The organism is Anditalea andensis, assembly GCF_000714815.1.
GTDB classification, from domain to species: domain Bacteria; phylum Bacteroidota; class Bacteroidia; order Cytophagales; family Cyclobacteriaceae; genus Anditalea; species Anditalea andensis.
The window spans coordinates 57,672-115,342 of record NZ_JMIH01000028.1 but is presented as its reverse complement, the minus strand read 5'-3'; the positions used below and the strand labels follow the sequence as shown (position 1 = coordinate 115,342).

Here is a 57,671-nt window from a genome sequence, read left to right as displayed (position 1 = left end):
TTTTATTCATGGAGTATCACCTATTGATAGGTATAGAATGATTAGGTTCCTACTTCAATACCAGTAAGATTAGATTCAGCATCAAAGCTGGTTAAGTTCAGGTTTAAGAAATTTGGCCGTATAGCTTGTAGGGTGTAAAGCGACTTTCTCTGGAGACCCTTCTATTACAATAGACCCACCTTTGTCACCACCTTCAGGACCGATGTCTATGATATAATCTGCCACTTTGATGACATCCATGTTATGTTCAATGATCAGCACGGTATTACCTTTATCCACTAACTGATTCAAAACACTAAGTAAATGTTCTATATCCTTGAAATGAAGCCCCGTAGTAGGTTCATCAAGAATATAAAAAGTTTTTCCAGTATCTTTTTTAGATAGCTCAGTCGCTAGTTTTACCCTTTGGGCTTCTCCACCCGATAGTGTAGTCGCATGCTGTCCCAAGGTGATATAACCTAGGCCTACATCATTCAAAGTCTGGATTTTCCTCAGGATTTTTGGTTGAAATTCAAAAAACTCTACTGCCTGCTCTACAGTCATGTCCAATACATCGGAAATAGATTTTCCTTTGAATCTTACTTCTAAAGTTTCCCTGTTGTACCTTTTACCTTTGCAGGTTTCACAGGGTATGTGTACATCAGGAAGGAAATCCATTTCTATTAGTTTCATTCCAGCACCTTCGCAATCTTCACAACGTCCTCCTTTTACATTAAAAGAAAACCTTCCAGGTTTATACCCCCGTATTTTTGACTCAGGTAGATCTGTAAACAGAGCCCTTATATCTGTAAAAGCACCGGTATAAGTAGCCGGATTAGATCTGGGTGTTCTTCCGATAGGTGACTGATCTACTTCTATGACTTTATCGAGATGCTCTAAACCCTTGATTTGTTTATAAGGAAGCGGTTCTTTTTTAGATTTATAGAAATGTTGGTTGAGTAATGGGTAAAGGGTTTCATGGATTAAAGAACTTTTTCCGCTGCCGGATACACCAGTGATACAGATCATAGTTCCCAGTGGCAGTTTTAAAGTTACGTTCTTCAGGTTATTTCCGGTAGCATTGATTAATTTTAAAGTATCCCCATTGCCTTTTCTTCTGGTGGGTGGGACAGGTATGCTTAGGGTATTGTTAAGAAACTGTGCAGTGATACTGTTTTGTGCTAAAAATTCCGTTGGATTGCCCTTTGCTACTATACTGCCACCGTGCCTGCCGGCTCCCGGGCCAATATCGATCACATAATCGGCTTCCAACATCATATCTTTATCATGCTCTACCACGATTACCGAATTGCCTAAATCCCGTAAATCCTGAAGTGCTTTAATCAATTTTACATTATCTCTCTGGTGTAAACCTATACTGGGCTCATCGAGAATGTATAGCACTCCCACCAATTGGGTACCTATCTGGGTAGCCAGCCTTATTCTTTGTGCTTCTCCTCCAGACAGGGACCGCAAAGGCCTATTAAGGGACAAATAATCTAGTCCAATATCCTGCAGGAAACCAATTCTTTTGTTTATTTCTTTGAGCACCTCTTTTCCTATGATCTTTTGCTTTTCAGACATAAGATCTTCAGCTTTGCCAAACCAGGAAGCCAGGGCAGTGATGTCCATCATGGCCAGCTCACCTATATTTTTTCCTCCTATCTTGAAATGGAGCGCCTCTTTTTTAAGACGTAAGCCCTCACAGTCTGGGCAAATATTGGAGGTAGTATAGTCAGCCACCCAATTACGTATTTTGTCTGAGCCTTCTTCTTGTTGTTTTTGAAGAAAATTGATGATTCCTTCAAATGTAGTAGTCCATTGGGTGCCAGGGTGCTTGACGGAATCTACCTCCACTTCCATTTTATCTCCGTACAAAAGGATATGCATTACATCATCTGGAAATTTTTCCAGAGGAGTAGATATGCTTACCTTATGGTTTTTCAGTACAGCATTGATTTTTTTAAATATCCAGATATCCCTAAATTCACCCAGTGGGGCTATCCCCCCCCTGCTGATACTGAGGGATGGATCAGGGATAATGCTCTCCTTGGTTATTTCTTCTATTTTACCCAAACCGTTACAGGTAGGACATGCACCGTATGGGCTATTGAAAGAAAAATTATTGGGAGCTGGCTCATCATAGGATAGACCGGTGGTTGGATCCATTAAATGTTTAGAGAAATGATGGATTTCCCCTGCTTCATCACGGAGCATAATGACACCTTTACCATGTTGTAGGGCTGTTTTTAAGGATTGGGTAATCCTGTACCGGTCCTCTTCTTCGGCTATGATCCGGTCTATGACGATTTCAATATCGTGTATTTTATACCGGTCTACCTGCATTTTAGGTACTACGTCCATCACTACCCCGTCTACCCTTACTTTAGAAAACCCCATTTTTCTTGTTTGCTCAAATAACTCTCTATAGTGTCCCTTTCTACCTTTTACAATAGGGGCTAAAATGTAAAGTTTCTTTTTTGAGAAATTTTGAAATAGTTGTTCTATAATCTGGTCTTCCGTTTGGCGGACCATCCGATGGCCCGATAAATAGGAAAACGCTTCACCTGCTCTGGCAAAGAGAAGTCTCATAAAATCATATATCTCAGTAACAGTACCTACCGTAGACCTGGGGTTTTTTGAGGTGGTTTTTTGCTCTATGGAGATGACCGGCGAGAGGCCATTAATTTTGTCCACATCAGGTCTTTCCATTCCGCCCAAAAATGAGCGGGCATAAGCAGAAAAACTTTCCATGTACCTTCTCTGCCCTTCTGCATAGATAGTGTCAAAAGCTAAAGAACTTTTGCCACTACCACTTAAACCTGTGATTACAATGAGTTTATTGCGAGGAATAGATATATCTATATTTTTGAGATTATGTTCCCTTGCACCGTATATCTCTATTAATTCTTCTACTTGATTATTATTTTCTGCCATGAAAGGAGGATTCCTTTTTTGATTCAATTTACAAAAATACAAGAATTTTGTTTAGCGTTAAATTTATCCTCTGTTAACCATTTTATACGCTGATAAGTTTATCTCAAAAGCTTTCTATTTATTTTGGTCAGCTTGTGCGTCTGCTCTCATATCTGCTTCTGATTTTCCAGTAAGGGTTGACATCATTCCGCTTAACAGCAGTTCCCACCAGTAGCTGAATATGAACTTACTGGGATCCCTACGTGCAAATACCTGACCCTCGGCCAGTTCTCCGTTCTTTTTCGGATTGTCGTTTGGAACCACCAGGGTGTTGGCGAGAAAAGCACCAGCCTTTCGAAAAATATTTTGGTTATCCTTATAGTTTTTATCGAGAATTTTAATTTTTAGGTCCCGGTATTTCATGATAAGGTCACCGGTTCCTTCCATATTATTTGCATAAATATTAAAAAACAAATTATCCAAATGGCCGGCATTTATTCCCACTCTGGTTTCAGGACCTATCATATCATTGAGGGCTTCCAGAGGCATAGACCCTACCACGCCTTTCATATGAAAGGCTCCATCAGGATCATCCAGTGTGAAATCTATAGTCAGATCCATAGTCCCCTGAGCCATGATTTTACCTGAAGCCTTTACCTCCATGATGTTGTTTTCCGCAACTTTGGTGTCAATATTGGTGATATTGCTAATGCTGGCATTGATTTCATCAAAGTGGATGGCTCCAGCTCTGGGAGCATTCGTGTCGGGACGTTCTTGATAGGCTACATAGGCATTTTCAAGCTTAAGTTCCTCTATCATTATCTCTCTGGGAATGCCAGATATACGGGCCTGTACCATTTCCGGTCTTCTTTCTTTATTTTCCGGTTTACGTTTGTCACGGAATACATTGATGACCAGATCCGATGCGATGATCAAATCTGCCTGTACTATTCCCTTTCGAAAGAATGTCTCAAAATTAAATCCTTGTATGTCTAATTCTCCTTCATCCAATTCTATCCAATCTGTTTGGAAATCAAATTGGTTGATATATTTATACCTCTCCAGTTTGTTGTCCAATTGCATTCCTCCTATCAATAGATGCTTATCATCAGAGTTAAAAGAAAGGTCTTTAAAATAAAATGCGTTTCTATATTCATTGAAATGATAGGATGCCATATCCAAATAGCCTTCTAGAAGGCCAACTTTAAATAAGGCATCTCTGTCATCTATATCTGCACTGCTCAGTTCGAAGTGGTTGGCAGAAACGGTAAGGTCATTGATACTCATGCGGACAGAATCATTGTAGCTATCTACATTCATAAAAGAAAGCCTATTAAATCTTATCCTGTTTATAGAGATATTGTCATAATTTTCTCCTTCTACCTCAGACTCTTGGGACATTTGCAAAGAATCAAATGGAGGTGTTTTCGTTTCTACCTGGACATTTTCTAAATAGGCAGAATCAAGCATAATAGAATTATCCAAATAAAAACTGGTCCATGAGAAGCCTGTTAGATATGCGTTTTCCAACGCTAGATTTATTTTAATTTTATCCTTCGGAATATTTTCATTTGGAGTGATACGGATACCTCCTAATTCTAAAAATGTACCCCTAAAATTAAAATCAAAAAGAATATGGCCAAATTCTACTGTGTGGTCACCGAAATCTGGTGTCCTTATGATCATATCAGTGACTATTTTTTCAGCATTTTTATTGAGGTATATATTGATGGCCGCTGGTACGCCTCTAAATATCAATAGTACTACAACAAGCGCAAGGATTACAAAAAGAACAATTTTCTTAATTTTCATGATCGGTAGATGCCAATAGATTTTTTGTTGTTATAAATACCGAAGATGTTTTAAGACATTTTAGGCGGGTAGTTTGATTTCATATGATGTACCTTTTTTTATAGTCAGCTTATTAGAACGCAGCCAGGGATTATAAAGTTTTAGTTCTTTATAGTTGCTGTTGTTTTTGAGAGACCATGCAGCCAGATCATTTATGTTTGAATCTACTTTGATCACTTTGAGTTTGGGCATGGTATAGAGTTGCTCCTTTTCCAGTTCATATCCATAGGTTTTTGGGTTTTCAAACAATTCTTTGAAAGCTAATATTCTAAAGATATACCTACTGGTCTCTTCATTCAGAAGGAGGTCATAGTATTTAGGTACTTGCTGCTCATTTTTTCTTTTGGTGAGTCCGGTGATGCCCATGTTATAACTTGCCGCCACGCTGGTCCAGTTTCCAAATCGTGCATAGGCTTTTTTTAGGTATTGACAAGCAGCTTCGGTAGCTTTCTCCAGGTGATATCGCTCATCTACTTCGGTACTAACCTCGAGTTTCAGCTCTTTGGCCGTATTGTCCATAAACTGCCAGAAACCTCTAGCGCCTGCTGGGGATACTACATTCATTAGACCTGATTCTACTAAGGCCACATATTTAAAATCTTCCGGTATACCATGCTTTGCCAGTATCGGTTCTATTATGGGCATAAACTTGGCTGCCCTTTTCATGATCATGATAGTATTTGAATTCCAGTAGGCATTTACATAAATTTCTCTTTCAAATCTTTCTATTATATCATCCTGATCAAAAGGTACCGGCTCGCCGGCAAAATTTATTCCTTCAGGGAGATCAAATAGCTTTACCCTGGTAAATTCCGGGATAGTAATAGTGGTTTGTTCGCCGCTGCTATCATTAACGAAGACCACCTCCTGGATAGGCGCTTCTTTTATCAGATTGATATATACCACAGTGCCTCCTAGCAGGAGTATTAAAACATATAATATGGGAATATGATACTGTTGCAAGCTATTAGAAATTGGGTGAAAGTAAATATTTACTATAAAATTCATCTATGACTTTTACTGCCTCAGTAGCGGTGTCTACCACTGCAAATAAATCGAGGTCTTCTTCATTGATATTGCCCTGCCCCAACATGGCAATCTTAAGCCAATCAATGAGGCCTGACCAATATGCTTTGCCTACCAATACTATAGGAAAACGTCCGATTTTTTTGGTCTGGATGAGCGTCAGTGCTTCAAAAAGTTCATCCAGTGTACCAAAACCACCCGGCAAAACGACAAAGCCCTGAGCATATTTGACAAACATCACCTTCCTTACAAAGAAGTAATCAAAAGTGATCAATTTATCCTGATCAATATATATATTATTAAATTGTTCAAATGGTAACTGTATGTTGAGCCCCACGGATTTTCCATTTTCTGAATGAGCCCCCTTATTACCTGCTTCCATTATGCCGGGGCCTCCTCCGGTGATGACACCGTAACCGTGTCGTACAAGTTTGGCGGCGATTTCTTCTGCTATCAAATAATACTTGTCCGTTCTGGGGGTACGGGCAGATCCAAACAGCGATACACATGGACCTATTTTGGCGAGCTTTTCAAACCCTTCTACAAATTCTGCCATCACTTTAAAAATAGCCCAGCTGTCTGCGCTTTTAATTTCATTCCAATCCCTTTCCTCGAAGGCCCTGCGGATTCGATCTTCTTCTATCAACTTCACTTTTTTTACTTCTTCTTCACTCATATGGTAAACTTTTTATTAAAAAAAAAGATTTAATGTCTATGGATAACTTAAAAATGATATTTAGTCCGAAAGTTAATCCAAATCATATTAATTATGAAAGTTACCCAAAAAGTAATTCATTATTGATATAAACAGTTCAATTCTGAATGGGGATATAGGAATACATACTTACCTGTTGTACTTTCGTGACCATTTACAAATCTATATGAATTTACAAGAGAAGTCATTGGCGGTCAGGAAGGTGTTTGATGAATTGGACAGTGATGTTAGTCTATATCTGGGCAAAAGTGGCCTTACCTGTTATGCGGGTTGCGGGAAGTGCTGTATGAATCCCCAAGTTGCTGCTACTGTATTGGAATTTATCCCTTTGGCATTTGATATCTACCAAAAAGGCAATGCTGAAAAGGCGATGGACATGCTGGAACAAACCTCTGAACAGGAATATTGTATGCAGTTTTTAAAAACAGCACAGGACAAAGAATCAGGAGTTTGTAATACTTATATATATAGGGGCCTTATTTGCCGGCTTTTTGGGGTCTCTGCCAGAAGAAATAAATATGGTAATAAAGAAATGATTACCTGTAAGAAATTAAAAGAAGGAAAGCAAGCCATATACCAGGCTACCACAGCAGGTATCAATATGGATATGGAAGTTCCGATGGCAAATGATTTTTATGCTAAACTATCTGCCATAGATATAAACTTATCTGCAGAAACCTTTCCTATAAATCAGGCTATAAAAAAAGCATTGGAAAAAGTAATGATGTATAAATATTATTATGAAAATCAGGAGTAAAATTAGAAATTTTCCAGATTGAGCAAGGTTTTTGCTTTAACTTGTTTCTCAATATCGAGGGAAGTATAATTTTTCACTTAACAAAATCTTTTAAAATGCTAAACTTCTCAGAAATTACCAATACTATCAAAGATATTATAGATGTAAGGATTAAGATAGTAAAAGCTGAGCTTAAAGAAGAGTTTAAAGCAGTAGCCCTTAGGATCGCCGTATTTGTATTAATGGGCTTTGTAGCTTTATTTATAGTGTGGTTTTTAAGTTACGCATTAGCTTTTTGGTTAGGAGCGCTGACAGGTTCTACAGCTCTGGGCTTTTTATTGACTGCTGTTTTTTATATGATTGTCTTCGGTATATTGTTTGCCTTAAAAGATTCAGATAAACTTCAATTTTCAATCAAAAGGGTATTTATTAAACTGGGTATTCTTTTCCAGACTAAAGAAACCACTCCCGAGTACACAAATGATCAAGATAAAATAACCAATAAAGATACTTCAGATGAGTGAACTAGAACTTAAGAAAAAAGCACAGGAGCTTGAACAAACCTTGGTTAAGCAATTGGAAGTTTTGAAATCCGATTCTCAGTTATGGGTGAAGGTGGGTGGCACGATGCTTCTCAGTGCATTGGCTGCTTATAGTCTTACAAGGGCTATAAAAGGAAGCAAAAGTAAAAAACTGGCCAAAGCCATCAAAGAATTAGAAAGGGAGGGATTAATTTCGAGGGGGTCGAACAATCAGATGAATTATCAGCCTGTGGCTTATAAAAAGCCTTCTTTCTGGGCTCCTATAGGCCAAAGGATTTTGATGGCAGCCTTTGATTTTGGTAAGGCCAGGTTGGTGGCTGAACTTGCTGCCAGATTTGACAAACCTTTTCCATCTGGTGTAAATACTGGCAATACTTCGAGCGGAAATTCTGGTGACCATGACCATTCGGGAAAGTATACTCAATAAATTTAAGTACAAAAAGAAAGGGGCTATTCTATTATTAGATCCTGAAAAGTATATAGATACTACTGGTTTTAACAATATTATATCCAAAGCAGTCCATCACGGGGTGGACTTTTTTTTTGTGGGGGGCAGTCTGTTACTTCAAAAGAATATGGATGAGATAATCCTTCATATAAAAGCAATTAATCCGCAGATACCGGTCATCTTATTTCCAGGTAATGTCATCCAAATCTCAGATAAAGCTGACGGCATCCTATTTATTTCCCTGATTTCAGGGAGAAATCCTGAATTTTTAATAGGGCAGCATGTTGTCGCAGCACCTTTAATTGCCCAAACGCCATTGGAGGTTTTGCCCACTGGCTATATTCTCGTCAATAGTGGAAAGGCGACTAGTGTGAATTATATGAGTCAGACACTGCCTATTCCAAATGATAAGCCAGCATTGGCAGTTGCTACAGGTATGGCTGGGAGATATTTAGGACTTCAATATCTGTACTTAGATGCTGGAAGCGGTGCTGATTCTCCTATAAATCCTGATATTATCTATCATGTAAAAGAGCGTGTAGGCTTGCCTTTAATAGTAGGAGGGGGGATAGATTCTTTGGATCTGGCGAAGACTGCCTGGGATAAGGGCGCTGATTATGTGGTATTAGGGAATGGGGTAGAAAAAAACCCCAGTCTGCTGACTGAGGTTCTTGATTATGCTAAAACTTATAATTTATCCCTGGACGTTGATCAATGATTCTCTTCTTCTCATTTTTCCTGCAGGTAGTCCGTACATCATTTTAAACCTACGGCAGAAATAAGCTGTATCTTTATAACCCACATCTTTTCCGATGTCCCGGATACTTTTCTTGGTAGTCCTTAATAGTTCTACAGCTGCTTCCATTCTTTGATACTCTATATAGTCCTGGGGATTGATGCCTGTCAGCATTTTAAAATACTGACCTACATAATCTTCAGATACATTGGCAACTTTGGCCAATACTTTATTTGAAAGATCACCGCCGATGTTTTTCTTAATGTAATTAAACATATCAATAAGGCGTGGGTCTTTAAAATACGTACTGTTAGTGGATAACTCTTCTACAAAAAGTCTATTTTTTAGGATGTGCCTGACTATTTCTACTACAAGTAGTTCTGTATGAAGTTTGATTACCCGTTCTTTACCTGGAGTCACCTGTTCAGATTCTTTTACAATGTCCTCAATGATAGAAGCCACCTTATCATTAAATCTGACGACAAAAGGCGGGATACCCAAAGAGTGGAAAAAGTTGACAACATCAAATACCTTTGCTTCAAAAGTGAGTGTAGTGATACAGTCTTCCTCTGCGCTTTTGATTTCTTTAAAGCTTATCGTCTGTAAATATTTCTTTTTGTTGTCATTGAAGCTTTCATAAGTTATCTCGTTCTTCTTGGCCATAGTGCCAAAAGAAATTTTTGTCGATCTTCCTGCAGGTATAAAGAGGATTTCTCCTTCATTTACTGCTTCCTGTTCTTCATCATAACGGAGAGAACCTTGATGTAATAAGATGATCGTGTTCTCGGTATCTGTAAAATCTGTAACAGTTACCGGACGCTCTATCTTATAATTATTCCCTTTCAGGAATCGAACCCCTATGGATTCAATGACTTTATTGTAATATTCCATGATAAAAGCCCATTAGATTTTTTGTAAAAGTATCACTTTTTTTAATTCTGTTGTAATATTAGTGAATAAATATTTGAAAATAATAAAAAACATATAGTAATCTTATATTTAAACTAGAATTTCAATTTAACTTAAAAGCTTTCTGGATATAACTATTTTTTGAATTTCGGAAGTTCCCTCATATATCTGGGTAATTTTTGCGTCACGCATAAGTCTTTCCACATGGTATTCTTTGACATAGCCATATCCTCCGTGCACCTGAACAGCTTCCACTGTTACTGCCATGGCCACTTTTGAAGCATATAATTTAGCCATGGCACTGGCATAAGAATAGTCTTCCCCCATGTCTTTGAGATGTGCTGCTTTTAGGCATAGAAGTCTGGCAGCTTCAATTTCGGTAGCCATATCGGCTAGTTTAAATTGTATAGCCTGATGCTGACTGATCGGTTTTCCGAAAGTCTTCCTTTCTTTTGCATATCCCAAAGCAAGTTCGTATGCTCCTGAAGCTATACCTAAAGCTTGTGCTGCTATTCCTATCCTTCCACCGTTTAATGTTTCCATGGCAAACTTGAAGCCCAGTCCTTCTTCTCCAATTCTATTTTCGACGGGCACCCTCACATCAGAAAACATAAGGGAATGGGTATCAGAGCCTCTTATGCCCAGTTTGTCTTCTTTTTTACCTATGGTAAATCCTTCCATTCCTTTTTCCACTATAAAAGCGGAAATGCCTTTATGCTTTTTTGCTGGATCTGTTTGGGCTATTACTAAATATATACTGGCGGTGCTTCCATTAGTGATCCAGTTTTTGGTACCGTTTAGGATATAATGGTCACCATCCAGTTCTGCTGTGGTTTTTTGGCTGGTGGCATCAGATCCGGCCTCCGGTTCTGAAAGGCAAAAGGCACCTATTTTTTCACCTCTTGCCAGTGGCTTAAGGTATTTTTGTTTTTGATCTTCCGACCCATATTTCTCCAATCCCCAGCATACAAGCGAATTATTTACTGACATGCAAACAGATGCAGAAGCATCAATTTTTGAAATTTCTTCCATGGCCAGCACGTAAGATATGGTGTCCATGCCCCCTCCGTCATACTTTGGGTCTACCATCATGCCCATAAACCCAAGGTCACCCATTAGTTTTACCTGTTCAGTTGGAAACCGGGCTTCAGTATCCCGTTCTATTACGCCTTCTAATAACTCCACTTTGGCAAATTCCCGGGCAGCATCTCTGACGGCAATCTGTTCTTCTGTCAACTGAAAATTCATTGTTTATTCTAATTTTGGGTTTGGTGGCCTGAATATACATCAAAAAAATAAAAGGGACAATTTACTGCCCCTTTCTATCGTTTGAGTAGCTTAATCTCGGTTTCCGAAGAACATCATAGCGTAATAGGCCAATGTTACTAAAGATGCTAATGCGGCGACAACGTAAGTCATGGCTGCCCATTTCAGTGCATCTTTGGACATGGCATGCTCTGAAGGTGTCACTATGTTTCGCTGTTTGATCCAGGCCAGTGCCCGGCTGCTGGCATCAAATTCCACAGGAAGGGTCACTAAAGAAAACAGCGTGATCATCCCATATGCTCCCACTACTATAACCCCTACAGCTTCATATGGAAGGCCAAACATGGCAATACCTCCAAATAGCGCAGCTAACAGTACGAAGTTTAGAATCTTTCCACTTGCATTTTGGATCGGTACTAAAGTGGACCGTACGGTAAGCCAGGTATAGGCCGTAGCATGCTGTACAGCATGCCCGCACTCATGGGCAGATACAGCAGTGGCTGCTGCATTTCTACCGTAATATACATCGGGACTTAAATTAACGGATCTATCTGCTGGGTTATAATGATCGGTAAGGTTTCCTTCCACGCAGTTTACCCTCACATTTGAGATGCCGTGATCAGCGAGCATGAGCTCTGCTATTTCTTTTCCGGATAGGTTGGCTTTTAAGGAAATCTGAGAGTATTTCCTAAACTTGCTCTTAAGTCTGTTGCTAACTGCATAACCTAATATGGCAAATCCGACTACAATTAATATTAACATCATAATGTTGACTTTTAAATAAACTGTTAATTTCTACGCTTTACTTTAATAGAGGTTGCTTAGTGCTTGTTAATTTTGCTAAAATTACCACACTGATTACTCCCAATCCCATAATGGTCAGAAGCTGGGAGGTGTGTACAATTACTGCAAATATTTTTCCGTCTTCTTCTGTCAAACCATATGTCATCAAAATAAACGCCACCAATGCATGGAAGGTACCAATACCTCCCTGGACAGGTGCCACCATGCCAATACTTCCCATTACCATGACCATTAGTACAGCCGATGCAGACAAAGTGGCAGTACTTGGGACAGCTATCGCTACAAAATACATCATAAAAAAATAGATAACCCAAATACCCAATGTTGCTCCCCAGAACCCTGTCTGAGTATCCACTTTTTTTATTGATTTTAATCCGGTCATCAGGTCTCTCAGGAAATGGCGTATTTTTTTGATTAAGGAGCTTTCACGGTATTTCGAGAAAACCACATATAATACCAGTCCTATTATTATCACCATACCTAAGGCTATCGGCAAGGCTCCTATCAGGCTTTCTTCCAATGTTTCCTGTGAAACGAGCAAATCCAACAATTCTGTAAATATCGTCCGCTGAACAAAAAATGTAAATATGATAACCAAAATCATGGAAATCAGATCTACCGTTCGTTCTAAAATGACAGTTCCCACCAGTTTGCCCATAGGGAGTTGGTCAGTTTTGGTAAGGTACCCGCATCTGGCCACCTCCCCGGCACGGGGGACGAGTAAGTTGGCGAGGTATCCACCCATCAATGCCCAAAAAACCCTTGCCACTGATGGCATTTTATCCTCACCCACTTTTATCAATAATTTCCATCTCCAAGCTCTCAGCCAATAACCAATAATGGATAAGGCTACTGATAGTCCTATATAAAAAGAGGAGGCCTCCTGAAGTGCGTTCAGAAGGCTGTCCATTTTAATATCTTTATATAAGTACCAAAATATAAAAATGGCCACTAAAAAAGAGGCTATAACCTGTAAGGCCTGTTTAAAAGAAAGTTTCAATTTCTTAGATCAGTTTATTATTATCATCCGGAAATATCAGGACAGGTTGGAATTTTTTAGCTTCTTCCAGATCCATAGAGGCATAGCTGATGATGATCACTACATCTCCTACTTGGGCTTTTCTTGCTGCCGGTCCATTAAGACATACCTGGCCGCTCCCTCTTGTGCCCTTGATTACATATGTCTCAAGCCTTTCTCCATTGTTGACGTTTACTATCTGTACTTTTTCGTTTTCAATTAGATTAGCTGCGTCCATCAGATCTTCGTCAATCGTGATGCTGCCTACATAATGAAGTTCTGCCTGGGTGATTTTTACCCGATGGATTTTAGATTTAAGTATTTGGATATGCATGGTTTGAATTTTGGCGCAAAGTTAATTAATTAATTATCATATTATCTATAAGTCTGACATCACCTATGTATGCTGCTGTACATATGGCCAAGCCTTCCACTTGCAGGTCACTTGTCATTTCCAAAGTATCCGATTTGACTAGTTCAAAATACTCCAGATTTGAAAGGGGTTCTTTCATAAATATTGCTGTTACCTTTTCTTTGACCACTAACCAATCCTGACCCTTTAAAAGTTCATCTTTTGCGTAGGTGAGGCAGGTATATAAAATGGAGGCTGTCCGGCGTTCCTCTTCATTCAGCCTTACGTTGCGGGAAGACATGGCCAAGCCGCTTTGCTCCCTTATGGTAGGAACTTTTATAAGCTCTATATTATAAGACAAGTCCTTTACCAGACGTCTGATTACTGCTAACTGCTGAAGGTCTTTCTGACCGAAATAGGAATGGTCTGGTTGTATGATATTAAATAGTTTGGATACGATGATGCCGACTCCATTGAAATGTCCGGGACGGAATTTGCCTTCCAGTATAGTTTCCAAATGGCCAAAATCAAACTTTAATTCCACCTTTTGAGGATACATCTCGCCGTCTGTAGGTAAAAACACATAGTCTACCCCGCTTACTTCCAATAATCTAAGATCGGTCTGCCAGGGTCTGGGATAGTTGTCCAGGTCCGAAGAATTGTTAAACTGGGTAGGGTTCACGTAGATTGTGGCTACCGTAATATCCGAATATAATTTTGATTTTTCTATTATACGGAGGTGTCCGTTATGTAAAGCTCCCATAGTGGGGACTAATCCAATGGTTTTGTTTTTAGAGCGCTCCAGGCGCATTGCATTACTGACCTCTAGTCTGGTACGAAGGATTTTCAAGGGGTTTTCCTTTATAAAGTACAAAATAGGGGCAAAACTATGTTATTTCTAATAAAAACAATGGATTTTATTGATTTTTTTTGTAAGTTTGTAGTCCCGTATTATCCCTCAACAAAAATAACAAGATATGTCTAAACTTCGTATTCTTTACGTAGCAAGTGAAATCAATCCATTCCTCCAAACTTCTGAAGTAGCCAATTTCGTAAGAGCCCTGCCTCAGGCCATGCAGGAGAAAGGAATGGAAATCCGTATTCTTGTTCCGAGATTTGGTTTAATAAACGAAAGGAAGAACAGGTTGCACGAGGTAGTAAGGCTTTCCGGAATTAACATTACTGTGGGTGATGAAGAAAAACCGTTGATAATTAAGGTAGCTTCCATTCCAAATGCCAAACTTCAGGTCTATTTTATAGATAATGAAGATTACTTTCAAAGAAAAAGTGTATTTCATGACAAGCAGGAAAATTTCTATGAAGATAACGATGAAAGAGCCATCTTTTTCTGTAAAGGAGTGATAGAGACAGTGAAAAAACTCGGCTGGGCGCCTGATATCGTTCATTGTAATGATTGGATGACAAGTTTAATTCCTTTATACCTAAAGACGACTTATAAAAATGAGCCGTTATTTAAAGGAACAAAATCAGTCTTTGCTATTTATAATAACGAATTTAACCATAAATTTGGGGACGATTTATTCGACAAGGTAAGAATGGTGGATATTGACGACAGCATCTTAGACCCTTTGAAATCAAAAGATTATGAAGGCTTCCTTAAAATAGGGATGGAATACGCAGACGTAATCATTCAGGGGGATGAAATGTCAGAACACCTTCACCAATTAATAGAAAATTGCTCTAAAGACAAAAAGTGTGAGATTAACAACAGTGAAAAAGATCAAGTTTACGAAAGTTACTTTAATATCTATACTGAACTTGCCGGCTAAGTGGGCTGCAGTTCTTTCCATTACCATATTACTGGCCAGTTCCTGTACCGATCCTTCAGAGATCGGGCTGGAGCTGGACCCAGAAAATAATCAGCTAGGGGTTTTCTATACAGAAATACCCCTTTCTGCTTCTATGGTTTTATTGGATTCCTTCAATACCACAAATGCTAATGTGCTGATGGCTGGCGGGGATATAAGCCCGTTTTTTGGAACCACAGAAGCTATCGGATTTAGCAGAGTAAATTTTGTTCCATACAATAGGGATATCCCTGCTGCTGCTAGGCCAAATGCCACTTCGGTACTGGATTCTGCCCGGTTTCAGTTTACTATCACTAATCAAATGACAGCAAACTCATTTGCTGAAAATAAAACCCTATCTGTTCACAGATTATTAGAACCTATTCAAGACATTACCTATTATAATTCAGATAAATTGGCTTATGATGAAAACCCTATAGCTGTAGGGTCATACAGGTTAAATGCTGGTAGAGATACGATCGTTTCTGCACCGCTAAATGAAACTATTGCCAATGATTTCTTTAATAGGCTTAAATCAAATGATCCTATTTTTAGAGACTTATTTGCCTTTCGGGAATATTTCCCAGGAATAGCCATAAAGGGCAGGGTAGAGGAGCAGGCCGGCCTACCAGTCAATGTAATGAATACCGGCATGGTTCTGTATTATCGAAATGAAGGAGATACTGTTTCCCGCAGGTTTTTGATCAGTACTGCAGAGTCGAGAAGTTTTAATCATATCAATAATAACAGAACTGGCACGCCTCTTGAGATTGTACAGGAACCGAGGACAGCCTATGACGTAGGTAATTTGGTGGGATTGAAAGCAAATACGGGCTTAGTGATGAAAATAAATACTGCACCGCTTCAAAGTTTTATGGATACTTTGCAGAATGTAGTTTTTAACCAGGTAATACTGGAAATGGGGCCGGTGGAGGCTCTATCGGAAGGGTTTATGCCTTTTGATTTTCTTTATATGTTTTATTCTATAAACAATACAGGAATGTTTTCTAATCCGGATTATAGAAGAGTGGAAAGAGATCCTAGACAGGGTCAGGTTAACCCAGAGCCCGCTAGATTATCATATTTGGAAGATACTAGGTTGTATAGACAATCTATCACTAGTTATACTAATAATTTATATAGGAGCGGTCAAGAAAATTACAATTTAATAATCCATCCGGATGATCCGGATTTGCCGGTGGAGGTAAATCTAAATATATCATCAGTTCAAACAGTGGATACTCGGCGTTTAACTTCTCAGCAGCGTCCAAATCTGGATTATAAAGAATCCTTAAGACAGCTAATTGTGGACCAAAACACAATTAAGCTTAAACTATATTATTCTAAAATAAAGTAATTGATTAATAGAATATTTTTTTTGCGTTAAGTACTTATAGGAGTTATCTATCATTATCAAAAGATGAAAATTTTTGCTTATGGCAGATATGGTGTAAATTAAATATGGATTGGATTAATTAAAATATTCTAGGTTGATCTGTGATAACTAAAACTGGGGTAGTTTGTTCTATTATCTACATTTATAGTTAATCCTTTCTAAATGGAATGTATTGGTCCAAATTCATTGAGGAATAGGTAATTATTAAAATTGAGTAAGAAATAAAGTGCGCATCTTGGGAATTTTTTTCAGCCAAAGCCAATTTAAGTTAAATTAAATCTTAGTTGGTTCTTTTGTGTTTTTACCTTTGATTTTGAAGTTAATTTTTCCGCTGAAATTTACAATTTTCTAGATTACTTCATAGTGATTCTGAAATAGATTTTGGTTGAAAACACTTATCCCATGATTGGCTTTTCATTGCTGGTTCTATGAGGCTTTCTAACTGGGAGGGCTTCTTTTCGGCCCTTCTTTTGGCAACCTTGGTCACATGTGCTTCAATGTTTCACAGAGTATTATTAATTTTTTTTTCTTTTCACGGTTCACTTTTATTTTTTTTAGTACATAGACTCCTTTGTGATACCGAATACCCCTTCCATGGCAGTGGCTCTCTAAATATTTCTGAACTGAGAATTCTTTCGTGTTTGCTGTGTTTCTATAAGCCTTTTCAGGGAAAATAGGTGATTATCTTTTTGGCCATACAGACCTTTCTGTTGCTGTTTGTTACATAAATCTTGTCGGCGCCAAGTTGTCTTACAGGTATGAAAAACCGTTTGTATTTGGCGACCGACAGCTTTTACCAGGTACATACATTGAAGGCTTTGAATTTCAATTTGTCTATGGAGGCAAGTCCGTCCACCTGTAGGATGTAGGCTTTGTCACCAAACTCTACAGTTCAAATTTAAGATAAAATTTTTTTTCCAGCCCTATTATATTATCTACTCTTATCCTTTGAGTAAAATATCTGATTTCTTATTTTCATTTGATTAATGATATAATAAATTTTTTAAGTATATCGTTGATATTTTGTTATTATTTTATATAACTAATGTATAATAATTTAATTTAAAAAGAAAACCCTAAAAAAGCTTTATAAAGCTATTTTAGGGTAAGATGCATGTTATTTATCAAGAATTTTTAAAGAAATTCAAACACTATTAAGGTTGCCAATCAGAGTGGGACCAATTGAAGTCGAAGTTGGTTTTAATATTCGATTCTCCAGTGATAATTAACTTATGCGCTATAAATAAAAAATTAGCATATTGTATATCTCCTGTATAAGAGCAATTATAAGGATAATTATAAGACTGAACCCAGTTGTTTTGAGTTGATTGTGTAAAATAAAGACTTATACTGGAAGTACTGCTACCGCCTGAATTAAAATTTAGATTTATAAATTCATTAGAATGTGTTCGATCACATATGTATTTAGCATTAGGTGTAGAACAGAATAGTCTTTGTAAAGGTGGTAAGATAGATTCAGTAGCTTCATAATCGTAACATAAAGGATTATAATATGCAGAATATATTAAGTCGCCTTCAATTTTTAATTCTGTTGTTGCCCTAGTATTCCAACCAAATGCACCTTTTCTAAAATTTCTTACAGTTATTACCCCTGTTGCTGAAACTAAACCTGCACTTGTTGTTCTGTAATAATAAGCTATATCTGTAATTGTCCTATTACTCCCTACTATGTAGTCTACTCTGTTAGAATAATTATCCACGAATCCTAACCATTTATTTTCTAAGTCTATATTTTTCTGATTTTTTATTTGTTTTCTGTCATAAGTTCTTAATTCATTACCAATGAAAATTTGACCTTTATCATTGACTAAAAATTCTAAACCTGGTAAAATATGAGATGCAACAGGAATAATTCCCCCTTCTGGATAAATATATAATAAATCAATGTGATTTAATGCCTCTTTACTATGAACTAGATGCTGTTCATTTAATCTTTCGGGTAAAACATTGCTTTCTTTAAATACCTGAAGTATTTTATCAGATTCTAAATTTTCTAATTCTATTAAATTATTATATAATATTAGCATACTATTAAATCCACTAAACTTTTTGGACCAATTGATATATTCATCATAATTTAATTTATTTACTGTAGCAACAATTTCAAATAATTTTTCTTCAGATGGAATGGTTAAAATGCCATTTCTTATTCCGATTTCATTTAATATTTGATTTTTATCAATTATAGCAATCGTATCGTTTTCAGCTGATGAGTCAATTTGATTTTCTATGAGAGAACAATTGGTCATAAAAACGACCATGAATACATTTAAGGCAAGTAAAATTTTTTTCATCTTTTTAAGTTTTAGTTTCCCAAAGTTAATTATTTTCTTAAGACTTGCAATTATGACTTAAATTAATTTTGTATATCTGCTCTTTGATATATTTTTATTACCTTTACAGTTAAAAATTATAATATGTGTGGAATTGTAGCATATGTAGGGCAGCAAGATGCGCTGCCTATCATTATCAAAGGTCTGAAGAGACTGGAATATCGAGGCTATGACAGTGCGGGAGTGGCACTTTTAAATGAAACTGGGTTAAGTGTTTACAAGAAAAAAGGTAAAGTGTCCGAACTGGAAAATTCATTGCTCAACAATGGCTTTCTGCATTCAAAAATAGGTATAGGACATACCAGATGGGCTACCCATGGAGAGCCAAATGATGCCAATGCGCATCCGCATTTTTCTGCGAATGAAAAATTTGCGATGATTCATAACGGGATTATCGAAAATTATGAGGTTTTAAAAACTGATCTGATTAATAAAGGATACAAATTTCACAGTGATACTGACTCTGAAGTATTTATTAATTTTATCGAAGATATCCATAAGCATAATGACTGCTCTTTAGAAGAAGCTGTACGACTCGCCCTTCATAAAGTAGTAGGTGCTTATGCCATCGTACTGATGAACAAAGAAGAGCCTGATACGCTGATCGCTGCCCGCAAAGGATCTCCTTTAGTAATAGGTGTGGGTACAGATGAGTATTTCTTGGCTTCAGATGCTACTCCGATCATCGAATACACCAATCAGGTAGTCTATTTGGATGATTATGAGATCGCCGTGATCAGAAACAATAAGCTTCAGATCAAAACCATCGAAAACGTAGAAGCCAATCCATATATCAACCAGCTGGAAATGGAACTGGAAGCTATAGAGAAAGGTGGATACGAACACTTCATGCTGAAAGAGATCAATGAGCAGCCACGTTCTATAGCTGACTGTATGAGAGGTCGTTTAGATGCTCAGGCTGGGAGGCTTATCGTAGGTGGTCTTAGAGATTATATCAATAAGTTTCAAAATGCCGACAGGATCATCATCATTGCCTGTGGTACATCTTGGCATGCCGGACTGGTAGCTGAATACCTTTTTGAAGAATTTGCAAGGATTCCAGTCGAAGTGGAATATGCTTCTGAATTTAGGTATAGAAATCCTGTCATCAATGAAGGTGACTTTGTCATCGCCATATCTCAATCCGGAGAGACGGCCGATACTTTGGCAGCTATCGAGCTGGCTAAATCTAAAGGTGCTACTATTTTTGGAGTATGTAATGTAGTAGGTTCTTCTATCGCCAGAGCCACACATGCAGGTTCTTATACTCACGCCGGTCCTGAAATAGGAGTGGCTTCTACCAAAGCTTTTACTGCTCAGATATCAGTACTTACCATGATGGCATTGATGCTCGGATATCAAAGGGGTACTTTGGCAGAAAGCAAATACATGCAATTGCTTAATGAACTTGAAGCCATTCCTGCTAAAGTAGAAAAAGCCTTGGAATCCAATGCTCAGATAGAATACATCGCTTCTCAGTATAAAGATGCCAGAAATTTCCTTTACCTGGGAAGGGGTTATAACTTCCCTGTAGCCCTTGAAGGTGCGTTGAAATTAAAAGAAATTTCCTATATCCATGCTGAGGGGTATCCTGCGGCAGAGATGAAGCATGGGCCTATCGCATTGATCGATGAGGAAATGCCAGTAGTATTTATTGCAACCAAGGATAGCTCATATGAGAAAATAGTAAGCAATATCCAGGAAGTTAAAGCCAGAAAAGGAAAAATCATCGCTGTGGTAACAGAAGGTGACACTTCTGTAAAAAGTATGGCAGATCACGTAATTGAGATACCGGCAACACATGAAGCTTTAGTGCCGCTCTTATCAGTGATACCTTTACAGTTACTTTCTTATCATATCGCTGTTATGAGAGGCTGTAATGTGGATCAGCCAAGAAACCTGGCTAAATCTGTTACAGTAGAATAAGCATATAAAATTTATAGAAAGTGAATATGGTCTGGAATTTTTCAGACCATATTTTTTTGGTGGATTCTATGATATATTTAAAGCAGTATGCTTCCTTTTTTATTAAGTAACAAAGGTCACGCTATAACTTAATTCTCAAACCTATTTTTGTAGCCATAATAAAAAAGTATTTTAGCAGCGGATATGGATTTGATTACGGTTTTTGGTTTTATTTCTGCGGTTATCATCGGTATCAGCTTAGGGCTTATCGGTGGAGGGGGTTCAATTCTAACTGTACCTGCATTGGTTTATTTGCTGCATATCAGTCCTGTTTTGGCTACTGCCTATTCATTATTCGTCGTGGGAGCTACATCATTGGTGGGATCTTTTACTTTTATGAAGAAAGGACTAGTGGATTATAAAACAGCAGCTGTATTTTCGATTCCCTCATTTATAGCGGTTTTTCTAGCCAGAAAATATTTGGTGCCAGCGATTCCTTACGAGATTTTCGCAATAGGGGAATGGATCATGACCAAAGATATTGCTATTATGGTTTTCTTTGCTTTGATCATGTTGGCGGCTTCTATTTCCATGATCAGAAATGGCCAGATAGAAGCTAAAGTCTGCGAGGTGACCTATAATTATCCACTGATCGCTATAGAGGGCGCACTGGTAGGTGTGCTAACAGGAATAGTGGGAGCAGGGGGTGGCTTTCTGATTATTCCAGCTTTGGTACTGTTGGCCAGATTGCCCATGAAGCTGGCAGTGGGCACATCACTTTTGATCATAGCGGTAAAATCATTGATCGGGTTCTTGGGAGACATATTTAACCAGTCTATAGATTGGCCATTTTTGATGTTGTTTTCAGGCTTATCTTTGATCGGTATTTTTATCGGGAGCTGGCTGTCTGCAAAGATGGACGGCGAGCATTTAAAAAAAGGGTTTGGCTGGTTTGTACTGGTGATGGCGGTTTACATTTTAGGTAAGGAGTTGGTGTTTTGATTTTCATCATTATACGCCGTTGTTTTGAATTATACGAAAAAATATCCCGCAGAACTTATCCTGCGGGATTTCCTTATCATTAATATTGGTTTACCTATTTACTTGGATTTTTTTGCGTATGACGCCATCTGTTTCGATGATATGAAGATTATAATAGCTCTTATTTAAATTTGTTAATGGAATGGTTGTTTTATCTTGGTCGGTTTTCTGATACAGAACCTCTTTTCCTCTCTCATCAAATAGTTTTATTTCATACACTTCAGATTCTTCAAACGTAGTACCATCCTCAATTTCTCTTGCTATGTTCAGCTATTCAAATGCTGAATTTGGATAGATAACTAAAACAAAGAAAACGAATAGGCAGATCCTGCCAAAATTAAAATTTGGCAGGATCTGCCTATTTCTTTTTAAACACTACTGCACACCATTTATCTTTTACCATTTGGTCGATTTTAGATAAGCCAAAAGATGCGGTCGAAGCTTCTATATCTATCACATCATGATCATAAAAGCCACTTAGTAATAAATATCCACCTGGTTTCACCAAGGTTTCATAAACTTCCATTTCATCCAGTAGGACGTTTTTATTGATATTGGCAATCACGATATCGAACTGCCCCTGCGGATTGACCTCCCGGACAGTACCAAGGCCCATCTTTACATGGGACATACCGTTGAGCTCAAAGTTCTCATTTCCATTGTCCACACACCAGTCATCGATGTCGAAAGCTTCCACTGTTGCTGCGCCAAGTTTATGAGACAATATGGCCAGTATACCAGTTCCCGCTCCTATATCGATTACCCTTTTACCATGATGGGGCAGATTTAGAAGATGGGTGAGCATCAGGTAGGTAGTGGCATGGTGACCGGTGCCGAATGACATCTTGGGGTTGATCACGATTTCGTGTTTTACTCCTTCTTTAGGAGCATGGAAGGAAGCTCTTACATAAACTTCCTCCCCTACGGCTATAGGGTCATAATTCTTCTCCCATTCGGTATTCCAATTGACCTTCTCCATTCGGCCTTCTTCGACAGAAATATTGGCCATGGAGATATATTTATCTAATACCTCTTGAAAGGCCACTCTGTCAAATTGGTCTTCCTGAATGTAGGCTTCCAAACCATCCTCTTTTTCCAGGAAAGAATCAAAACCCACTTCCGCCAGTTCGGCAATCAATATTTCTATAAACTCCTCCTTACAGGATATTTTGAATTCCAGGTATTCCATCAAAATGATTTGATAATATCCATAAAGTCACGGGATTTTAGCGAAGCACCGCCAATTAACCCGCCATCCACATCGGATTTGGCGAAAAGCTCTTTGGCATTGTCAGGTTTACAGCTGCCGCCATACAGGATGGAGATATCATCGGCAAGTTCTTGGCCATATTTATGTGCAATATGATCTCGGATGGCTGCATGCATTTCCTGCGCCTGATCAGAACTGGCAGTTTTTCCTGTACCAATAGCCCAAATTGGTTCGTAGGCGATGACCAGCTTTTTGAAATCTTCTGCCTCTAGATCAAATAAGCTTTCGGTCAACTGGCTTTTTACGTAATCTTCATGGGTATTCTCTTCTCTGATGTCCAGAGGCTCTCCGCAGCAGAAGATGGGTATAAGACCATTGGCCAAGGCCTGTTTTACTTTTTCGGAAAGCTGTAAATTGGTCTCGTTGAAATACTCTCGTCTTTCGCTGTGGCCAATAATCACGTATTGAATACCGAAAGAAGCCAACATCTTAGCAGATGTCTCTCCTGTAAAAGCACCGGAATCTTTGTCTGAACAATTTTGCCCAGCTACAAACAGATGATTAACATCTCCTATCAATTTCTTTACACCGGCTAGGTGGATGAAGGGAGGACTTAAAACTACCTTTACATCATTTACCCTTTCATCTTTAATCATGTTTACAATTTCAGAAGTAAGCTTTTGGCCTTCTTCCAGGGTTCCGTTCATTTTCCAGTTACCGGCTACTATTTTATCTCTCATGATGGTATGGTTGATACTGTTAAGTTTGATAAAAAATTTCTTTTTCTTTAATTAGCCTAAAATTACACAAATGTCCTTCCAAAGAAAAGTTAATCCTGATGGTTCTCCTAAAAAACAGCTTACGCCCCAACAGGCCAAGCTTAAGATAGCTTCTTTTTGTGCCTATCAGGAGCGCTGCCAGCAGGAGGTAAGGGACAAATTGTATAGTTATGGTTTAAATCCTGAAGAGGTAGAAAATCTCCTTTCCTATATGATAGAGGAGGGGTTTTTAAATGAGGAGCGTTTTGCGGTAGCATTTGTTGGGGGTAAATTTCGGATCAAAAAATGGGGCAGAAATAAAATTTTAAATGAGTTGAAAATCCGTAAAATCAGTCCCAACTGTATCAAGTCTGGTATGAAAGAAATCCCGGCGGAAGAATATTGGCAAACCCTACAGGGACTGGCGGAGAAAAAATGGGAAAGTATGTCTGATAAAAATGATTTCATCCGCAGCCAGAAAGTGTTTCGTTATCTGATGTCCAGGGGGTATGAAGCGGATTTGATACAGGAGGTTATAAGCAGGTTTGAGTGATATGGGTTAATATACTAAAGATTAGTAGTTTATTTATGAATTTGAAATTTTAGTAATGTCATTTTGATAGGGCATACTTTAAAGTACTTAATATATAACAATTGTTTTAAACTGATTTAGGGTTTTGTTAATTGTCTGCTATTTGCAGAACTACCCCCCCGTTTATACAAGTTAAATTTCAATAGTTACACTTGGAGCATGTGGTGTTTTACCTCCTATTTCAGCGCGTAAAGATCCTCCATTTCCCGTGGCACTATTTTCAGCACGTTGGCCAAGACTAGTTTTATCAGCGTACGTGAAGCCATATACCTGGAAAGATTGGCGATCTGGGCAAATTGATTTAAGGTAATATTAGGCTGATCAGTAAGCGCTTTCATCAAAAGCGTTTCTTTTTCACCATAGTTAAAAAAAACATCTTGCTCATGTTTTTGCCTTTTGATAATCTCCCAGACCTCCTTGCTGGCCTGAATGCTCCTATCTTCGACCCGAACATAGGATTTTTTTTTATTATCCTCGAGTATAAAATGTGGACGAAGATTACTTTTTTCTATCTGATATATCGCTACTCCCTTTTTTGCAGTAATAGGAAGTATCGCTTTCTCTGGCTGTAGGTTGGGTTTGATAAGGGATTTTATAGCCTTATCCAAAATGAAAATATCTTCTTCTATATATTTCTGTCCGCTTACAGTGCCATCATCATCTATGCCTATAAGTAAGTAACCGCCTTCAGTATTGGCCATAGCGATAATCTCCCTGACAATTTTCTCAGGATGGGCTACCTTTTTTTTGAATTCTACGTGAAGCCCTTCACCCATTTTGGCTAGCCTTGTTACTTCCTGTAGGGTCATTTTTTGTGTTTTTAATTGAGCAAAATACTGAAACCGCCCCTTAGACCGGCTGTCTGCGTGACTGTATAGTAGTCTACCATCCCTTCTAGGCGAAATCGGTAACCTAAATTTCTCGAATATCCGATACCTAAGGCAATATCACTGTCCCTTCCTATCAAACCCCTAACCCTCACAAAGAGAGGGTCCACCAGATATATTCGTGATCCTAATGAGGCTTGATTAGGTCGGTTATAATTAAATTCATATCCTGCTGAAGCACTAATCCAATATCTAAGGAAATAATGTGCTTCCAGACCGGCCTGATATCTTCTGATCACACCGGGAATATCTGTTCTGATAGCATCTGCCGCACCCGATACCATAAACGTCCCTTCTCCCTGCTGGGCTCTGGATTCCGTGAACGCAAATAGTGATACCGTGATAAATAATAGTAAAATCTTTTTCATAATAGATAAGCTTAAAAAGCTTCCTGTATCTGATACAAGTAGCATAATATATGATCGTTTGGTATTTAAATACTTTGCCTGGCCATGGTCTCAAGCCTGTTTTTTAATCCCAGCCATTCATCTCTCAACCGGGCCGCTTCCATAAAGTTCAGCTCCTTGGCTGCTTTCTCCATTTGTTTTTGTGTTTGACCTATCAGTTTTTCAAGTTTGTCTTTGCTCAAATATTGGACCACAGGATCTGCGGCTACCTGCTCTTCTGGGCTTAGCTCTACTTCATAATATTTAGAACCTTTTTTGCTGTCCGCTACCTTGGTAGAGCCCATTATTCTTTCGCGAGATTTAATCACAGTAGTAGGAGTGATACCATGCTCCTCATTATAGGCCATCTGGACGGACCTCCTTCTGTTGGTTTCATCTATGGCCATCTGCATAGAGTGGGTAATGGTATCTGCATACATGATTACTTTACCATTTTCATTCCGGGCTGCCCTTCCTATGGTTTGGACCAGACTCCTTTCATTACGTAAAAATCCTTCCTTATCGGCATCTAATATTGCCACTAAAGATACTTCTGGTAAATCCAGACCTTCTCGTAGGAGGTTAACTCCTATCAGTACATCAAAGATGCCGAGTCTTAATTCCCGCAGGATTTCTACTCTGTCCAATGGCTTAACTTCTGAATGGATATACCTGCATTTAATGCCCGTTCTTTCCATATATTTATTGAGTTCCTCTGCCATCCTTTTGGTAAGGGTAGTGACCAACACTCGGGCACCCGTTTGGATAGTTTGGTCTATTTCTTCGAGTAAATCATCTATCTGGTTGCCACTGGGCCTTACAAAAATAACTGGATCTAATAGTCCAGTAGGTCTAATGATCTGCTCTACTACTTCTCCCTCTGTCTGAGCTAGTTCATAGTCTGCCGGTGTAGCACTTACATAAATTACCTGATTGGTCAATGCCTCAAATTCCTCAAATTTTAAAGGCCTGTTATCCAAAGCAGAAGGTAATCTAAATCCATAATCGACCAAATTTACCTTTCTGGAACGGTCACCACCCCACATGGCCCTAACCTGGGGTACCGTTACATGGCTTTCATCTATGACCATCAGGAAGTCGTCTGGGAAATAATCTATAAGGCAGAAAGGCCTTGTACCTGGAAGCCTCCTGTCAAAATACCTGGAATAATTCTCCACTCCTGAGCAGTAGCCCAGTTCCCGTATCATTTCAAGATCAAATTCAGTCCTTTCTCTTAGCCTTTTAGCTTCCATGAGTTTCATTTCTTTTTCAAAAAACGAAACTTGAGACATGAGGTCATCCTGAATTTCATTAATGGCCACATCGATGACATCTCTTCCGGTGACAAATAGATTGGCTGGAAAAATAGAAATGCTCTTTTCTTCCGACTGTTTTTTGCCCGAGTCTGGATCTATGCGTTGAATGGATTCTATCTCGTCCCCCCAAAAATAAATCCTGTAAGCAAAGTCAGCATATGCCACAAATATGTCTACCGTATCACCTTTAACCCTAAAGGTTCCTCTAGTAAACTCGGTGTGCGTACGGCTATAGAGGATGTCTACTAATTTATATAAAAACTGATTTCGCGGTATTCTATCTCCCACCTCCATCCGGATCACATTTTTACCAAACTCTACAGGATTCCCTATGCCGTAGATACACGAGACAGAAGCTACTACTATCACATCCCTTCTTCCAGACAGTAGTGCAGAGGAAGCACTTAGCCGTAGCTTTTCTATTTCTTCATTGATCGATAGATCTTTTTCTATATAGGTGCCGCTGGTGGGTATAAAAGCCTCTGGCTGATAATAATCATAGTAAGAAATAAAATACTCTACAGAATTATTCGGGAAAAATTGTTTGAACTCGCCGTAAAGCTGGGCAGCTAAGGTCTTATTGTGGCTAAGTATAAGAGTAGGCTTTTGTACTTGCTCTATCACGTTGGCTATGGTAAAGGTTTTCCCCGAACCGGTGACACCCAATAGGACTTGAGCAGGATCTCCATTATTGATGGCGGAAGATAGTTTTGCTATGGCTCCAGGTTGATCTCCTGTAGGTTTGTAATCCGAAACAATTTCAAATTTCATGGACTTGTAGGTTTGTCATTGACTTGATTCCATAGTTTATGGATCAATGGATCATTTAGCTTCCTGATAATATGATGGTATTTACTTGTTTTAGGCTAAACATCCCATGATAACAATTTCAATACATAGAATAGTTTACACTTGACTAAATTTAATCCTTTCTAAGTTGTAATACAGATAATTGGTCCTCAAAATGATCACTAATAAGAGGGGAACTATACTGGGATGGAAAGATTGCCAGCCTAATATCCAGAAGACGACAGCAATATCAGCCAGTATCAGCGCAAATAAAAGATATTTTCTTACCCAGGGTTTTGGGGTTTTTAGGGCAAGTCCGTAAGCTAATGCCAGATGGACAGGAAAAGCCCAAAGGATGTTCCAGTTGTATAGCGTAGCCGTATGTTCAGTAATAAACCATAAAAAGGCAATCACAAATCCCATCAAACCCAGTATGATAAAGAATGCCATATCAAAACCGATAAAAAGTTTTTTTCTTTTATAACCTACAAAGGTGATGATAATGGCGGCAAATGCAACTACCCAAAAAAGGACGTATGGGTTAAAGATGCTCTGTTCTACTACTACAGGTGGAAAATCCAATATAGGCTGAGAAGGAGTCACGAGCGCTCTTGCCGGACCATCACCCACAATCTCTGCTCTGGCGAAAGCGGCTTCCATATAATCTGGTAGGAACTGTTTTTCCCTTTCCGATGCCTGTGTATCGATGACACTTCCTAAGGCCAGATCTATTCCTAAGTCAGCCCATGGCATATCATATACATATTCATCAATCAGATCTCGGAATGTCTTTTCCTGAAGATCGGCTGGGTCCTGCCATACGAGCTGATCCCCTATAGTCGCTTCTACTATATCCCTTATCCGGGTGGCGCAGTTATCGTAGAAAAAGTCATAACGGTAGTAAATATTTTCTGGACGGGCATTTTCGTTAAGAAGGGAAAGCATTTTAGCCGTCTGCTCTGGAGATAAGTTGAGTATCTGCTCCCGAATAGCTCTTTGCTCCAATTGGTAGTTATAGATAAATCTCTGATAGGTACTGAAACTAAGGTAATAATCCAATTTTCCCAAAGCAAAATTGCCATAGAAATTAGGAGCACCAAAATCAAAGGTGCCCCAATTAAACACCAGGTCATTTCCCGTCTCCAGATCTAACACCCTCAAGCCACTGTGTCCAAATGCGTTATAAAGCTCATCTCCAGGATCACAAGTTAGCAAACTGATCTGATAAGTCTGGGCATTTAAGGATGATGAGTAGCAGTTTAAACCAAAAAATAGTAAAATAACTATTTTATATATATATGTAGATTTCATAAATTTAGGTTGTACTTTTTTGAATATTTTTATGGCAGCTCTGTATGATTATAGGTCATCTGTAATTTCAGCACGAAAATACAAGATAACAGTTGCAATTATATTTGCAACGCTATTTAACATTCAACTTTCTTCAGCACAGGAAGAAAATGCATATAGGACCGTGGCCAGTGGCAATTTCCACAATCCCGCTATCTGGCAAAGGTATGCTGCAGGGCTATGGATACCTGCTACAGAAAAACCCACTAGGGGGAATGATATATACATTGAAAATCCACACCGGGTCACGATGACGCAAAATGAAGAGGTGAATAGCGTCTATCTAAATGCAGATGCTGGAGCCGAGCAAAAGCTGATTATAAATGGCAATGAAATAGAAGTGTTTGGATCTCTCAATGCATATTCAGGGTCAGCACCCGGAATTCCCCGGGGTTCATTCTTGGCTACGGACTGGATAGGTAACAGTATTAATAGTAGGCTCGTGTTTAAAGGAGGTTCCAGGGTGATCATATCTGCAGGTGCGTGGAGCGCCCAAAATACGAATAGTCGGTATACGGTAATTTTTGATCCGGATGATGATGCTGAGTTGATAGTAGAAAGACCCTTTAAAGCAAACCAATTTGTATTTAGGAACGGGACAGTAGTTCAGCGAATAATGGAAGGCGGGGAATGTTCAACATTTTCATTTAACACGAACTTTACCCAGTTTCCAGGTATATATGGGAATCTGGTCATTGAGGCAGGTGGTACTTTGATCAGTGAATGTAACAATCATATCTCTTTAAGAGCCGTTAACTCTAATACACCCTCTGCGCTTTTTGATGTAAGAGAGGGAGGAAGGTTAATCTTACGGGGAAATCAGCCCCAAATTCATGCTGCCGATGTCCGCTTTGATGGGACAGTGGTCTATGGTGGCAGCTCTGGAAACCAACAGTTTCTCACTTCAAATCTGGCTATGGTACAACGTCAATACAGGAACCTGCATTTTGAACATATGGCCAATAAAATCATGCCGCCTAACTTAACAGTAATGGGTGACTTTATCAGAGCCCCATCATCAGGACAGGTAGTGGACAATTCTACAGATTTGACCATTTCAGGACCATTTGACCAGATGATCATTGACCCGGACTTACATCCGACCCATATTACGGTAAATAAATCAGGAGGAATAGTTTCATTCCATCAGGACCTTAGGATTAAACAGCACTTCCAAATGCTTCAGGGAAGTATGGACTTTCTTGGTCAGAGCCTGTATTTTCCTACAGCTGCAGGTGGTACTTATACTTATACATCAGGCCGTTGGCTTAATTTAAATCAGGTAAATTATCTCAATACTCCTGAGAGCCTAAATGAAATAAATGCTTCATTTCCATTTAATGATGATGCTGTTAGTGGAATCAGGAAACTTAGTTTGATAGGAAATAGTGGTCACCAAGGATATCCTCTTGTCTTAAAATATGTACAAATCCCAGGGGTAAACTGGAATCCTGATTTTAGTGACCATGACCATACGCCCATCCTTTATAAAACCAACAGCTACTTCGAAGTAGTAACTGCACCCATCTCAGCCAGTCCATTAGAAATGATTATTGATGCTGATGAACTAATAGTACTAGATCCTATACACCTGAGGGTTGTTGGCAATGAGGGACCTGCCCCCGGGGAACATTTGGATGGAGTTGAATCAGGTAATCAGTTTTTAGCCCGGAGAACTTTATCGTTTTCGGCTCTTATAGACCAGACATTTGCTATTGGTAGTGTGGGTTTACCGTCCGTATTGCCTGCCGAATGGCTGCAATTGGATGCTAGAATAGTACATGAAGGAATAGTGCTTTCGTGGCTGGAAGAAAATGAAGATCCTGATGCTACATTTAAGATCAGAAGATCGTTTGATGATTATGTAAGTTTTCATGAAATAGATGAAGGCCATTTCCATAGCATTTTCGATGATAAGATGCGGATCATGTTTTTGGATAAGTCCCATTTAAAAACCGGATGGATTTATTACCAGGTGGAAAAACTAAGAAGTGATGGCAGTAGCAATAAAAGCCCAGTAGTTAAAGTCTTTTGGAAACAGGAGAAAAAAGGTATTTTTATTCTAAATCCGATACCATATGTATCAGGACCCTTGGACTTTAGATTAATTGAAAATATTAAATTGGGACAGGGATTTATAAGGGTATATGATAACAGGGGGTCAGTCCTTATCTCATTTGAAGGTGAACTCAACAATGTAGAAGATGCCCTTACTTTTAAGCTCCAACAGCTTCCCCCCGGTTTATATATGGTAGGGGTATTTACAGCTACAGAAAGACAGCTGATGAAGTGGATCAGGAAATAATAAATACTTACTCCATTGTCTATCAAGTAGAAATAAAGATCGTAAGTGTCGTCTTTTTATGATATAAAATGAAAATCCGGTATTATGCCTTTCTGGAAAATTAAAGTTAATTTATACTCAACTTCGGAAACCCCATTTCGTCCTCCACTTTTACAAACATCCAAATTTTGCCGTCTTTTGCACAATGTTTTACCGGTTTGTGGTGTAATACCGATACAGGGGAATCTTCCAGAAAATTCAAATCTTTGTCCAGTATTGTCAGATAAATCTTTAGTCCTTTAAACAAATAGGTCAATTTAAGATTAATCTCACAAAGCTCATCTCATCATCCATATTTTCAAACATCCAAATTTTGCCGTTCTTAACAAAATGAAAACCAGGTATATCCTGAAATTGGGGTAACTCTCCTTCTGCTTTCAATCGAAAGTCTTGGTCATATAAAGAAAGATAAACTTTGGCCCCAGTTTTTTTAGGATATCTTTCCGAAAAATCATCTTCAAATATCATTTCATAATGAAACCGGTAATACTGATTGTTTTCTTTATCCCATATAGGTGGAAGAAAAGAAACCTCACTATTGAGGCTCTTAAAGACATTATGGAATTCTTTAGGGTCTGATATTTCGGTAGGGTAGCGGTTTTCTTTTTCGGATTTGGTCAGATTATAGGCATAAGTATAATGGTGAAGACTGTCAGATTCCGGTTTGTAAACGTACAATTCACTAGAGATGCTGGAGCTGACTACCACATATTGGTTTATATTTTCTACATATATATTAGGGCTGTTAACGTCATATATTTGCCCATCATCATAGGTGATAGTGTACCCTTCCAGCTTTTCCAAGGTAGATACAGGGTAAGAATATAAAGTGCTGTCTAAAAGATTGAGTCTTCCAAATTCAAAGTTTTTTCCGGGAAATTCATTTATAAGTCCAAAAACATTTTCAGAGTCGGTAGGTATAATTGTTTCATACATAAAGTTTTTTCCTGTATCTGTTACTTTTGTTTTAATGTCAGTAAGATTTTTTAAAGACACTGATTTTTTTCCTTCTGAGTTAAAAATTTCTGGTGATGGCCAGCCTTTAAAGAATAAAGCATCTTCTCCCAAATGCACTATGCCTCCTCTTCCTTTATTCCCAATCCCGTTCGGTCCTTCTTTATCAAATATCTGCTTTGCTATCAGCTGAAGGTTATTTAGGTCAATAATTTCTAATGACGGTTCTTGTATATTCAAGTTATACAGTGTTTTGCCATCTTTCGAAACACAGGCTGTACTTAATTCCCAATTAAGAAATAAAAATTCACCTTTCGAATCCACCATCACTGTATCCATGAAAAAAGAGAGTTGGTTTAAATCCTTATTGCCTTCCGGATTTGTATGGCAAGAAGAAATTACAATCATCGTTGTTATGGCTAAAAGCAAGATTTTCATAAAGAGAAAGTTGGGATAATAAAAAGTTAAGCATAATTTATAAAAGAACTAATGTTTTAAAAAGATTTTTTTTGATCCAACAGTATATAAAGCTATTAAGATAATTATACAACTCACCCATCCAACCATTCTTTTAAAGCTCCCACTTTTTCCCTACTTACCAGAATATCATTATCGTCACATTGGCCCAGTTTTATCTTCAATCGGCTGTTAGAATAGGTATGGATTTCGGCGATGGAATCAAAGGAGGCGATGTATTTTCGGTTCAGACGGAAAAATCGCTTTGGATCCAGCCACTGATCCAGTTGGTCGAGGGTATAGTCCATAATATATTTTCTGCCCTCGTCTGTTTGTAGATAGGTGACTTTCTCTGCACTGAAGAAAAATGAAATTTCATCAACTGGCACGCTTTGGATTTTCTCTCCATATTTTACCAGAAATCTCGATTTATAATTGGCTTTTTGAGGTTGGAGTAAATTTTTTAGATCCGATATATCCAGTCTGCCGGATATTTGCCGGTTCTGAAATTTATGAATGGCCTTTTTCAGTTCCTCGGGATCCAATGGCTTCAGTAGGTAATCCACCGAATTCAGCTTGAAAGCCTTGATGGCAAACTGGTCAAATGCCGTCACGAAGATAATTGGGGTATCCACATGTACCTGCTCAAATATCTCAAAACTATGCCCATCTGCCAGTTGAATATCGCAGAATATAAGATCTGGGGCGACATGCGTTTCCAGCCAGCTCACGGCTGTACTGATGCTGTCCAGATGACCGAAAATCTTGGCTTCTGGAAGCAGATCAGCTAAAAGTTGCTTTAGTCTATTGGCTGCAGGCTTTTCATCCTCTATGATCAGTATGTTCATTGGGAAAGGTTTAATAAGGGGAGTTTTACTATAAATTGATTGTTCTCCTGTAAGATTTCCGGCTTTCTATGGCTCAGCAGCTCGTATCTGTTATTAATATTTTCCAATCCCACACCTGTAGTATCTTCCAATGGCCCTGACTTGGGTTGAAGGTCATTGCATACCCAAAGACTGTCGCCTTTTTGTTCAATGAAAATGTTTAAAGGAATTGCCATGCTGGCGATATTGTGTTTGACTGCATTTTCCAACAGCAGTTGGAGGGATAGTGGGGGAAGCATATACCCTTGGGTGCCATTTACAATGATCTTATATCGAAGACTGTCCTCAAACCTGATCTTCTGAAGGCTCAGGTAACTTTTTGCAAAGTCGAGTTCCTTATCAAGACTGACCAGTTCTTCCTGCTGTACGTCCAGCACGTATCTATATATTTTTGATAACTGTTGGATGAAATGGGCAGATTTATCTGCATCCTCATATACCAGGTTTGATAGGGCATTTAATGAGTTGAAAAGGAAATGAGGGTTCAATTGGTCTTTAAGCGATTGATACCTGCTGGCAATTTTTTCGGTTTTCAATTGCTCAGCCTCGATGGCAGCTTTTTTCCACTCCATTAGCCATGACCTTGTCACAAAAATGGTAATGATGATAAAGGCCACTCCTATGGCATACATAGTATTTTTAGCTACGATGTTCCATGGCATATTGTCTATTGTTATCCTATCAACCGAGATCAATATATAAAGCGCAATAAGGACATAACTGACGATAAAGGTGTAGATAAAATAAGTTGTTGCAGTAAGAACCAGCCGTCGGATGGGATATGCTATCCAAGAGATCTTATTTTCATAGTATAGATTTACATATTGTCCTCCGAAGCTCAGGGAACAGGACATCAGAAATGAAAAAATAAAATTATCCAGTATGGAGAGAAAGCCCTCCCAAGATGTGTAACAGGAGGGACATTGAGTGAAGGTCAAGGCTATGACAATAATCAGATTCAACATCAGAAATCTTCCGGCTGAATTAAATAAACCTGATTTGGGACTGTATGTACTTTTTACCATAATCTGGATAGGATTAGCCAATATGCATGAGGTAAAAATACATGATCTATTCATAAAAACAGATCATGTATCCGTATGTTGATGTTGATATTATTTACATCTTTTGGTCAGCTGCTCGGCCATTTCTTTTCCCCAGGTAGGGTTAAGGTTGTTTTCAGAGGCATTGGCGCCCTCCTGTTTATAAAGGTCCAGGCTGATACGGGCAAGTCCGCAGGCTTTTTCCGGACCCTGCCCAAAGTATTGTGCCATTCCATATTCCATCTGGGCCATCAGCATAAGGGGTCTGGGATTGCTCTTGTCCAGTTCGATGGCTTTACCGTAAGTCTGCATCACTTTAGGGGATAAGCTTTGGCCTCTTCGCTGAGGGTCAGCGCTGAGTCTGGCCATGATGATGAAACCATCCAGTGTCACTAGCTCCGAATTGGAAGGTGAAAGATCCGTGGCCTTCGAGAGGTGTTCTTTGGCTTTGGCCAGCAGGGCATCTTTGTCTATTACATTGCCAGGATGCTGTAGACTCATACGGGTATAGGCCAGCGCGGCATAGTATTGGGGCAGCCAGGCTTCCTGTTTCATTTCTCCTATCCTGGCAAAGGCATTGGCAGCGGCTTGAAATTCCTCCTGTGTCTTGGCTTGTCCGAGTTGCTCCAACTGGGAAAGCATGGCTTTCTCGTATGCAGGATCTATAGCCAGTGAGGCAGCGATAATTGATAGAAATAAGGCGAAAGTAAGGATGGAGTTTTTCATAGTTTGTTAAATTTATAAGTTATTTAATTGATTTGCTGTTTTGTCTTTGGAAAGCGTCAGAAATATTCCCAGAAAAATGAATCTGGGAGCTCCCTGTCTTATGGGTAGTGATTCAAATCTTCCGCTATCATTTGGAGCCGTACTGAACTGATGCCCAAATACATTGTCCCTTCCCAGCACGTTGGAGCAGGCGAGATGGATGATCAGGTTCGGTTTAGGCAGGTAACTCCAGCTGATACTTAAGTTCTGAAAGCTTTTGGTCTTGCTGTTCATTTCTCCCGGTGTATTGGGGTCAGTATAGGTATAGCCATCGTTTATAGTTAAGGAACTGCCAAGCTGGGATTTTAGGGCTGTGATAAAGTGCTTCACCACGATAGAACCGTTATGTCGGGGGGCAAACCCTGGCTGAACGGCTGTCTGAAATTGGGCAAATTTTCTCCTGCTCTCTATTAAGCTGTAGGTGATCCAAAAATCAGTGTTAGTAAGCGTTTTCTGATCCCGGTAGAAAAGATCAAATCCCTGGGCATAACCCTCACCTTCCTGTTGGATATTGGTTGGACTTCTGGGTATTCCTTCAAAAGTGACCAAATGATCATAACCTTTATAAAATGCTTCCGCTCTTAATGTCCTGCCCTCTTTGGAGATAAAATAATTGAGTATCAAGTGGTCAGCTTTTGTATTTTGTAGTTCTGGATTAATGACCCGCTGCTGCTCAAGCGGCAACTGGCTAAACTGGCCGGCGGCAACAGAAATCTGACCTTCGTTGTCAAACTTATATGCCAAAGATATCCGCGGATCCAGCCAGTATTCATCAGCCAAGGTACTGTAACCTGATCTCAGACCACCCCGGAAGACAAGTTTATGACTGATGTAATAGTCCAGTTCGGAAAATAGGTTGTACTGCTGATCCAGGTAATTTCGTTGTAAACCGTCTTCTAATACGGTCTCATTATAGTAATGAATATAGGTCTCAGCGCCTGTTTTCAGGGATACCCTGTCAGAAAAACTTTTCACTCCGGCCAGTTTTCCATGGGTCAGGCGGCTTTTTTGATTGACGTGTAATGTCTCCATCACAATCCGGTCATCATTATCTGAGTAGGAGAGACCCCCGTAGTATATCCACTCCTTTTGTCCGGTCTGCTTGAAAGAGGTTTGGGCAAAGGTATATTGGTTGTTTACTTTGATCAGCTGGCCGGGACCTTCTTTACCGGGTAGGGGCTGCCAAAGCTGCATGCCTCCAGCCTCGGAATGTACATAAGCCTTCACCATTCCGTTTTTCCCCCACTTTTGCCGGGCAGAAACTTCGGCATCCCAGCCATACGGACTTCTTTCCCAGTTAAAATGCTGGTTGATAAGCGACTGGTAGGGCGCTAGGTCAAAATAATTTACAGAAGCGGTTAGGCTGTTTTTGTCCCCCACCAGAGTTTGGGTATAGCCCATTCCTATAGACAGCAAACTGATGTCTCCCTGGTTTCTGATGGGATTATCTAATGTGTTCAGTGCCAATGCTGAAGAAAGTGCCTGGCCGTATTCGGCCGAATACCCACCGGTACTGAAAAATGAACCTTTGAATAAATTGGGACTGAACCGTGTTCGGGTAGGTACATTATTGGCGGTGGTGCCAAAGGCATTGCCCACTTTCATTCCATCTATAAAGATGGCCGTCTCAGAAGCATCCCCACCTCGGACAAACAGCCGTCCGTCATTTCCCACCGTACTGGTGCCGGGCAGTGTCTGAAAAGCAGCGATAATATCGCCCATGGCACTCGGAGTCGTTACTATATCTATAGGCCGGAGCACCACTGCTTTTTTCTCATCGGAGGCCTCCATGGCTCCGGCAGAGATGGTCACTGCCATCAGTTCATTAAAGGCTTCTTTAAGGGTGAAAATGTATTCTGACTGTAATGCTTCCATATCAATGAACTTTTCCTGCGTTTTGAATCCCATGCCCTGGATCACCAGTATGTGGTCTCCCTTTACACCGGTGGTAAAGATAAAATTTCCCTTTACATCAGTGGTAGTGCCATCATAGGTGCCTTTTAAATATACATTGACTCCCGGAATGGTTTCTCCTAAGATGGATTTTACAGTTCCTTTCAGAACCGTCTGCCCCTGGGAATGGATAGCGTAGATAAGTGTCAGTAGAAAAATAGTCAGAGTTTTCATGTGCTATTGTTTGATCCAAAATTGGGGATAAACTAAAGCCGATAAAATTAAAGCTGACCGAAGTGTAGAATTTTATGGATGGGTTTTAGAATTTGTTATATGGGATTTTTAAGATACCTATAAAGACTTTAAGTCACCAAGTATTAGGTAAGGGTCTTGGCCTGGCGGCCTTTATTTTACCTACAAAGTCGCAAAGTTTACCTCTTGTTGTCCTTATATTAGTTTTTCTATCTGTGCTTCTGTGTCGGGCTGGATCACAAATTTTGCCGCATAGACCTGGAGTCAAAGTATGGCTTAAGACCTTACCAATGCTTGGGATTTTTCATTTACCTCTGTAAAACTGAAATAACCGACGACAATAATGGAAGCCACACAATAGAAGGCTACAGTAGCGGAATACCATAAACCAAAATGCTCACTTGCTCCGAACCAGTCACCCATCCAATAGATCATAAATAATCCCAATAAGGACTTACCCATTTCCATATATAAGGCATATGGATTTCTGTCCATCAGTTCCGTATAGGCATAAACAGAAAGCACTACAAATGCCCCATATATGAAGATATAGGGTGAACCGATGACGGCGATATGGGAGAACAAGTAGACCAACAGGAAATAATTAAAAAACAACTGTATCCATGCCCATGCCTTGAATTTACTGGAAGCAGGGGGATCGTATTTTTGGTACAAATAGGGGTCTCCTACGCTTTCTAAGGGGTATTTTTCTATTACATCAGCAGGTCTCCAGCCCGTCTTCATAAACCAGATCTTTAATTTATCTTTCCAACTTTTAGTATGATAAGCATCCTTCCAAAGCAAAAAGATATGCTGGTAATTAATTTTGATGGGATTCCAGGTTTTGGCAGGCCGGGTGATGCCATAGACAATTTTTATGTCAGGCTTTTCCTCCTGAAAGGTGCCAAAAAGTTTGTCCCAGATGATAAAGATTTGCCCTAGATTTTTGTCCATATACTCTTCGTTGACCGCGTGGTGCACCCGGTGATGGGATGGTGTCACGATGACTTTCTCCAGCCAGCCCAGTTTACCTATGAGCCTGGTATGGTACCAAAACTGCAGGAAAAGATGTATAGGTGCCACGATGGCAATCACTTCTACCGGTACACCAAGAAGTGCCGCAGGTAATAATAGGAAGAAGAAGTAATCAACCACACCGGAAACAGTCTGTCTAAGGCCGCAGCTAAGGTTGAATTCCTCGCTACTGTGATGGATCACATGCCTGTTCCAAAGGAAGTTGATTTCATGCTCCCATCTGTGTTTCCAATATCCTTTAAAATCAATCACTATGAATGCCACTATATAAGTAATCCAGGTAGCCTCTATGGACATCAGGGCCATATGGCCGAGCAGCCAGTCATAGCTAATGATAGCGAGGCTGAGTCCAAGTACATCCTTAACCACGTTGGTCACTCCTGAGCTGATGCTTGATACGCTGTCCAGTCCACGTGAGACTTTCCTGCCCATCCTCCATTCAAAAAAATGCTCCACTGCTATTAAAAACAGAAAAATGGGGATGGTATAATTGATGACTTTGGCGTATAAATCCATACTCCTTGCTCTAGATCAGTAGGTTACATCATAAATATAGCAGTTTTAAAGGTATAAATAAATTTAATTTAATAAGATATGCTTCTAATAAATCTTGAATCATCGATAGTATGGCACATAAAACAAATAGGCCAATCTTTCCAGTTGATAGGTTACATTTTTTAATAGTTGCCCGGAGTATTGATCAATGATCCAAAAAAGAGTGCATTGAAAAACAACTTGTTTGTTCCATACCAGGTGCCCCTGAAGTTTGGGTTTTCGGCAAACATGATGACCCTACCCAGACCCTGTTCATGAACTAATAAGGATGCAGAATTTTTGATTTTGTCAAGATTGGCTTGAGAAACATATCCGCTCAGATAAGGGCTTTCTCCATATTGGGCTACAGTGCTGTAAGGATTTTTGGAAGGAGCTAAATATACAGTACTGTTTCTATATACCGGTAGCTTGCCATCAGAATACCCAAAACCTAATGGATGCGTAAGATCGAGGTCTACCAAATATATAGACCCACCCACTGACCGTGCTCCTTCTGTGGCTGCCGCATCAGCAAAAGGGATCCTTCTTTCCGCTTTGGCAGTATCATTTGGGGAAATTACCTCTCCCTGTGCCAAGCCTTTTTCTATGGCCCATGCTGCAGCGGATTTAAAGGTAATCAATGTTCCTCCTTCAGCTATCCACCTCTTTAATTTTTGCACAGCATTGTCATCCACATTCTTGTATTGGCCATGTACCATTACTATGGTAGTGTACCTGCTTAGATTAGTTCCGGCAAAGGAACTCATTTCCACTTTAGTGATAGGCATTTTTAGCTTTTCATCCAGTAGAAACCATACTTCGCCCACTTCGGTGGAATTTACCCCTTGCCCGGTGAGGATCATGGCCTGGGGTTTTGTCAACGTCTTTACATTGGCACTTCCCAGATCCACCCCTTCTAGGCTTAGTCCTGTTGTCACAGAAATCATGGGAACTCCATTTTCTTCTATCACCTTTTGGATAACTTTATATAGACTGTCAGCAGATATTTTCTGTACGGATACAGGTATACTGATGGATCCTGCACTTAAAGATTTTTCCCCCGAAGATGTGCCGGCAGTGATAGGTTTGAAGATGGTTTGGGTAGCCACGCCTTTTTGCTGCAAACTGTAAAGTGCCGCAGGAGCATTATAATCTGCCCAGTCCATGATATAGGCATAATTGCTTTTTTCCGGAGCTTTATAATTTTCTGCTGTAGTCTTCGCTACCCGCTTTCCTTTATTTACACTTGATTTGGCTTCTGCGTGCTGCAGGTTATAAGCCAGTGCTAGGGTCCAGGTGGAGGCATCATAGAATACGCTGTCATCGAAGTCCGTGGTCTTGGCAAAAACAGATTCCACCATTCTGTATTGTGGCTGATCTGTTGGTACGATATAGGATTTTCCTTTTTTGAACGGTATTCCCCCTATATTCTGATCATTTTCTACCTCATAGACTTCGATCTGGTGGGCCAGTAGGACATCGGTAAATGTACGCAACCTGCTGGCGTCTGCTGTTTCACCATATACATAAGCACGGATCGGATTTTTCTTGGCATCAGTAAGTGCAGAGTGAAAAAATGCTCTTTGGTGCCTAAGAAAAGTTTCCCTGTTCTCTACTGCACCTTTCACAGTAGCCAAGCCTGTAGCAGTATGGTTTCTGATGGTAAAAGCAAAGGTCAATTCACCTAGACTGTTTTCCTGGATATTTCCTCGGGAACTTGCCTGCTCAAAAGTAATGGCTAACCCACCGTGAAAGTCAGCATAAGTTCCTCCATATCCCGGATAGATGTTATCAAACTGTTCTTTGGTAAAGTAAAGTGAACCCAGGCCGTCCAGAGCAGCGGCATGGTACTGGGCCATGATGTTGTTTAGTCCGTCGTAATTGCTTCGGGGGACGAGTCTGTTTTCCGAGCTGAACTGCTTGGTAGGCTCAAAGAAATAAGTGGAGCCTGTGCCCATTTCATGGAAATCGATATAGATATTCGGCAGCCACTTATGGAAATGGGCCAATCTGTTTCTACTCTCCAGATGTGCCAGCGGAAGCCAGTCTCTGTTCAGATCAAACCAATAGTGGTTTCCCCTGCCTCCTGGCCATACTTCATTATGCTCTCTATCCGCTGGGTCGCTTACGGGAGGATTTCCCTGGTGCATGCTCACCCAGTTGGTATGTCTATCTCTTCCATCAGGATTAAGTGCCGGGTCGATAAAGATGACAGCCTCATTGAGATACTGCTCCGTTTCGGCATCCTGGTTGGCTGCGTAGTAGTATGCGGTGAGCATGGATACTTCGGTACTGGAGGATTCATTACCGTGAACATTATAGCCCAAATGGACCAGTACGGGCATATTTTCAAGAGAAGGAGCAGTCTGGGCAGGATCTGCCAGCTGCATGTGGTCTTCTCTGATCCGGTCGAGCCTCCCGTGGTTTTGAGGAGAGGTAATGGTCAGGATGACCTGGGGACGGTATTCATATGTTTGCCCTATGGTTTCTATAGTCACCCGGTCAGATTTCCTTGCCAGTTCCTCCATGTAAGCCACCACCTTGTCATAGCGAGTCTGTCTTTCTCCTATCTTATATCCAAGGAAAGACTCAGGTGTAGGTATATTATTGTCAAAATGCTGGGCATTTGGAAAGAAATAAGCGTTCTGAGCCTGTAGAGGGAGTGATGTTAAGAATATCCCTCCTGCCATTATTAGGGAGAAGAAACTCTTAAGAAGAAAATTATTCATATAGAAGAAATGATTTTTCCTCAATATGGAGAAATATCGTTAATCTTAAAAATACAATTTGATGAGTGATCAAATATCGATGTATGTTTTATTTACCTTTTCCGTTGAAAAAAAAACATTAAATTTTATATTTAAGTAACAATAACTACCCATTTAAACCTATTCCCATGTTCAACAGAAGAAATTTTATTAAAAGTACAGCGCTGATGTCTTTGGCTACATTAGCTGGCACAAATAAACTAATGGCAATGCCTTCACTGCTAAATAATATCGGGATTCAACTTTTCTCTGTACCCAAAATGCTTAGTGAGGATTTTGAGGGTGGTCTTAATATGCTTTCTTCCATTGGATTCAAAGAGCTAGAGCTGTTTGGTCCATATCCTTTCAGTGATGAAAAAAACATCAAACAATGGGCCGGAGCGGCTACTATGCTCGGTTTTTCAGGAAGCGGCTATTTTGGGAAGAGCAGGGATGAAGTAAAATCTCTGATGAAGAAATATGGTTTTAAGGTTCCTGCGATGCATACAGATATGGAAACACTGTCCATTAAGATGCCTGAACTGGCAGAAGCCGCCAACTCCCTTGGGGCACACTATGTGGTTCTGCCATCCATACCCGATGAAAAGCGCCAAAATCTTGATGGGTATAAAAGAGTGGCAGATGAATTTAATCAAATAGGGGCGGAGGCAAATAAGTATGGGATCAAGTTTGCTTATCATAATCATGGGTATGGCTTTCACGAGATAGATGGAAAAATCCCTATGGATATCATTTTTAAGGAAACAGATCCTAAATTAGTCTATTTTGAAATGGATGTTTTCTGGACCACAGCGGCTGGAGCTGATCCGGTCGCGTTATTAGAAGAGCACAAAGGCAGGTATAAATTGATGCATATAAAGGACATGACGGAGAAAAAGCAATTCTCCGGGGACGGGGGTGATGCTTCCCAGTGGTTTGTCCTCTTTCCTTATATGGCGTCCGCTGGTGAAGGGGTATTGGACCTGCCTACCATTCTTTCTACGGCAAAGAAAAATGGAGTGGACCATTTCTTTGTAGAGCAGGATATGGTCAAGGAACCTAAGGCAGCTTTGGAGAAAAGTTATAAATATTTAAAGACAGTATAATTTCATATAAAAAAGGCCTACTGTTCTGCAGGCCTTTAATTTTATTTCTTTTGCGGTTTTTCCCGCTGCACTTCCAGCATATCCACTGGTGGAGGAGTATTGTCTCCCAATAAATGCTGAACAAAATAATCACCCATTCTCCAGAAGAAGTATTCGGTCATATCCCCAAAACCATGGCGCTGTCCCGGCAGTGTAATCATATCAAACCTCTTATTTGCTTTTATGAGCGCATTTGCCATACGGATGGTATTGGCGGGATGTACATTATTATCCACATCTCCAGTTACTAAAAGCAATCTGCCTTTCAGGTTATTAGCGAGATCTGGGTTTTTTTCTATTTGGTATACGAAGGTGGTGTCCCCTTTAGGGGTAATGACCTCCTGCGTGCCATGGTGTTTTTCAGACCACCATCTGTTATAAATATTGTTCTCATGGTTCCCGGCGCTGGACACAGCGACCTTAAAGAAATCAGGATATACTAACATAGCTGCAGTGGACATAAATCCTCCTCCTGAGTGGCCATGAATTCCCACGCGTGATTTATCTATATAGGGATGTCTGTCGGCTAATTGCTCTACGGCTGCTTTTTTGTCATCTAGGCCATAGTCACGGAGATTGCCATAACCATAGTTATGGTACCACTTTGACCTGCCGGGATGGCCACCCCGGTTTCCTGAAGTGATGACGATAAAGCCCAGTTGGGCCAGTCGGTCTATTCTGTCCATTCCTCTTCCAAAGGATTTGTTCACCGCTTCGGTTTGAGGGCCAGGATATACATACTCTATAATAGGATATTTTTTAGTAGAGTCAAAATCATAGGGCTTATACATTACGCCGTAAAGATCTGTATATCCGTCATCGGCCTTAAAGGTAAACGGTTCAGGGAACTTATATCCTGCTGCCGTAAGAAGGGAGAAGTCGGAACTCTCTAAATCCATGACTTTCCTTCCCGTTCTGTCATGTAGTGTAGCCACAGGTACGGTATTTACCCTAGAGGAATTATTTACAAAATAGGATCCTGTGTCATTCATATTGATACTGTGGTTAAAGTTACCTGTATTCATAAGGGTAACAGCTCCGCCGGCCAGATTTACACTATATAGATGTTCATAATAGGGATCCTCTCCGCTTTCTTTGCCATTGGCTACAAAGTAGACTTTTCTGTTTTTCTCATCTACTCTTGCTATACTTTCCACATGATAGCTGCCCGAAGTTAGCTGACGCTTTAGTGTTCCATCCGAGCCGTATAGATACAGGTGTCCCCATCCGTCTCGTTCTGACCAGTGGATGATTTCTAGGCCATTGCTTAGGATTTCTGGCTTATTGATATCTATATATGTATTGCTTCTTTCTTCTACGATGACTTCTTTTTTGTTATCCCTAAGGTTCCATTTACAGATATCCACTTTCTTCAAATCGCGGGATGTTATGGAGAAGTAAAAACTGTTATTGTCTCCAAGCCATTTGATCGGTTTAAAGTCATCGTCTCTGGCATTATTGGGAAGGGATGCGGACCATAAACCTATGTTTTGATCTTTAAATGTAGGAACAGGAAGTCTGTTCATGTTTTTTGTCTCAAAGGAATAATGGACCAGCTCTTGGATAGGCTGTTCCTTTTCTCCCGGCATAGCATATTTATAGGACTCTAAGGTAGGCCTAGGATCTTTGGTGTGATGGATCACCCACAGATCCTTTACCTGTCTGTTATCCGACCGGGTAAATATGAACTGCTGAGAGTCATCACTCCATAAGACCATAGCACGTTTGCGCTTATCCTTGTTTTTTTCTTCATCTACATTGTCTTCACCTCTTCCTCCTGTACCATAGTCATAATCTTTTTCGCCGTCCTGGGTAAGCTGATGTTCCACTATAGTAGAATCCTTTTCATCTTTTACAGCTTTAAGAAAATCAGCTTTATTCATCCAGTAAAGGTTATGGTGTTTTGCAAAAATAATTTTGGATGAATCAGGTGATATGTTAGCCCATGACTGTCGCTCGGGCTCCTTTGCGGGATCTTTTATTTCTGTTAGGATCTGGGTGCCTAGGTTGTAATGAAATTCATAGGTTTTTTGCTCTAGAGAATCTTTAGCATTTTTATTTTTTGCTTTGATTTTGTCCCAGTCTTTTTTTAATACCTGCTCCGAACTTTTAATTCTAAAGCTTATCGTACTTTCATCCTCAAGGAATTTTAAATCGTTAAGGTCAAGGTGCTGTCCATCAAATGGGTCTTTTACGATCCTGGTGATTTCAGCTGCTAGCTTATCTCTGTCAAACAAATCATTTTTGGTCTTTTTGCCGGGGTCTACGATATAATAAAACTTTCCTTCACTGGTTTCATATTCATACCAAAACCGGTCTGACTTCTTTAACCAGTGTGGATCCACATCGGTAGAGAAAATCATCTTTTTGAGTTTTTCAGGAGAAAACCTGGCAGCAAGTTCATAGTTGCCTTTTTCTACTCCCACTTGGGCATAGCCCCACACGGAAATAAGAATAAAGCTTAAAGATAGGATACATCGTTTCATATTATTATCAAGGTTCAAAGATCCGAAACTATAATAATTTCCATTAATTGAGGAACCATTGGTGTAAAAGCTGATGAGGGATTACTGGTATGGATACATATTTTAATATGTTATTACCCCGTTATCTTCTCTGAAGTTAATAATCATGAAGTCATTGAGGGTGATACGGATATCGAAGTGAACGTTTTGTAAATCTATTTTCAGTTTATCTTTTGGGCATTAAATGGACACTTTACCAGATTTATGGTTATGCATATCTAAATTTTATTCCTTTTTTATACTGAGTAAGGATATGATGTTCATCCAAACCACATTCATAAATAAAGTATGTTAACAAACATTAACATTCATTAAATCTATGCCATTAAATAGATCTGATGAGAATTGAATTTTAGTATTATATTCGCGCCGATTTATATTGATTTTGACTTAAAAGGTCTGGCATGATGAGGCTTTAGTTATCAATATGAATTGAATTTCAGAAGTTTATAAAGTGATTTGTTGGAATTCTCTAAGTTTAAAGAAGTGTCTAAAAATACCATAACACTAACACAAAAATTATCTATGAAGTCAATTTTGATTTTAATGCTTTTACTGGGCACCAGTCTCACCGGATACGGTCAATCTGAGACTGATTCTGCTCAAATCCTGCTTATTACGCGACAAATGGATGTATTAAGAACAGATAATGAAATCCTCTTAAACAGCCTTGATCTAACCAATAGAACCCTGAATGATCTTATCAATGACAAAAAGATATCAGACGGTACTAAATGGCAAACCATCAAATCAAATATCAATCATTCCACGCAGCTATATAAAGTGCTCAGTGATGATATCATCGACCTCAAGTCCAGATTGACAGATGAGGATTATCAGGGATATATTAAATCATTGAGCAGTATTCAGGAAGGACCTTTGGGGTTTTCATTTCAGGATATAATTATAGAATCCGCCAATAAAATAGTATTGTTCCCCAACAAGACTCAATTGGATAGGTTTTTAGATGTTTCTAGAAATATCATGAGCAGTCCGATCATCGCCAGTGTACCCTTTGTCTCCAATGCAGTTTCCGCTTCCAACAGTATATTAAACGTAGCCTATAGCGCCTCCTTGTCTGATAAGAAAAATGACCTTACAAAACTGAAGACTTTTGAAAATGAACTGAACCGGTACATCGCCTACTATACCACATTGGATAAGGCCAATGTTCTCAATCAGACTTCCAACAGCGACAGACGTGTACTATTGGAAAATCTTCAGATGGAATTGTTGACCAAATTAAAAAAAGATGCACCCCGTTTGGGTTATACTGTTCCGGAGAGAAGGACCAATGAAAGTATTGATTCCTATTTTAATAGGGTTTTGGGTGAATTTAACCGTGAATGGAGTGATAAATACCTCAGTGAATTAGAACGAAAATATAGGAACAGCAGGGGAGAAGTTAATTATTCGGACCTGATACAAAAAGAAATGGATATCAAGTATTTTAATAATAACGTCACTGGGCTGGTTGATCTATCGAAAAAGTATATTCTTTATTACGATAATTTTTTTGAAATCGCAGATAATTATCAGTTAAGGATTATAGAAGCGATAGATTTGGCCCGTAGCAACAACATCATTAAAGCTAAAAAAACCAATTCTGGTGAGCTTTCTCCTGTACAGGTCTATGAAGAAATCATTACCAGTCTTAGAAACAAAAAATATGCACGTGATAATGGTATTATCAACAGTATAAATATTGTTGAATTAAAGCAGCAGATGGAGAGGGTGTTAGATTATAAAGTAATCTAATATTTTCATTCAAATCACTTAATACGAAAAAATAAACCTAGGCACACTATGTAGCCTAGGTTTTTTGTTTTTCCTTTGGTTTAACATTCAGACAAGGTATAAGAAATATAAATGATATATAAGGAAAGCTCAGATTTTAAGGGTAATGATTTTCGGATAGACGGACTGGAATTAGGAGAATATGAAAACTGTACTTTTTCAGACTGTCTGTTTAATAATGTAAATCTATCCGGGTTGATTTTTATAGACTGTCAATTTATAGGCTGTGATATGAGTATGGCCCTTTTGGCTCAGACTTCCTTTAGAGAGGTCAATTTTAAAGAGTGCAAGCTGTTAGGCTTACATTTTAACAAATGCAATAGATTTTTATTTTCAGTGAATTTTGATAAATGTATACTAAATTTTTCTTCCTTTTATCAAATCAGTCTAAAGAAATCCATTTTTACTGAATGCAGGTTAGAGGAGGTTGATTTTGTGGAGAGCAATCTTACCCAGGCTGAATTTGGTAATTGCGACTTTCAAAAGGCAATGTTTAATAGAACTATTCTGGATCGGGCAGATTTGAGCACTTCTTACAATTTTTCTATCAATCCTTCCCTCAACAGTCTAAAAAAAGCAAAATTTTCCAAGGAGAATGTGTTGGGATTATTAGATGGGTTTGGCATCATCATTCAATGATGTGCATATTGGTAAAAAAAGAAGCCATCCCTATAGGATGGCTTCAGTGGTATAGAGTTAAATCAATTGTTTGCTATATTATTAATTTCTGGTAGTCACTACGAAACACATAGGTGAACCCATTAAGTGATCGCCTTCTCTGTCCCGTACAAAAGCGTTCAGATAATTATCTGTATTTCTGTCAGGAAGTGTCCATGTGGTGGAGGCTATACCTTTGTCATTAAAATTGCTTTTGGTAGGGGTAGCGGTACCATTATTAGCATACCTGGTTTCCCATTCTACTTCAAATATGGTAAAGTCTATTTTATCATATTTGCAAAGGATCACTGCTTTAACCTCTGGTTTCAGCGTAGCTTTACGTGGATATTGTTTTTCATAACTGCTGCTTACCATTTCAAATCTTAATTGACCTGGTACTACTTTATTATGGTAGATCATCAGATTTTCTTGGAACTCAAATGGCAAATAAATTGCTTCAAGTAAGAATATAAATCCAGCCCCTTCTTTTATCAAAGTTGGACCATCTAAAACAGCTGCTAACATCAGCGCTCTCTGTGCTATACTGGCAACCAATGCACGATTGTTATATACAAATCTCTCGCATGAAGCCCCAGTAAGTAATTTTTGTGTTAAACTGGCAGATATGGCTAGTGCCTGTAGGAAAGCTGCGTCCATATCAGTTGGAGGATTGGCAAAAGCCTTATCCAGTTCTGATTGCATAGCAAGTACCATTGCCTTACCACATTCTTCCGCTCCCTGTCTTTGAAGCATATAAAAAGATTCACCTATACTTAAGTAAAGTAGGTTGGTGGAAAGAGCCCTTTGATTGGCCTCTCTGGCTGCATCTGATTTTTGAGTTATGGTAAGGGTATAATATCCATCAGGAACAGTAGTTTCTGTGATAGAATATTGATTAGGATATATAGGCTTAGGATCTAAAATAAAACTGTGGGTATCTTTACCTTTATCATCTCTATTTGGAGTATATCTTGCCTCTACATAGCCATTGCTCCTATTGTTGATTTCAGGTGACCCACCGGTTTTGATCCATTGTCTCATATCCTGAGTGACCCTATTGGCTTCCTTGTTACCGTTTTTGTCAGCATAATTTTCCGCAATGAAGCTGCTCATTGCTCTGATATTACTGACCATCTCGCTGTTGGTAGAATAGATTCCTTCTTTGCTGCTAAGAAGCCTATCCACAGAAGAGACCAGAGACCTGTATGCCGGAGCTGAAGGTGCTGAGTCATCAAACTGCTGCCTTTCTTCTGCACTTAAAGTAGCATAAGCGGGTATGATATCATGAAGCGCTGCAGTAACATTTTCTGCTGTTACGTTAAGTTGGCTCTCATTGGCTCCCAATTTTACTACAGCCAAAATTTTGTCGCTGTTCTTCTCTACAAACAAAACTAAGTCAGAGGCACCATGTGGTACTGCTAAAGAACGGTTTTTTACATTCATGGCCATGGTGTCATAAAGACTGTAGGCTATGGAATTGCTAAGATCATACTTGGTATCCAAGTTTACCTTTACCTCACGACTTCCAGCAGGGATAATTTTACTGTCATTGTCCAGTAAATAATCTTCGTTTTGATTATCCACGCAGGACATGACAAGAAATCCTATGAATAGGATCAGGATTAAGTTGAGTTTTTTCATACTTGTAAAAATTTAAGTTGTAAAATTTAATTGGACTTAGTTATATTATCAACATTGTTAATCCATAAGAATCACTTGCTTAAAGGTTAAAATTAAATTACGTACCTTGTTTTTTGCAAATGAAATAATAAAATAAGCACTTTGTCAAAAGTAAGCATATTTTATTGTTAGTAAAAATTTTTATGAAAATAATTTAACGACCTTATATACTTTTTTAAAAGAAAAGTCATTTTAGGATTTTTAAATTAATTTTATATGATTTTATTCATATTATATATAATTATAATACGTATAAATAATCTTTCTTTTTTCCTATGTTTTATGATCAAAAAATATCATCCCGCTTTTGGAAAATAGCGGCCCGTACGAGAGTATGATTCACCTGTATGATAAGGCGATTTATGAATATATAAACAGATATGATGATAGCCTAGTTAAGCTAAGTGCATCTCAGTCACGGAATGGATTCCGTAATTTTTTTTAACATTAAATGTTTTAAAGGAAACTATACCTGAAAAGCTCCTTATATTGGATCATTGTTAGCATTAGTTTTTTGTTAATTTAAGGTTTAGGTCTATATAATGAAACAAATAACCTGGGGTATAATAGGTTGCGGAGATGTGGCCGAAAGAAAAAGTGGCCCTGCCTTTCAAAATGTTCCAAATTCATCTTTGATAGCTGTCATGCGTAGGGATGCAGACAAGGCAGCTGATTTTGCATTAAGACATCAGGTGCCTAAGTGGTATTGCCATGCTCAGGATATCATCCATGACGATGATATAAATGCAATATATATCGCTACACCCCCATCCTCACATGAAAAATATGCTTTAGCTGCTTTGGAAGCCGGTAAACATGTTTACCTGGAAAAGCCTATGGCCTTGGATAGGAAAAGTGCTCTTAGAATTCATCAGAAAGCACTATCCAGTAAAGGCAAGTTAGTTATAGCCCATTATAGAAGAGCACTTCCTTTATTTATAAAGGTGAAGCATTTACTGGATGAAAAAATTATAGGTGAAATTAGCTGGGTAGATATTCGGATGAGTGAGCCCGTCACTTCCCATACGGCGGCTGACTCTGAAACGAACTGGCGGTTGAACCCTGTTATCTCCGGTGGAGGCCTGTTTCATGATTTGGCACCGCATCAGCTGGATTTGATGCTGCATTACTTTGGTGAAGTAGATGAGGCTATGGGTTTTTCTATAAATCAGTCCCGTATGTCAGCAGCGGATGATCTGGTACATGGTATCATAAAATTTGCCAATGGAATCCATCTGCGCGGTGTGTGGGACTTTGCCTCCGAAAAGGGTCAGGAAGATATTTGTGAGATTCATGGTTCGATAGGAAAAATCGCCTTTCCTTTTTTTGGGGATAAAATAAGTGTATGGCAGTCAGGAAGTAATTCAGCCATACCAATGCCATACCCGCAGTTTGTTCAGGAACCAATGGTCGCCCAGGTGGTGAATTATTTTTTAGGCAAGGGCACCAATCCATGCCCCGGAGGAGAGGCGGTGGAGGTCATGAGGATCATGGACATCTTCACCCAACCCAGTCAATAACTTATACTCAATAAATATAATGAAAGATATCAACGATTTGACCGGAAAAGTGGCCGTTATTACCGGAGGCGGTGGAGTACTTTGTAAGGCTTTTGGAAAGACATTGGCTAGATATGGTGCTAAAGTAGCCCTACTGGACCTTAATGCTGAAGCAGCGGAATCTGGAGCTCAGGAAATCATAGCTGAAGGAGGAGAGGCGATAGGAGTAGCGGTTAATGTATTGCAGGGTGATAGCCTAAAATTAGCCCACCAAAAAGTATTGGAAGCGTTAGGGCCTTGTGATATATTAATAAACGGAGCAGGAGGAAATCACCCTAAAGGAACAACAACAAAAGAATATCTTTTAAAAGAACATTTAGAGGATGATTCTTTGACCACTTTTTTTGATCTTGACCCCGATGGGATACAGTTTGTTTTTAACCTTAATTTTCTGGGTACATTTCTTCCGACAAGAGAATTTGCAAAGGATATGGTGGATAGGGAAAGAGGAACTATAATCAATATTTCCTCTATGAATGCCTTTAGGCCACTTACAAAAATACCAGCTTACAGCGGCGCCAAATCATCGGTGAGTAATTTTACACAATGGCTTGCGGTACATTTTTCCAGAGTAGGCATCAGGGTAAATGCCCTAGCTCCCGGTTTTTTTCTTACTGAGCAAAATAGGAGACTACTGACTCAGGAAGATGGATCACTTACTGCTCGTGGCAATACGATCATAGCGCATACACCGCTGCAGCGGTTCGGTACTCCAGAAGACCTTGATGGTACTTTACTTTGGCTTTGTGGTTCAGGAAGTGCCTTTGTGACCGGAGTAGTGATACCGGTGGATGGAGGGTTTAGCGCATTTAGTGGGGTTTAAATTATAAATGGTAAAATAATAAATATAAGAATATGAGCATGGAGCAGACTTGGCGTTGGTATGGGCCAAAAGATGGAGTAAGCCTTTTGGATATCAAGCAGGCCGGTGCTACCGGGGTAGTGACCGCACTTCACCATATCCCAAATGGAGAGGTATGGGAAGTGGAAGAAATTCAGAAAAGGAAAGATAGTATAGAAGCGGTAGGCCTAACTTGGTCTGTGGTAGAAAGTATTCCTGTTCATGAAAATATTAAAACCAGATCGGGTAACTATCAGGCCTATATAGATAATTATAAGCTAAGCATCAAGAACTTGGGAAAATGTGGCATAGATACAGTGTGCTATAACTTTATGCCTGTACTGGACTGGACGAGGACTGATCTTGCCTATGAACTTGAAGACGGTTCCAGGGCTTTACGTTTTGATGCCAATGAATTTGCGGCCTTTGAACTTTATTTATTAAAAAGACCAGGTGCAGCATCGGACTATAGTTCCGAACAAAAAGAAAAAGCTAAAGCAGTTCTTGAGAGTTTTTCTGAAGGTCAAATTGATGTGCTTATCAATAATATTATAGCTGGGCTTCCAGGAGCCGAAGAGGGATACACCCTGGACCAGTTTCAGGTAGTATTAGATACCTATAAAAATATAGGGGCGAAAGAATTAAAAGCCAACTTAAACTATTTCCTCTCTCAGATCATCCCGGTGGCAGAAGAGGCGGGCGTGCTCATGGCTATTCATCCAGATGATCCACCATATCCAATTCTTGGTTTGCCACGGGTGGTATCTACCGAACAGGATGCGAAGGACTTATTAGCCGCAGTGGACAGCCCTTATAATGGCCTTTGTTTCTGTACAGGTTCTTATGGTGTTAGGTCGGATAATGATCTACCGGGCATGGTCCGTAGATTGGGAGATAGGATTAACTTTATTCACCTGCGCAGTACCACTAGTGATAAAGAGGGCAACTTTTATGAAGCCGATCATCTCACAGGAGATGTGGACATGTACGAAGTGATCAAAGCAATATTGGAAGAACAGAAGAAACGGGGAGTTTCAGGCCGTAAGGATAGAAGATTACCCATGCGTCCTGACCATGGGCACCAGATGCTGGATGATCTGAAGAAGCAAACTAACCCTGGATATTCGGCTATTGGAAGGCTGAGAGGATTGGCAGAACTTAGGGGGTTGGAGCTGGGGATCAGCAGGGCATTCGGATTATGACAGTTGCCTTATAATAGCGCAGACGATACAAGTGATAACTTAGATAAAGGTAAATTTCATATTAGACATTTTAAATTGAGTCGAGGATGAAGGTATCATATTAGCTTGCCCCACTATGGCGGAAGCTGATGTTTATCTTCCTTATCCCCTGGTATGGGAAAGTATTCCATTGATAACCTATTGTAGATCCATGAAACAACTTTATATCATTTTTATTCTTTCGGTACTATCCTGCGGAGGGAAAGGTAACGACGGAAACCTGGCAGTAGCAGTAGCGGTTGCAGAGACAGACTTTGACTGGCTCCTGGGAAGCTGGGAAAGAATGAATGATGAAGGTGAGAATTTTACCTACGAGACTTGGCTTAAAATAGATTCCTCAACCTATCATGGAGTAGGGCATACTTTGCTCAATGCCGATACGGTCTGGCAGGAGGAGATGCGGTTAGTAAATATAGCTGGTAGATGGAATTTAGAAGTTTTTTCCAAAGGAGATACAGCCGCTACTGTATTCAGTTTAACTGATATAACACCAGAAGCTTTCACTTCCCAAAACGCGGAAAATGATTTCCCAAAACAGATCAAATATTACAGAAACGAGGAGTACCTTAAGGCAATCGTATCGGGAGAGGGGATGGAAATTTCTTTTGATTTTAAAAGGAATTGAAGTTTATTGGCCCATTATTGCGTTAAAGTCAAAAATCAGTCTGTATAAATGGCATATAATATTGACTAATCCTCTTTTCCCCGGAAAATTTTGCCTACTGGTTAAATAAGGTGCCATCTATTCTATAAAGCACCTAACGGGTTTTATTAAATAGATGATTAGGTTATAGATATTGTTATTAACCTGTCCTTTGCTCCATCCAGGAGATGAGGTCTGAGACCACTTCATTCTTTTTAGGTTCATGATGAAGTTCATGGTAGAGGCCAGGATAGGAAATGAGGGTTTTGTCCGGTGAACTTATAGCTTCAAAAAATGCCTCACTTCCTTTGGGATTAGTAAGCTTGTCATCACTGCCATGAAGTATAAGTACTGGTAGTGTAAATTTATGGGCTTTAATTTCTATATCCTTCATCATCCGTAATAGTTCATGGGCAGTCCTAGCCGGAACTGCTTTGTTATAAACTAAAGGATCATTTATATATTCTTCTACTACTTCATCATCGAGACTAATATATGAAGGATCCAATTTGATGGTTTTTAATTTAGGGGCACATTTACTGACCAGAGATGATAGAGCAATTAATAATTTAGATGTACCTTCAGCAGGCCTCAGTGCTGCAGCACTGAGGATAATGCCTGTCGGAGTGGGCTTATATGTTAAAACATATCTGGCCACCAGTGCTCCACCCATACTATGACCATAGATGAATATAGGTAAATTTGGAAAATACGCGGTAGCTTTATTATATAAGGAGTCGATATCTTTAAGGTATTCCTCATATTTATCAATATATGCATCTGGCTTTGGAATTGATGACTTTCCATGTCCTCTCCCGTCAAAGGTAAATACAGCAATATTATTTTCAGTAAATCTTTCTACTAAAAAATCATATCTACTGCTGTGTTCACCTAATCCATGAACCAGAAAAACGGTGGCCTTTGGATGCTTGGGTACCCAAGCCTGTAGATAAAGGGATAGGCCATCATGCGTTTGATATGAAGATTCCAAGTGGTTCATGATAGGAGTAGTTGACATATAGTTAGTAATTGATTTGGTAATTATATTATTTCAACATCACTTTTATATTGGTTCCGGAGGTTTTAAAACCTTCCATTTCATCTGTGGAGGACCTTCGGTTATTTTCTCCATTAACTTTCCAAAAGGTGAATTTACCTTTTGGAAAGAATATGACAATATCCCAATCGTTTCTGATTTGGTTGATTTCAAAGTGGACCTCATTACCTTTCTTTCTATAAAAGAAATCAAGCCTGTTATCCGCAATGATCAAATTTTCTATTCTTGCTTCCTGCCACTGCATAAGCATATTAGGATACATGAAAATAGTTCTGTTTTTTACATGAGGTACGATATTAAAGCTTTTTACCATAGGCACTGCATAAACATAGAGCATCCAAGTAGGGGTCATCTGCTTGTAGCTTTTAGGGGGGATTGTTTTGGTGTATGAATCATTTAATGCATTCACGCGATCTAAACCAAGGCCATTGTCTTTAATTGAAGCTTTTTTAATCGATCTGATTTGCTTTTTGTGACTATCATAAATTCCATTGGAACCTATAGGTTTGCAATGTTTAGCTGATATAAAAGGGAGTGTGGGAAGATTTATGGTCTTATCGATAAGCCTATGTACTGTCCTACATTCAGGTTTTGGTGGATGTTCCATTGCAAGATAGTCGTTTGCAATAAGTAACATCAGGTAGCCTAAGAGCGTTAAGGTCATTCTATAAAATTATTTATTTGATGTAATTATAGGTAAAATAAATAAATTCTTAATCCTCTCGGTGCCGGTATGTACCTATCCATATCTTTATGTTTATTTATATATTTCTTTTAAAAATTATACTTTTTAAATAAAACTTTATGATAATTTAATGTTGTTAAGTATATGTGGCAAAAAAATTGCATGTCTATGCATATCATATTAAACCACTAAATAAATTTAAAAATGAAAGATCCAAATAACGCACACTTATTAAGAAGTACAGACCTAAGCAGTAGGAATGTAAAAAATTTAAGAGATGAAGATATAGGAAGTATAAAAGATGTGATTCTTTATCCTGACGGTCAGGTAGCTTATGTTGTTTTGGCAGTAGGAACTGGATTTTTAAACATGAACAATAAATATTTTGCTATTCCATGGGAATCTCTTTCTTTTACCAGGGCTGAAAGAACTGATGAAGACCTTGTTACGCTAGATGTAGATAAAGAAAAACTGGAGAATGCTCCTGGTTTTGATGATGATAACTGGCCTACTGGACCCCAGACTGATTTTGTAAACAGTATTCATAAACATTATGGTACTACTTCCCTACGCAGAGAAGGCAGTTATTAATTAAATATCTGCTAACATTTTCAGAAAAATACTTAAAGCAGTTGCTTCGGCAACTGCTTTTTTTATGAATAAATACTTTTTAGTATTCCCATTTATATAGAAGAAGATCATATAAACACACCTGAGCCATATATGGGACAGAAGATCTATTTAGACTATGCTTATTAAAGCCATTTGATAGAATCTGCATGATGCCTTGCTCCCCATTAAAGCAGCTGAATACTTCTGTGAGAGTAAGCAAAGAAAATGAACAATGGAAAGATGGCTATATGCCCCATTCGACTAGGTAGACCAAGGCTCACCCACCAAAGATATGTCCTTTTATTACATACAAAGGAATGAAGGTTCAAAACCTGTCTAAATGAAAATCTGGATTATATAAAAAAGTTTCTATTATTGAAATGGTCAATAGTTAGTCTTTTTATGAAGTACTATTCTTTATGTGCCGGGAGAAATATTTTTCCAATTACCACAGTCAAAACCATCCATAATATTAGTGCGGAATAGAGTTCAAATGGCGTTCTGTCCATTTTCATCACTTCATTCAGGCCCCAATAATGTCTCTGACTCACCAGAAAATAAATATGGGTTAGAAACATGAGCCCTGCTGTACCTAATGCTAAATATATGATTCTTTTATTTTGTTTAAGCCATTGAGTAAGGCCACTCATATCTATAAATGCCAAATAGACCAGAACATGATTGGCAAATGGGATATTCAGTAAGAGAACATTCCCTAAATGAAACAGTGATGCTGTGAGCAGCCAAAACAGCCATGCCTTTCGGCCCATTAGGATAAATAAAAAGGGTGAAAGTTCAAGTAGGACTGCGGCATAATCCAAGATTTCATAAAAATGGAAAGGTATCATAGGGACATATTCTGCCAACAGCCTGTCCCTATTTAAATCATATAGCCCTAGGTAGTACCATGAGGCAAACCCGCTTGTCTGAAGGTCAAAATCCACCCATACCATGGCTTTTCCCATTCCGGCTGTAAACATACCATAGCAGATGATAACTGCAAACACTGCCATGCTTCCTGCTGTAGAGTCATACCTGCTATTAGTATCAGGCCATACTGCGAATGCCTTGCCCCAGCCCGAATAGGAAAGGACAAAAACCATGGCTAATAATAGTGCTCCATCATGATCTATCTTTCCCAATGAATACTGAAAACTGGCCGCTATTATGGTCAATATAAGCCAAATCAATGAAGTGATTCTGGTCTTCAATCCTATGATAATGGCTAC

The 57,671-nt window shown here is 39.2% G+C and carries 49 protein-coding genes (2 of these 49 cut by a window edge); 18 read left to right on the top strand and 31 right to left on the bottom strand.

Annotation, left to right across the window (positions count from 1 at the left end; genetic code table 11):
- The 5 genes from EL17_RS19750 to EL17_RS19730 all read right to left on the bottom strand — a co-directional run.
- Positions 1-10 carry the 5' portion of a sensor histidine kinase gene (locus EL17_RS19750; protein WP_035078356.1) on the bottom strand. 1,037 nt of this gene lie to the left of the window's left edge, so the window shows 10 of its 1,047 coding nt (coding positions 1-10); it begins with the start codon at positions 8-10; its stop codon lies beyond the left edge, outside the window.
- Positions 11-81: 71 nt separating this feature from the next.
- Positions 82-2,916 carry an excinuclease ABC subunit UvrA gene (uvrA, locus tag EL17_RS19745; RefSeq protein WP_035078673.1) on the bottom strand — a complete coding sequence of 945 codons (2,835 nt, stop codon included), beginning with the start codon at positions 2,914-2,916 and terminating at the stop codon, positions 82-84.
- Positions 2,917-3,030: 114 nt separating this feature from the next.
- Positions 3,031-4,707 (bottom strand): DUF748 domain-containing protein, encoded by a 1,677-nt coding sequence (locus EL17_RS19740; RefSeq protein ID WP_035078353.1) that lies wholly within the window; start codon positions 4,705-4,707, stop codon positions 3,031-3,033.
- 60 nt (positions 4,708-4,767) lie between these two features.
- Entirely contained in the window at positions 4,768-5,754 is a 987-nt protein-coding gene (locus tag EL17_RS19735; protein WP_084166281.1) for a transglycosylase SLT domain-containing protein, read from the bottom strand.
- Positions 5,714-6,448 (bottom strand): LOG family protein, encoded by a 735-nt coding sequence (locus EL17_RS19730; RefSeq protein ID WP_035078347.1) that lies wholly within the window; start codon positions 6,446-6,448, stop codon positions 5,714-5,716. The genes EL17_RS19735 and EL17_RS19730 overlap by 41 nt, the downstream gene beginning before the upstream one ends.
- Before the next feature lie 205 nt (positions 6,449-6,653).
- On the opposite strand from EL17_RS19730, the gene EL17_RS19725 reads away from it, so the two are divergent.
- The 4 genes from EL17_RS19725 (at position 6,654) to EL17_RS19710 (ending at position 8,931) form a co-directional block, all read left to right on the top strand.
- Complete coding sequence (locus EL17_RS19725) at positions 6,654-7,244, top strand: Fe-S oxidoreductase (protein WP_035078344.1); 591 nt, start codon at positions 6,654-6,656, stop codon at positions 7,242-7,244.
- 95 nt (positions 7,245-7,339) lie between these two features.
- Positions 7,340-7,747 carry a phage holin family protein gene (locus EL17_RS22850; protein WP_051720208.1) on the top strand — a complete coding sequence of 136 codons (408 nt, stop codon included), beginning with the start codon at positions 7,340-7,342 and terminating at the stop codon, positions 7,745-7,747.
- A complete protein-coding gene (locus EL17_RS22845) occupies positions 7,740-8,192 on the top strand; it encodes a hypothetical protein (protein WP_051720205.1) in 453 nt (150 codons plus the stop codon). The genes EL17_RS22850 and EL17_RS22845 overlap by 8 nt, the downstream gene beginning before the upstream one ends.
- Positions 8,164-8,931, top strand: a complete 768-nt coding sequence (locus EL17_RS19710) for a geranylgeranylglyceryl/heptaprenylglyceryl phosphate synthase (protein WP_035078341.1) — start codon at positions 8,164-8,166, stop codon at positions 8,929-8,931. The genes EL17_RS22845 and EL17_RS19710 overlap by 29 nt, the downstream gene beginning before the upstream one ends.
- Here EL17_RS19710 and EL17_RS19705 read toward each other — a convergent pair.
- The 6 genes from EL17_RS19705 to panC form a co-directional block, all read right to left on the bottom strand.
- Positions 8,908-9,840 carry a helix-turn-helix domain-containing protein gene (locus tag EL17_RS19705; protein WP_035078338.1) on the bottom strand — a complete coding sequence of 311 codons (933 nt, stop codon included), beginning with the start codon at positions 9,838-9,840 and terminating at the stop codon, positions 8,908-8,910. The two genes, EL17_RS19710 and EL17_RS19705, sit on opposite strands and share 24 nt — an antisense overlap.
- Before the next feature lie 126 nt (positions 9,841-9,966).
- Positions 9,967-11,106, bottom strand: coding sequence for an acyl-CoA dehydrogenase (locus tag EL17_RS19700; RefSeq protein WP_035078335.1), 1,140 nt, complete (start codon positions 11,104-11,106; stop codon positions 9,967-9,969).
- Positions 11,107-11,196: 90 nt separating this feature from the next.
- A complete protein-coding gene (locus EL17_RS19695; protein ID WP_035078333.1) occupies positions 11,197-11,889 on the bottom strand; it encodes a zinc metallopeptidase in 693 nt (230 codons plus the stop codon).
- Positions 11,890-11,926: 37 nt separating this feature from the next.
- A complete protein-coding gene (locus EL17_RS19690) occupies positions 11,927-12,928 on the bottom strand; it encodes a lysylphosphatidylglycerol synthase transmembrane domain-containing protein (RefSeq protein ID WP_035078330.1) in 1,002 nt (333 codons plus the stop codon).
- 4 nt (positions 12,929-12,932) lie between these two features.
- Positions 12,933-13,280 (bottom strand): aspartate 1-decarboxylase, encoded by a 348-nt coding sequence (panD, locus tag EL17_RS19685; RefSeq protein ID WP_035078328.1) that lies wholly within the window; start codon positions 13,278-13,280, stop codon positions 12,933-12,935.
- A 25-nt stretch (positions 13,281-13,305) separates the two neighbouring features.
- Complete coding sequence (panC, locus tag EL17_RS19680) at positions 13,306-14,148, bottom strand: pantoate--beta-alanine ligase (protein ID WP_035078665.1); 843 nt, start codon at positions 14,146-14,148, stop codon at positions 13,306-13,308.
- A 127-nt stretch (positions 14,149-14,275) separates the two neighbouring features.
- Between panC and EL17_RS19675 the strand changes: the two genes are divergently transcribed.
- Together EL17_RS19675 and EL17_RS19670 are read left to right on the top strand one after the other, a co-directional pair.
- The gene (locus EL17_RS19675) at positions 14,276-15,088 is read left to right on the top strand and encodes a glycogen/starch synthase (RefSeq protein ID WP_035078326.1); all 813 of its coding nucleotides are present in this window, start codon (positions 14,276-14,278) and stop codon (positions 15,086-15,088) included.
- A complete protein-coding gene (locus tag EL17_RS19670; protein ID WP_164675180.1) occupies positions 15,015-16,463 on the top strand; it encodes a DUF4270 family protein in 1,449 nt (482 codons plus the stop codon). Before EL17_RS19675 ends, EL17_RS19670 begins: the two co-directional genes overlap by 74 nt.
- A gap of 1,193 nt (positions 16,464-17,656) precedes the next feature.
- Here EL17_RS19670 and EL17_RS19660 read toward each other — a convergent pair.
- Positions 17,657-18,817 (bottom strand): hypothetical protein, encoded by a 1,161-nt coding sequence (locus EL17_RS19660; RefSeq protein ID WP_035078320.1) that lies wholly within the window; start codon positions 18,815-18,817, stop codon positions 17,657-17,659.
- Between the two features lie 123 nt (positions 18,818-18,940).
- On the opposite strand from EL17_RS19660, the gene glmS reads away from it, so the two are divergent.
- Together glmS and EL17_RS19650 are read left to right on the top strand one after the other, a co-directional pair.
- Entirely contained in the window at positions 18,941-20,782 is a 1,842-nt protein-coding gene (gene glmS / locus EL17_RS19655; protein ID WP_035078318.1) for a glutamine--fructose-6-phosphate transaminase (isomerizing), read from the top strand.
- A 183-nt stretch (positions 20,783-20,965) separates the two neighbouring features.
- The gene (locus tag EL17_RS19650; protein ID WP_035078315.1) at positions 20,966-21,763 is read left to right on the top strand and encodes a sulfite exporter TauE/SafE family protein; all 798 of its coding nucleotides are present in this window, start codon (positions 20,966-20,968) and stop codon (positions 21,761-21,763) included.
- 90 nt (positions 21,764-21,853) lie between these two features.
- Here EL17_RS19650 and EL17_RS24420 read toward each other — a convergent pair whose 3' ends face one another.
- The 3 genes from EL17_RS24420 to tpiA all read right to left on the bottom strand — a co-directional run bounded on the left by EL17_RS24420 (position 21,854) and on the right by tpiA (position 23,752).
- Entirely contained in the window at positions 21,854-22,054 is a 201-nt protein-coding gene (locus EL17_RS24420) for a T9SS type A sorting domain-containing protein (protein ID WP_394332178.1), read from the bottom strand.
- A gap of 106 nt (positions 22,055-22,160) precedes the next feature.
- A complete protein-coding gene (prmA, locus tag EL17_RS19645; RefSeq protein ID WP_035078313.1) occupies positions 22,161-22,991 on the bottom strand; it encodes a 50S ribosomal protein L11 methyltransferase in 831 nt (276 codons plus the stop codon).
- The gene (tpiA, locus tag EL17_RS19640; RefSeq protein WP_035078310.1) at positions 22,991-23,752 is read right to left on the bottom strand and encodes a triose-phosphate isomerase; all 762 of its coding nucleotides are present in this window, start codon (positions 23,750-23,752) and stop codon (positions 22,991-22,993) included. The genes prmA and tpiA overlap by 1 nt, the downstream gene beginning before the upstream one ends.
- A gap of 70 nt (positions 23,753-23,822) precedes the next feature.
- Here tpiA and EL17_RS19635 point away from each other — a divergent pair, with 70 nt between their 5' ends.
- Positions 23,823-24,323, top strand: a complete 501-nt coding sequence (locus EL17_RS19635; protein ID WP_035078306.1) for a regulatory protein RecX — start codon at positions 23,823-23,825, stop codon at positions 24,321-24,323.
- A 215-nt stretch (positions 24,324-24,538) separates the two neighbouring features.
- On the opposite strand, the gene EL17_RS19630 is transcribed toward EL17_RS19635, so the two are convergent.
- From EL17_RS19630 to EL17_RS19615, 4 genes are all read right to left on the bottom strand, one after another.
- Entirely contained in the window at positions 24,539-25,171 is a 633-nt protein-coding gene (locus EL17_RS19630; RefSeq protein ID WP_035078303.1) for an AlbA family DNA-binding domain-containing protein, read from the bottom strand.
- Between the two features lie 11 nt (positions 25,172-25,182).
- Complete coding sequence (locus tag EL17_RS19625) at positions 25,183-25,617, bottom strand: hypothetical protein (RefSeq protein WP_035078662.1); 435 nt, start codon at positions 25,615-25,617, stop codon at positions 25,183-25,185.
- Positions 25,618-25,682: 65 nt separating this feature from the next.
- Entirely contained in the window at positions 25,683-27,722 is a 2,040-nt protein-coding gene (gene uvrB, locus EL17_RS19620; protein WP_035078300.1) for an excinuclease ABC subunit UvrB, read from the bottom strand.
- A 135-nt stretch (positions 27,723-27,857) separates the two neighbouring features.
- A complete protein-coding gene (locus EL17_RS19615) occupies positions 27,858-29,051 on the bottom strand; it encodes an Lnb N-terminal periplasmic domain-containing protein (RefSeq protein ID WP_035078297.1) in 1,194 nt (397 codons plus the stop codon).
- A 31-nt stretch (positions 29,052-29,082) separates the two neighbouring features.
- On the opposite strand from EL17_RS19615, the gene EL17_RS19610 reads away from it, so the two are divergent.
- Complete coding sequence (locus EL17_RS19610; RefSeq protein WP_035078294.1) at positions 29,083-31,395, top strand: hypothetical protein; 2,313 nt, start codon at positions 29,083-29,085, stop codon at positions 31,393-31,395.
- A 291-nt stretch (positions 31,396-31,686) separates the two neighbouring features.
- On the opposite strand, the gene EL17_RS19600 is transcribed toward EL17_RS19610, so the two are convergent.
- The 7 genes from EL17_RS19600 to EL17_RS19570 all read right to left on the bottom strand — a co-directional run bounded on the left by EL17_RS19600 (position 31,687) and on the right by EL17_RS19570 (position 41,982).
- Positions 31,687-32,826 (bottom strand): DUF4221 family protein, encoded by a 1,140-nt coding sequence (locus tag EL17_RS19600; RefSeq protein WP_084166278.1) that lies wholly within the window; start codon positions 32,824-32,826, stop codon positions 31,687-31,689.
- Positions 32,827-32,939: 113 nt separating this feature from the next.
- Complete coding sequence (locus EL17_RS19595) at positions 32,940-33,692, bottom strand: LytR/AlgR family response regulator transcription factor (protein ID WP_035078285.1); 753 nt, start codon at positions 33,690-33,692, stop codon at positions 32,940-32,942.
- Entirely contained in the window at positions 33,689-34,756 is a 1,068-nt protein-coding gene (locus EL17_RS19590) for a sensor histidine kinase (protein WP_035078283.1), read from the bottom strand. The genes EL17_RS19595 and EL17_RS19590 overlap by 4 nt, the downstream gene beginning before the upstream one ends.
- A 90-nt stretch (positions 34,757-34,846) precedes the next feature.
- Positions 34,847-35,500, bottom strand: coding sequence for a hypothetical protein (locus EL17_RS19585; protein ID WP_035078281.1), 654 nt, complete (start codon positions 35,498-35,500; stop codon positions 34,847-34,849).
- Positions 35,501-35,512: 12 nt separating this feature from the next.
- A complete protein-coding gene (locus EL17_RS19580) occupies positions 35,513-37,666 on the bottom strand; it encodes a TonB-dependent receptor (RefSeq protein ID WP_035078273.1) in 2,154 nt (717 codons plus the stop codon).
- A 294-nt stretch (positions 37,667-37,960) separates the two neighbouring features.
- The gene (locus tag EL17_RS19575) at positions 37,961-39,235 is read right to left on the bottom strand and encodes a sterol desaturase family protein (RefSeq protein WP_035078270.1); all 1,275 of its coding nucleotides are present in this window, start codon (positions 39,233-39,235) and stop codon (positions 37,961-37,963) included.
- Between the two features lie 161 nt (positions 39,236-39,396).
- Positions 39,397-41,982 carry a M14 family zinc carboxypeptidase gene (locus EL17_RS19570; RefSeq protein ID WP_240486036.1) on the bottom strand — a complete coding sequence of 862 codons (2,586 nt, stop codon included), beginning with the start codon at positions 41,980-41,982 and terminating at the stop codon, positions 39,397-39,399.
- Between the two features lie 167 nt (positions 41,983-42,149).
- On the opposite strand from EL17_RS19570, the gene EL17_RS19565 reads away from it, so the two are divergent.
- On the top strand, positions 42,150-43,106 hold the full coding sequence (locus EL17_RS19565; protein WP_035078257.1) for a sugar phosphate isomerase/epimerase family protein: 957 nt from the start codon (positions 42,150-42,152) through the stop codon (positions 43,104-43,106).
- 41 nt (positions 43,107-43,147) lie between these two features.
- Here the strand turns inward: EL17_RS19565 and EL17_RS19560 are convergent, their stop codons facing one another.
- Positions 43,148-45,631: a S9 family peptidase gene (locus EL17_RS19560; RefSeq protein WP_035078254.1), complete on the bottom strand. Its 2,484-nt coding sequence runs from the start codon at positions 45,629-45,631 to the stop codon at positions 43,148-43,150.
- 564 nt (positions 45,632-46,195) lie between these two features.
- Between EL17_RS19560 and EL17_RS19555 the strand changes: the two genes are divergently transcribed.
- Together EL17_RS19555 and EL17_RS19550 are read left to right on the top strand one after the other, a co-directional pair.
- Entirely contained in the window at positions 46,196-47,428 is a 1,233-nt protein-coding gene (locus EL17_RS19555) for a hypothetical protein (RefSeq protein ID WP_035078251.1), read from the top strand.
- Between the two features lie 111 nt (positions 47,429-47,539).
- On the top strand, positions 47,540-48,106 hold the full coding sequence (locus EL17_RS19550) for a pentapeptide repeat-containing protein (protein WP_035078250.1): 567 nt from the start codon (positions 47,540-47,542) through the stop codon (positions 48,104-48,106).
- An 81-nt stretch (positions 48,107-48,187) separates the two neighbouring features.
- Here EL17_RS19550 and EL17_RS19545 read toward each other — a convergent pair whose 3' ends face one another.
- On the bottom strand, positions 48,188-49,765 hold the full coding sequence (locus EL17_RS19545; RefSeq protein ID WP_035078248.1) for a hypothetical protein: 1,578 nt from the start codon (positions 49,763-49,765) through the stop codon (positions 48,188-48,190).
- A 581-nt stretch (positions 49,766-50,346) separates the two neighbouring features.
- Between EL17_RS19545 and EL17_RS19540 the strand changes: the two genes are divergently transcribed.
- The 4 genes from EL17_RS19540 (at position 50,347) to EL17_RS19525 (ending at position 54,070) form a co-directional block, all read left to right on the top strand.
- The gene (locus tag EL17_RS19540; protein ID WP_035078246.1) at positions 50,347-51,324 is read left to right on the top strand and encodes a Gfo/Idh/MocA family protein; all 978 of its coding nucleotides are present in this window, start codon (positions 50,347-50,349) and stop codon (positions 51,322-51,324) included.
- A gap of 19 nt (positions 51,325-51,343) precedes the next feature.
- A complete protein-coding gene (locus EL17_RS19535; RefSeq protein ID WP_035078244.1) occupies positions 51,344-52,186 on the top strand; it encodes an SDR family oxidoreductase in 843 nt (280 codons plus the stop codon).
- 32 nt (positions 52,187-52,218) lie between these two features.
- Entirely contained in the window at positions 52,219-53,406 is a 1,188-nt protein-coding gene (gene uxuA / locus EL17_RS19530) for a mannonate dehydratase (RefSeq protein ID WP_035078242.1), read from the top strand.
- Positions 53,407-53,596: 190 nt separating this feature from the next.
- Positions 53,597-54,070 carry a DUF6265 family protein gene (locus tag EL17_RS19525; RefSeq protein ID WP_164675178.1) on the top strand — a complete coding sequence of 158 codons (474 nt, stop codon included), beginning with the start codon at positions 53,597-53,599 and terminating at the stop codon, positions 54,068-54,070.
- 178 nt (positions 54,071-54,248) lie between these two features.
- On the opposite strand, the gene EL17_RS19520 is transcribed toward EL17_RS19525, so the two are convergent.
- Both EL17_RS19520 and EL17_RS19515 read right to left on the bottom strand, forming a co-directional pair.
- Positions 54,249-55,088, bottom strand: coding sequence for an alpha/beta hydrolase (locus EL17_RS19520; RefSeq protein WP_035078240.1), 840 nt, complete (start codon positions 55,086-55,088; stop codon positions 54,249-54,251).
- 46 nt (positions 55,089-55,134) lie between these two features.
- Positions 55,135-55,809: a hypothetical protein gene (locus tag EL17_RS19515; RefSeq protein ID WP_035078238.1), complete on the bottom strand. Its 675-nt coding sequence runs from the start codon at positions 55,807-55,809 to the stop codon at positions 55,135-55,137.
- Positions 55,810-56,034: 225 nt separating this feature from the next.
- On the opposite strand from EL17_RS19515, the gene EL17_RS19510 reads away from it, so the two are divergent.
- Positions 56,035-56,421 carry a PRC-barrel domain-containing protein gene (locus tag EL17_RS19510; RefSeq protein ID WP_035078234.1) on the top strand — a complete coding sequence of 129 codons (387 nt, stop codon included), beginning with the start codon at positions 56,035-56,037 and terminating at the stop codon, positions 56,419-56,421.
- Between the two features lie 431 nt (positions 56,422-56,852).
- Here the strand turns inward: EL17_RS19510 and EL17_RS19505 are convergent, their stop codons facing one another.
- Positions 56,853-57,671, bottom strand: the 3' portion of a protein-coding gene (locus EL17_RS19505) for a hypothetical protein (protein WP_035078231.1). Its footprint extends 270 nt past the window's final position; the window shows 819 of its 1,089 coding nt (coding positions 271-1,089); its start codon lies beyond the right edge, outside the window; it ends in the stop codon at positions 56,853-56,855.

Coding starts and splice junctions, on each gene's coding strand:
- uvrB (WP_035078300.1), bottom strand. CDS start 27,722: ATGAAATTTGAAATTGTTTCGGATTACAAACCTACAGGAGATCAACCT.
- uxuA (WP_035078242.1), top strand. CDS start 52,219: ATGAGCATGGAGCAGACTTGGCGTTGGTATGGGCCAAAAGATGGAGTA.
- EL17_RS19725 (WP_035078344.1), top strand. CDS start 6,654: ATGAATTTACAAGAGAAGTCATTGGCGGTCAGGAAGGTGTTTGATGAA.
- EL17_RS19740 (WP_035078353.1), bottom strand. CDS start 4,707: ATGAAAATTAAGAAAATTGTTCTTTTTGTAATCCTTGCGCTTGTTGTA.
- prmA (WP_035078313.1), bottom strand. CDS start 22,991: ATGGAATACCTGGAATTCAAAATATCCTGTAAGGAGGAGTTTATAGAA.
- EL17_RS19595 (WP_035078285.1), bottom strand. CDS start 33,692: ATGAACATACTGATCATAGAGGATGAAAAGCCTGCAGCCAATAGACTA.
- EL17_RS19520 (WP_035078240.1), bottom strand. CDS start 55,088: ATGAACCACTTGGAATCTTCATATCAAACGCATGATGGCCTATCCCTT.
- EL17_RS19650 (WP_035078315.1), top strand. CDS start 20,966: ATGGATTTGATTACGGTTTTTGGTTTTATTTCTGCGGTTATCATCGGT.
- EL17_RS19535 (WP_035078244.1), top strand. CDS start 51,344: ATGAAAGATATCAACGATTTGACCGGAAAAGTGGCCGTTATTACCGGA.
- EL17_RS19560 (WP_035078254.1), bottom strand. CDS start 45,631: ATGAAACGATGTATCCTATCTTTAAGCTTTATTCTTATTTCCGTGTGG.
- glmS (WP_035078318.1), top strand. CDS start 18,941: ATGTGTGGAATTGTAGCATATGTAGGGCAGCAAGATGCGCTGCCTATC.
- uvrA (WP_035078673.1), bottom strand. CDS start 2,916: ATGGCAGAAAATAATAATCAAGTAGAAGAATTAATAGAGATATACGGT.
- EL17_RS19515 (WP_035078238.1), bottom strand. CDS start 55,809: ATGACCTTAACGCTCTTAGGCTACCTGATGTTACTTATTGCAAACGAC.
- EL17_RS19730 (WP_035078347.1), bottom strand. CDS start 6,448: ATGAGTGAAGAAGAAGTAAAAAAAGTGAAGTTGATAGAAGAAGATCGA.
- EL17_RS19705 (WP_035078338.1), bottom strand. CDS start 9,840: ATGGAATATTACAATAAAGTCATTGAATCCATAGGGGTTCGATTCCTG.
- tpiA (WP_035078310.1), bottom strand. CDS start 23,752: ATGAGAGATAAAATAGTAGCCGGTAACTGGAAAATGAACGGAACCCTG.
- EL17_RS19555 (WP_035078251.1), top strand. CDS start 46,196: ATGAAGTCAATTTTGATTTTAATGCTTTTACTGGGCACCAGTCTCACC.
- EL17_RS19590 (WP_035078283.1), bottom strand. CDS start 34,756: ATGGTAAAAAGTACATACAGTCCCAAATCAGGTTTATTTAATTCAGCC.
- EL17_RS19585 (WP_035078281.1), bottom strand. CDS start 35,500: ATGAAAAACTCCATCCTTACTTTCGCCTTATTTCTATCAATTATCGCT.
- EL17_RS19580 (WP_035078273.1), bottom strand. CDS start 37,666: ATGAAAACTCTGACTATTTTTCTACTGACACTTATCTACGCTATCCAT.
- EL17_RS19675 (WP_035078326.1), top strand. CDS start 14,276: ATGTCTAAACTTCGTATTCTTTACGTAGCAAGTGAAATCAATCCATTC.
- EL17_RS19700 (WP_035078335.1), bottom strand. CDS start 11,106: ATGAATTTTCAGTTGACAGAAGAACAGATTGCCGTCAGAGATGCTGCC.
- EL17_RS19525 (WP_164675178.1), top strand. CDS start 53,597: ATGAAACAACTTTATATCATTTTTATTCTTTCGGTACTATCCTGCGGA.
- EL17_RS19600 (WP_084166278.1), bottom strand. CDS start 32,826: ATGAAAATCTTGCTTTTAGCCATAACAACGATGATTGTAATTTCTTCT.
- EL17_RS19635 (WP_035078306.1), top strand. CDS start 23,823: ATGTCCTTCCAAAGAAAAGTTAATCCTGATGGTTCTCCTAAAAAACAG.
- EL17_RS19540 (WP_035078246.1), top strand. CDS start 50,347: ATGAAACAAATAACCTGGGGTATAATAGGTTGCGGAGATGTGGCCGAA.
- EL17_RS19735 (WP_084166281.1), bottom strand. CDS start 5,754: ATGAATTTTATAGTAAATATTTACTTTCACCCAATTTCTAATAGCTTG.
- EL17_RS19545 (WP_035078248.1), bottom strand. CDS start 49,765: ATGAAAAAACTCAACTTAATCCTGATCCTATTCATAGGATTTCTTGTC.
- EL17_RS19610 (WP_035078294.1), top strand. CDS start 29,083: ATGGCAGCTCTGTATGATTATAGGTCATCTGTAATTTCAGCACGAAAA.
- EL17_RS19660 (WP_035078320.1), bottom strand. CDS start 18,817: ATGAAAAAAATTTTACTTGCCTTAAATGTATTCATGGTCGTTTTTATG.
- EL17_RS19625 (WP_035078662.1), bottom strand. CDS start 25,617: ATGAAAAAGATTTTACTATTATTTATCACGGTATCACTATTTGCGTTC.
- EL17_RS19695 (WP_035078333.1), bottom strand. CDS start 11,889: ATGATGTTAATATTAATTGTAGTCGGATTTGCCATATTAGGTTATGCA.
- EL17_RS19710 (WP_035078341.1), top strand. CDS start 8,164: ATGACCATTCGGGAAAGTATACTCAATAAATTTAAGTACAAAAAGAAA.
- EL17_RS19550 (WP_035078250.1), top strand. CDS start 47,540: ATGATATATAAGGAAAGCTCAGATTTTAAGGGTAATGATTTTCGGATA.
- EL17_RS22850 (WP_051720208.1), top strand. CDS start 7,340: ATGCTAAACTTCTCAGAAATTACCAATACTATCAAAGATATTATAGAT.
- EL17_RS19575 (WP_035078270.1), bottom strand. CDS start 39,235: ATGGATTTATACGCCAAAGTCATCAATTATACCATCCCCATTTTTCTG.
- EL17_RS22845 (WP_051720205.1), top strand. CDS start 7,740: ATGAGTGAACTAGAACTTAAGAAAAAAGCACAGGAGCTTGAACAAACC.
- EL17_RS19615 (WP_035078297.1), bottom strand. CDS start 29,051: ATGAAATCTACATATATATATAAAATAGTTATTTTACTATTTTTTGGT.
- EL17_RS19510 (WP_035078234.1), top strand. CDS start 56,035: ATGAAAGATCCAAATAACGCACACTTATTAAGAAGTACAGACCTAAGC.
- EL17_RS19630 (WP_035078303.1), bottom strand. CDS start 25,171: ATGACCCTACAGGAAGTAACAAGGCTAGCCAAAATGGGTGAAGGGCTT.
- EL17_RS19565 (WP_035078257.1), top strand. CDS start 42,150: ATGTTCAACAGAAGAAATTTTATTAAAAGTACAGCGCTGATGTCTTTG.
- panD (WP_035078328.1), bottom strand. CDS start 13,280: ATGCATATCCAAATACTTAAATCTAAAATCCATCGGGTAAAAATCACC.
- EL17_RS19570 (WP_240486036.1), bottom strand. CDS start 41,982: ATGAATAATTTTCTTCTTAAGAGTTTCTTCTCCCTAATAATGGCAGGA.